The following is a 55,188-nucleotide window of genomic DNA, read 5'->3' as shown; positions in this document are numbered from 1 at the left end:
GGGAACACCTCGGCCGTTTGGGAGGGGCGAGAAAGCGCGGCAGATTCAGAGAGTTAGTTGGAGCGGGCGATCGGGATCGAACCGACGACATTCAGCTTGGGAAGCTGAGGTAGAGCGTTGAACCTATTGAGACATGTTCCCCGTGTGCCTTTCCCGGCTCCCTGTCCACTTGGCCGCTGACAGCCGTTTTTCCCCGCTGGCGATCGTCATCATTCGGGGCGAGCAGAGGGGCGCGGTTGCCGTACTTCGTGTGGTGCAGCCCTGATCACAGTGATCGCCATTCTCCAGCTCGGCGCGTTCAGCCGCAGGGCTGTCAGAAGCCATCGAAGCTTCGATAGGGGAGGGCGCCTGATCGGGGAACTAGGCACTCTGAGCTTGGCCTTTGCCGCGGCATAAGAGCGGTGAGGTAGGTGCCCGTCACTACGGTGAGGAGCCAAATTCCGAAAAGCAGACGCGCCGTTTTGTGCCCAACCCGGCCATTCAGCCGGCGGCGGCGATATCCCGGAAGCAGACGCTGCTGGCTGCGATCGGCCATTCGCACAAAGACGGCTCATGGAGCCTGCCGGGGCGGCTTGACGAGCTTGGTCAGTTTGCGCACCAGCTCCGCTTCCGTGAACGGCTTCTCCAACCGGGGCTGGTGACGGTAGACAGAGGCATCCGCCAGCTTCACATCACCTGTGGCGAGGAGCACCTGGGCCAGTCAGCAGGTCGTGAACGTCCTGGCGCGTTCTCCGGCTCCCGCGGTCGGTCTGGACGACCGGAAGCTCATGCATCGCGTTATACTCTGATTGACGACGCACTGCTTGAGCTTTCCGGAGGGGACCAGTGATGACCACCCTAGTGCCCACTGATCTCGAACTGGCGATCCGGCACGTCACCGAGGGAACGGAGCGCGTCATCAATCAGGCCCGTCTCGTCGCGAGGCTGAAGGCCGAAGGGCACGACACCGCCGAGGCCGAGGGGCTGCTCGCGGAGTTCCGGCACGCTCTCGCGCTCATGGAGGACCGCCGGCAGCGCCTCCAGGCTGAGCACGAGGCTGATGAATAGACGGCGGAGGAGGCGCCGACACGGCGAACGCTGGGGTCTGAACTCAATCAGCTTAGCCGCGGTGACGCCCGAGAAGGGTGGGGAACCGTCATCGTGCCGCCACCTGAAAGCCGACATTCAGCTTGGCGCCCTTCTCGGTCGTTCGACGGCCTTCATCGCCATCTCTGAAGCCGACATTGCCTCAGGTGGGACCTCTGGTGCTTGCAGACCCTTGGCAGGAGGCAGGTCAAGCGCGAGGCCACCCAAGCGCTTGCCCGCGAGTGATAGGCCGCCGCGGCCCTGGCAGCCAACGAAGGGCATGACCGCAAGAACATGCTCGGCATGTTCAAGATGCCTCAGGCCGCGAACGCCGCCCTCGCCACGCAGCATCAAGACCGCCGAGAAAGGCTGTCTACGTCTAGGCCCGTCCCGCCAAGGTCGAGAACCAACTTGATCGCTTCCGCGAAGGAGTTCTGGGAACGCGTCATGCGCGAGATCGCCAAAATCCTGGCCGAGAGCGAAGCCGCTCGCCGCCGTCGTCAAACTGACCGACGAGGATGCCGTACGGTACGCTATCGAGAAAGGCATCCGGTTCGTTCACGGCTGTCGTCCAGGGCCGTCAGCGTGTCTCAACGCACATTTTAGATCGTAAGCTAACGAATTATCTGGTTTGCTACGCCGTTTGGTGTTAGTTGGAGCGACAGGTCATCGACGCGCGGGAGAGAGCCGGCTTGAGCCGGCCGCCGAAGGAGCAACCGCCCCGGAAACTCTCAGGCACCCAGACCGCTCGTCGTTCAACACTCTGGAAAGCGGAGCGGCAGCTCCCGCCGATGGTGTAAGGCGCAACCTCTCCCGAGGTTGGGCCGATACTCTCAGGCCGATGACAGAGGGGGCTCGCAGGCATGGCGCCTGCGGAGCAACCTCGGAGGTCTGCGCGATGACATCCCCATAGCCTGACCTGCCGGAAGCCAACGGGCTCACCGCAAATTCCTTCTTCGCGACCGACCGGCTCATCCCATGGGCCGCAACGACGACGCACGCGCGGCATCGACCGCGCGGCGCTCTCGGTCCTGCGCGGGCCAGGACGTCCGCCCGATCCTCTAAGCTGGAAGTCATCCGATGTTGGCCACACGCCGAAGCCTCCTGCTGGCGGCCGCCGTCCTCGCGCCGGGCCGCGCACAGGCCTTCTTCTGGGACAGCGAGCCCGAGCCGCCAAAAGCCCCCGCACCCGTCGATCCTACGTCGAACCGCGATGCCTGGTTCATCGGCGAGATCCCGGACAACCCCTTCAACGTCCTCAAGGTCGACCTCGCGCTCGTCCCGCCGGAGTTCCGGAAGCAACTGGTGGACTACGATGGCCCGGAGCGCGCAGGTACACTCGTCATCGATACGCATGAGCGTTTCCTCTACCTTGTGCGCGAGGTCCGGACGGCGATCCGTTACGGCATCGGGGTGGGCAGAGCCGGGTTCACCTGGTCGGGCACCGCCGTGGTCAAGCGCAAGGCGAAGTGGCCGGGCTGGCGCCCGACGGAAGCCATGCTGAAGCGCCGGCCCAACATCCCGCGCTACGTCGAGCCAGGCGTTGAGAACCCCCTCGGGTGCCGCGCACTGTACCTTTATCAGGGCGACAAGGACACGCTCTACCGCATCCACGGCACCAACGAGCCCTGGACAGTGGGGGGAACGGATTCCTCCGGCTGCATCCGTCTTCTGAACGAGGACATCTACGACCTCTACGGACGGGTCCCGCTCGGAACGACCGTCGTCGTGAAATCCTCGATGCCGGAGGTGATGGTGCAGCAGGAATGGGACGACCAACCCCGATCCGATAACCAGGTCCTTCTTTTCAAATGACCGCCGTACGTGGCCGGGACGAAGGCTGATGTTCGAGACTGCGACCGCGACCCTGGACTGGCTCGGCGTGACCGTATTCGCGGTCGCCGGCGCCCTCGTGGCCGCCCGCAAGGAGATGGATTTCGTGGGGTTCGCCGTCCTCGGCACCGTGACGGGCGTCGGGGGTGGGACGCTCCGGGACCTCCTTCTCGGCCTGCCGGTCTTCTGGACACAAACGCCGGCGTACCTGCTCGCCTGCGTGCTCGTTTCGTGCGCCGTGTTCTTCGTCGCGCACATCCCGCAATCCCGGTACCGGCACCTGGTGCGGCTCGACGCACTGGGACTGGCGCTGTTCGCGGTGGCTGGGGCGGAGAAGGCCCTGCACGCCGGGGCGAGCTCCTCCGTGGCCATCGCCATGGGGGTGGTCACGGCCACCTTCGGGGGACTGCTCCGGGACCTCCTCGGCGGTGACCCCCCGGTCATCCTCGGTCGCGAGATCTACGCCTCGGCCGCGGGGGCCGGCGCAGCGGCCTTCGTGACCCTGAACGTCCTCGGCGCTCCACGCGAGCTCGCAACAGGCATCGGCTTCGCCGTCGCCCTGCTCGCGCGAGCCGCATCGCTCCACTTCGGCTGGACGCTTCCGCAATATCGCCGCCGCACCGGCATCTCCTATCATTGATGACGGTAGATCCACCGCGGCTAACCGACTTCGAAGCGCCCCATAACAACCGACTTCAACGAAGGACTGCTCTCGCGGTCCGATCCGAAGGGAATGCCAAGATGATAATCGGCAAACGTCGCACTTGGCTCGCGCTGGTGGCCTTCGTCTCTCTTTCAGCCTTCTCAGCCCCCGCTTTCGCGCAAGCCGACGCGAAGGGATTGCCCGGCCCGACCGAGGAGCAGCTCGCGAAGCTGAAGGACGTCTACGAGGACTTGCACGCCAACCCCGAGCTCTCGATGCAGGAGAAGCGCACGGCTGGCATCGCCGCGAAGTGGCTAAAGGAGCAGGGCTTCGAGGTGACCGAGGGCGTGGGTGGCACGGGCGTGGTCGGCATCTTGCGCAATGGCGACGGCCCGACCGTGCTCCTACGCGCTGACATGGACGCGCTGCCGATGAAGGAGAACACCGGTCTCCCTTACGCCAGCACGAAGAAGGGGATCGATCCCGCATCCGGCCGGGAAACGGCCATCGCGCATTCCTGCGGACACGACCTGCACGTGACCTGGCTGATGGGCGCGACCCAAATTCTGGCCGCCAACCGGGATAGGTGGCACGGGACCGTATTGGCCGTGTTCCAGCCGGGCGAGGAGATCGGCGAAGGTGCCAAAGCCATGGTCGACGACGACATGGTGAAGCGCTTCCCGAAGCCGGTCGTCACGCTGGGCCAGCATGTGCTGCCGTTCCCGGCCGGGCAGGTACGCCTCGCCAGCGGCCCCGTGCTCTCCCGGAGCGACAGCCTCAAGGTGACGTTGTACGGGCGGGGCGGGCACGGCTCCGCACCGGAATCCACTATCGATCCGGTGGTGATGGCCGCCGCCACGGTGATGCGGCTCCAGACCATCGTCTCGCGCGAGGTCTCCATGACCGACAGCGCCGTGGTCACAGTGGGATCGATGCAGGCCGGGTCCAGCGCCAACATCATCCCGGATGAGGCTCAGCTTCAGCTCAACGTCCGGACCTATGACGAAGCGGTGCGGGACAAAGTGCTCTCGTCGATCAAGCGGATCGTCGACGGGGAAGCGTCCATCTCCCGCGCTCCGAAGCCACCCCTCCTCACGATGCTGGGGCAATTTCCCCTGACGGTGAACGACGCGGCCGCGACAGCCAAGGTGACCGAAGCGTTGAAGCAGCGTCTGGGGGCGGACCGGGTGCAGCCTGCCAGTAACGTGGCCGCCAGCGAGGACTTCACAGTCTTCGCACGTGCCTGGGACGTGCCCTCGGTGTTCTGGTTCGTCGGTGGGACCGACCCGCAGCGCTACGCCGAGGCGGAGAAGGCCGGGGCCCTGGACGCGCTTCCCTCGAACCACTCGCCGGAGTTTGCCCCGGTCCTGACACCGACCCTTCGAACCGGGGTGGAGACCATGCTTGCGGCCGCCGGTCGTTGGTTGGCTCCCGAAGTTTCGGATACGAAGACACGCTGACAAGACCGGCACCGGGTTCTGCGCCGGCGCCGTCCCGGACCATCAGCGCACCGGCTTTGGCGTGAGACGAAGGTGCGTTCCCCATGGGTCGGATACGATGAGCGTGTCCCCCTCCTCGACAAGGGGCACGCCTGCCTCCCTGCATCGAACCCGCGCCGATGCGAGCGTCTCCCCGTCGGCGAGCACCACGACCTCCGCGAGGCCCGTCGTCCCATCTGTGCGCACCGCGCTGCCACGGCTGTTCCAGATGTTGCCGGCAAGCTGATGGTGGTAGCCGCCCGATCCCAGGAACAGGGCGCCGGGATAGCGGCACATAATATCGAAGCCGAGCAGACCCGCGTAGAAGCGCTCCGTTACATCCAGATCGCCCACCTGCAGGTGGACGTGCCCGACGCAGGCGCCGGCCGGCATGCCCGACCAGGGTCGGTCGGCGGCACGGATGAGCCCGGCATGGTCGAGCCGTTCGTTGCGCATCTCGACCGAGCCGTCCGAGGCCCGCTGCCATGCGGATGCGGGGCGGTCGACGTACATCTCGATGCCGTTGCCTTCCGGATCGTCGAGGTAGACCGCCTCGCTCACGAGGTGGTCGGCGGCGCCCGTGAGCGTGATGCCGTGCTTCTCCGCGTGCGGGAGCCAAGCGCCGAGGTCACCCCGGCCCGGTAGCAGGAACGCCGTGTGGAACAGGCCGGCCTCCCGCGGCTTCCGTGGCCGCGCATTCGGGTCATATCGAAGGACGAGAAGCGTCGCGTCGCCCGTCCCGAACCGCACGGCGTCGCCGGCTGCCGAGACGACGCCGAGCCCGATGACGTCCCGGTAGAAGCGCGTGAGCGCATCGAGGTCGCGCACCACAAGGGTTACCGCACCGACTCGGTATGGCGCCTCGGCCAGGACGGCGCTCGGTTCGGCCCGGGGCTCGCCTGATGCTGGTGCGGTCATGGTCTGCCTCTAGGTCTTTCCAGCGCGTCTGAAAGGTAGAGTCGGCTGCGGGGCCTCAACGGGCGGTCGCGTCCCGGGCAGCAGGTTCCGGCGCCCCGCGCCAGGACCCGAACAAGCTGAAGTGCGGGGTCTCGCCCTCGGGTTCGACCGCGACCGTGGCCGTGCGACCCGAGACAAGACGGGTCTCGTCGGGAACGCCGTCCAGCTTGATCCGCACCGGGATGCGCTGGGCGAGCCGGACCCACGCGAAGGTCGGGTTGACGCTGGCGAGAAGGTTCGAGCCTGCCGTGCGCTCGCGGTCCTCGATGCCGCCCGCGAAACTCTCCACGTGACCGGTGAGCGTAGACTTCTCGCCCATCAGGCGGATGCTGGCCTTATCGCCCACGTGGATGCGCGGCAGCTTGGTCTCCTCGAAGTACCCCTCGACGCGCAGCGTGTCGCTGTCGATGAGCGCCATTACCCCGCGCCCGGTGGTGACGTAGGTGCCGGGTCGCAACTCCATGTTGGTGATGCGCCCGTTGACCGAGGCCCTCACGGCGGAGCGGTCGAGGTTCAGCTTGGCGAGGTCGCGGTCGGCCATCGCCTGACTATAGGCAGCTTTGGCCTCCAGGTCGGCCGCCTGCGCAGCCTCGACCCTTTGCTGGGACGCGGCGGCGTCGCTCAGCTTCAGGTAGCGGTCGTAATCCGCCGCTGCCTGCACGGCAGTCGCCTTCTTGCCCTCTACCACCGCCTCGGCCTGGCGCAGGGCTAAGGCGAAGCGGTCGGGATCGATCCGGAAGAGAACGTCGCCCCGCTTCACCACTTGGTTGTCCGCGATGAGCACCTCGGTGACGAGGCCGGAGACGTCGGGGGCCACCTGCACCACGTCGGCTCGCACCCGCCCGTCCCGGGTCCAGGGAGCCTCCATGTAGTAATCCCATAGGGCCAGACCGACGACGATTGCGACGGCGGCCATCCCAAGGGTGACGAGGAGCTGGAACGAGAGGGCGAGCAACCGAGGCATGGGGTGTATCCGGAGGATCTGTGCTGGGGCGTAGCAGGGCGGCCGGACGAGCCCGCCGATCAGGATGCGAGAGGCACCGCGATCGAGACGACGACGCCGAGGAGCACGACGTAGAGGGCGAGATCGAACAGGGGCCGGTGCCAGACCATGCGGTGGAACCCGGCCCAGGCCAGCAAGCGCCGCAGGGGCAGGTTGAGGAAGAAGGCGAGCAGCATCCAGGCCGCCAGGCTCGGCACGAAGACGCCGTAGAGGTCGAGTTCACCCGTCATGCCGCGAACTCCGGATGCGTGGTCGAAGGCACGGTCGGACGGTAGGGTGGCGCGTCCGGGAACAGGCCGCGCCGTATGCCGACGAGGCCCATCAGCGCGGCCTGCCCAGGCACCTGTCGCGCTTCGGCCGAGACAGCGTCGAGCGCCTCATCGACAGTGTCGAGCAGGTCGGAAGTGGGCTTCTCCGACTTGGCCTCGAAGTGCCGCGACAACGCGGCGAGAAGCGTCTCGACGGCGCCGCGAGCAGGCTTCGATAGCTGCCGACGGTCGCGCCGCAGCTCCACGACGTTGATGCCGACGCGGACCTCGGCGAGAAGGTCGGCAGTCCACTCCGCGTCATCGGACGGCAAGGCGGCCAGCCGCGGCGCGATCAGGCCGACCCGGTCGAGCATCAGGGCCGCGAGTTCGAGGCCGTTCTGCGCGCCCTGGCGCTCGGCGGCGCGGGCGAGGCTGCGGCGGTTGACAGCCCGCAGGCGCCGCGCCGACCAGCCGGCGCCGACCGAGCGGACGAGGCGCGTGACGATGGCGGCCACCCACATCCCGACGATGACCGCGACGGAGGAGTTGGCAAAGGCCGCGAAATCGCCCGTGTAGCTGCCCTGGAGGGCGATCATGGCCGAGCCGTTGACCGCCGCGCCCATCGCCAGGGGCGCGGTCCTGGGCTGGGCCATGAAGACCCCGCAGATCAGGAGGGCCGGGGCCAACGCCAGGACTAGCATCTCGAACGTGGTCGCCAGCGGCAGGATCGCGAACAGGTAGGCGCCCGCCCCGAGGGCGCCGACGATGGCCGAGTTGGCGAAGCTGACGATGAACGGCGCGGGGTCGTCCTGGGCGGCGAAGAAGCTGCAGCCGACTGCTGCCATCATCGGGGCGGCCGAGCCATGCGGCCATCCGGTCGCGATCCAGATCGCGCAGGTGACCAGGATGGTGAGGAACACGCCTACCGCCGACAGCAGCGCCATGCCATGGTCGCGGTGGCGGATCGCGCGCGCCGCGGCGGTGTACCGAAAGGTCAGGTCCTCGGTGACCGGGGTGCCGTCTGCTATGTGCCGCTGCAGAATTCGGGCATCCTGGCGCAGGTCGATGAAGTCGCGCAGGCGCGCCAGAAGGCTCGCCAGCACCAGGGCGTCCCATGACGGCCGCTTATCGAGCCCGGGTTCGAGGGCGTCCGCGGCGGCCTTGAGGCGGTCGGCCTCGGCCCGCTCGGTGGTTCCCGAGGCAAGCCAGGCGGCCATGTCGTCGAGGAGGGCGCGCAGGCGCTGCGGCAATGCGTGCGCTCGTTCCAGCGTCTCGATGCGGTCCGAGATGGCGGAGGCGATGGGCAGGAACATCAGCATGTGCTGGCGTAGCGTCGCCATCGCCTCCGCCGAGCGCTCCGCGCCCGTCATGTCGTAGCGCAGCGGCGTCGCCAGCGCGTCGAAGGCGACGGCGTCCGAGGCCAGCTTCAACCGCGTCGCCTGCGTGTCTTTCGCCGTGCGGGCGCGTCCGAGGACGTCGATGACCCAGGCCCGGGCGTCGCGCAGCCAGAGTTCGAGCCGGCCGGTGATCACGGGTGCCACGGATTGCGGCAGCACGACCGTGTTCACGAGGCTGGCGCAGAGGATGCCGAGGGTGATCTCCTCGGCTCGAGCCACCGCGGTGTCGAACATCGTTCCGGGGTCACCGACGGATGGGAAGCCGATCAGCGCCGCCGTGTAACCGCCGAGCATCATCAGGTAGCTGCGCGGGGTGCGGTCGAGCAGGGAGAAGTACAGGCACGTCGCCACCCAGAGCGCGATAGCCAGCGTGAGGAGTTCCGGGGCGTTCACGAGGTTCGGCACGAGGGCGACTGTCACCACGGCCCCAAGCAGGGTGCCGAGCACCCGATAGAGCGCCTTGGAGCGGGTGGCGCCGGCGAGCACTTGGCTGGTGATGTAGACGGTGCCGAGCGCCCAGTAGGGGTTCGGGAGGTCGATCCAGAACGCCAGGAACAAGGCTAGCATGGCGGCGCCAAAGGTCTTGAGCGAGAAGGCCCAGTCGCGCCAGCCCGGCAGGGTCATTCCGCGGCCTCGCCGTGCGCGACCTTCCCCGGAGATGCAGCGGGCTCGGACCGGCCACGCACATGGTCCTGCATGGCCTCGAACACCCGCAGGCTCGCCTCAAGGTCGGCTTCGCTCACCTTCGAGAACACCGCCTTCCGTAATTGGTCGAGGTCGGCCTCGATCTTCGCGACCACCGAACGTCCGGTGGAGGTGAGGCTCAGGACTTTGGCGCGACGGTCGGTCGGGTCTTCCTTGCGCAGGACGAGGCCGGCCGTCTCAAGTTGATCGAGGAGGCGCACCAACGACGGGCCCTCAATGCCGAGGGCTTCGGCGAGGGTGTTCTGGCGCGGTTCGCCGCCCAGGCGCCCGATCAGCACCAGCGGCAGCGCCTTTGCCTCTGAGACTCCGTGCGCCTCCGTCGTGGAATTAGCGAGGCGCCGCCACTGACGCCCCGAGAGCAGAAGCGTGTGGGTGTAGGTCAGCCAAAGCTGGCTCAGGTTCTCGGGTGCCATCAGACCTCCTCTGTGCCGACCAGGATGGCGCACGTCCCCGAGCGGTGCCTCGATACAGGTAGCAAACTATCAATTAGTCAGCAATCTTTCAAGAGCGAACTTCGGCCCTTGCACGGCCGGATACCAATTGTACCACGCGGCCGGACTATATTGGCCGATGAGTTCCGGCTTCGCGTCGAGGTGTAGGCTTTGAGCAAGCCTGCTTCGTCTGTTCGCAATCAGCGCTCTGGAGGATGTCTGCCCGCGAGAGAGTGAGGCTCCACGGCCGCAGCCAAGACGATAGGCATCTGTCCGCTTTTCCGGCGGACCTTCTCCGAAGCGGAACGGCGGCTTTCGGCCAGACTACGTCATGCCAGATCGCCGAATCGCGCAGGACCGGACGTTCGGCTTTGCCCCCATTTCGGTCATTCAACGAGGCACGAACGCTCCTCCATAACGGACGTTCGGCATCAAGACCGTGATGCTGGGCTATTCGCGAGAGGAGAGTCAAAGCACCTGCGACAGGAACCGGCGCGTGCGCTCGTCCTGGGCGGAGGCGAAGAACGTCGCGGGCGGCCCGTGCTCGACGATCACGCCGCGGTCGGTGAAGTAGATGTGGTCGGCGACGTCGCGGGCGAAGTTCATCTCGTGCGTGACGAGCATGCAGGTCATGCCCTCCTCGGCGAGTTCCCGGATCGTCACCAGCACCTCCTTGACCGTCTCCGGATCGAGCGCGGCGGTGACCTCGTCGAACAGCATCACGTCCGGCCGCATCGCCAGCGAGCGGGCGATCGCCACGCGCTGCTGCTGGCCGCCTGACAACTCGCCGGGATAGGCGTTCTCCTTGCCGGCCAGCCGGACCTTGGCGAGCAGCGCCCGCGCCCGGGCCTCGACCTCGCGCCGGTCCTGCCCGAGGACGTGGATGGGGGCCATCATCACGTTCTGGAGCGCGGTCTTGTGCGGGAACAGGTTGTACTGCTGGAACACCATGCCGACCTTGCGGCGCAGCGCCAGCTTGTCGAGCCGGGGATCGGTCACCTCGATCCCCTCGACCTGGATCGAGCCCGCGCTCACCGGCACCAGGGCGTTGACGCAGCGGATCAGCGTCGACTTGCCCGAGCCCGAGGGGCCGATGATGCAGACGACCTCGCCCTTGCGGACGTCGAAGCTGATCCCCTTCAGCACCTCGAATGTCCCGAAGGACTTGTGCACGTCGACGACCCGGACGATCGGCTGATCGGGGGTCCAGCTCGGGGACGGGGTGGCGGCCAGGGTCGCGCGCGTCATGGTCTCAGCGGGTCTCGAAGCGGCGTTCCAGGGCGGCGGTGAACCGGTCGATCGGGTAGCAGTAGAGGAAGAAGCACAGCAGCGCGAAGCCGTAGAGCGGCGCGAACAGCTCGGGGCGGCCGCCCTCGGCGGCGTGCACCTGCGCGGTCAGCGTCAGCATCTCGGTGACGCCGACGATGGAGGCCTGCACGGTCGCCATCGCGATGAGCGAGTAGACGTTCATCCAGGGCGGCAGCATGCGCTTCGCGCACTGGGGCAGGACGATCCGCCACATCGTCTGCCGCCGGGTGAAGGCCAGCGACTCGGCGGCCTCCCACTGGGTGTTCGGCACCGAGCGCACCGCGCCGCGGACGATCTCGGCGACGTTGGCCATGACCGGCAGGCTGAAGCCGAAGGTCGCCTTCACCCAGTCGGGCAGCGGCACGCGGACGCCGAACACCGTGACCTGGAACGGCACGAGGAACATCACGAAGAACAGCAGCACCAGCCAGGGCACGTTGCGGAAGACCTGCGTGGCGCACCACGCGAGGCGGGGCAGGATCCGCCCCTCGGCCAGCATGGCCAGCCCGAGCCCGATGCCCGCCACCGTGCCGATCGCCATCGCCATCAGCGAGATCGCGACGTTGAAGGCGAAGCCCGTGAGCAGGAGGGGCGCCCACTTGATCACGACCTCCAGCGGCGACAGCGCGGCGGCCCCGCCCTGCGCCCAGGCCGGCAGGGCGACGAGGGCGAGCCCGGTGAGCAGCCAGAGATGGGCCGGGCGCAGGCGCGCCGCCGCGCCGTCCTTCGGGAGCGCGAAGGGCAGGAGGACCGGCAGGTTCCTCGGACGCCCGCCCCGCGGATCGTCGGCGCTCATCGGCCGTATCCCGGGATGCGCAGGGCGCGTTCCCAGCGGTGCATGATCCAGACGAGCACGCCGACGAGGACCGCGTAGGTCGCGAGCAGTACCAGCATCATCTCCAGCACGTTCTGCGACTCGGACCAGATCTGCTTGACCGCGTACAGCGTCTCCGGGACCGCGATGGCGTAGGCGAGCGTGGTGGTCTTGAGGAGGTTGATCAGGTTGTTGTTGAGCGCCGGCAGGCAGACGCGCAGGGCCAGCGGCAGGACGACGTACCGGTAGGCCTTGAAGCGGGTGTAGCCCAGGGCCTCGGCGGCCTCGACCGTGGTCCGCGGCACCGCCTCGATGCCGGAGCGGAAGATCTCGACGTTGAACGCGCCCGCGAACAGCGACAGCGAGATGATCGCCCACTGGACATTGTTGAGGATCGGCGCGCGCAGGCCGTCGGCCGAGCGGATGTCCGGGAGCAGCGTCCCGAGGCCGAAGTAGAAGAAGAAGATCTGCACGAGCGGCGGCGTGTTCCGGAAGACCACCACGAAGCCGTTGACCAGCGCGCGGAGGAGGCGCGACGGCCCGCTCTGCAGGAGCGCGCCGACGGCGCCGATGACGAGGCTCGCCAGGATCGTGCTGATCCCGAGGAGCAGCGTCATCCGCAGGCCGGCCACGTAGCGGTCCCAGTCGTAGGGATCGTAGAAGACCGTGAAGTTGAAGCCCGTGCTCTCGTAGAGCTGCTGGAACCACGCCTGGATCGTTGCGATCATCGCGGGCGAACGCTCGGAGCCGTCGTGCAGGACCGCATCAGTTGGTCGCGTTCTTGTACTTCTCGTGCATCGCCTTCGAGTAAGCGGTCGGCTCGATGCCCCACTTCTTCTCCTCGTTGACGATGAAGCCGGTCTTCATCCAGTCCTTGGTGGCGTCCTCGACAGCGGCCTGGAGCGTGGCGTTGCCCTGCGCCACCGCCATCATCCACGGGGCGTCGAGGATGCCCTTGAGCGGCAGCGCGTAGTTGGCCTTCCAGTCGTCGTCGAGAAGCTTACCCTGCAGCATGCTCTGGTCGTATACGTAGCCGATGCAGTTGCCCTGCTTGAGCGCGAAGAGCGGCTTCTCGGATCCGTCGAAGGCGACGATCTCTGCCCCGTAGGTTCGCGCGACGTCCTTGTTGTACCAGGCCCCCGAGGTGGCGCAGAGCGGCTTGCCCTTGAGCTGCGCCCAGTCGGTGATCCCGGAAGACTTGGGCAGCAGGACGTTCACGAAGTCGGAATAGTAGTTCGGGTCGATCGCCTGGACGACGCGGCGGCGCTCCGGCTTGTCCGAGAGAGTGGCGATCAGCAGATCGACCTTCCCCTGCTGCAGGAACTCGATCCGGTTGGCCGAGACGACCGGCACGAGCTCGAGCTTCACGCCCAGCCGCTTGGCGATGTCGGCGGCGAGGTCGGGCTCCAGGCCGATGATCGTCCCGCTCGGGTCGCGGAAGCCGAACGGCTTGTAATCCGCCTTCACGCCGACGATCAGCGTCCCGCGCTTCTTGATCGCGTCGACGCCGTCGGCGGCCGTGGCCCGGCCGGGCAGCGCGACGGCCGAGAACGCCGCGAGGGCGGCCAGCGCACCAGTGGTCAGAAGGGTGCGGATCGTGAGGCGCATCGGATCTTTCCTGCTCGGGCCGGCTGATCTTGGCACGGTTTCAAGCAATCCACGAGCCATTGGCCGGCGTATCAACTGAAACGTGCCAGAGCGAAGGGCCTGAGATCGACCGTGCCGCCGGTCCCGGCCAGTTCCGCCGCGACGGCCTCGCCGATGCCGGCCGAGTGCTTGAAGCCGTGCCCCGAACAGGCGGAGACGACTAGGACCCGCTCCATCGCGGGATGCCGGTCGATGATGAAGCCGCGGTCCGGGGTCACCGTGTAGACGCAGGCCGCGGCCTGGACGACCTTCGGAGTCACGCCGGCCAGCCGGTTCGCGACGCGCAGCCGGTACATCTCGTCGGATTCGGACGGATCGACACGACGCTCCACCCCGTCGGCAGTGGTGGTGGTGCTGTACTGCTCCGTCGCGACCTTGATGGAACCGTCGAGCGGCGGGAAGCCGTAAAGGTATTCCGTGTCGCTAATCCCATACATCCAGATGAAGACTGGCGAATGCGGCCCGTAGGCGGTCTCATCCGCCAGCGCGTACCAGTGCAGGAGCTGACGGCGGACGGTCAGCAGCCGGTCGAACGGGCTCCCGAGCAGCGGGGCCGTCCAGGCGCCAGCGGCCACCACGGCGCGGTCGGCCAGGATGGTCCCCTCCGTCGTCTTGATGCCGAGGCCGCTTCGGTCCTGCTGAAGCCCGACTATCTCGCAGTTCGTGCGGATCTCGGCACCCGCGGCGCCCGCGCGGCCGAGCTGCGCCGCGAGACAGCGCTCCGGAAGCACGTAGCCGCCGCCCGGCTCGTAATAGGCCTTCTCGTCGCCCTCGAGGTTCAGGAATTGCGGGAACCGGCGGGCGACCTCCGCACCGTTGAGCACCTCGTGGACGATGCCGGCGCCTTCCGCGGCGCTGATGGAGCGTCCGACGAAGTCCGGCTTGCCGTGATGCGAGGAGACGCCGTGGCCCGGCGCCATGACGAGGGCCCCGCAGGCGTTCAGCAGAGTCTCGCCCGTCTCGGCTTCCAGCTCGCGCCAGATGCGATGCGAGGCGGTGACGAAGGGGACGTAGTCGGCGCCCTCACCAACCGCCTGACGGGTGATCCGCGTCTCGCCATGGCTGGACCCGAGCGCGTGGGGCGGCGCGAAGCGATCGAGCCCGATCACCGCGGCGCCTCGCTTCGCCAGTTGGTAGAGAGCGGCGCTGCCCATCGCGCCGAGTCCCAGGACGGCGACATCGAACTGGCGGCTCATCGCCGACGCTCCGGCACGGCGCCGGGGTGCGGAGCTGCCGCATCGCGGAACGGGGGCAGATCGGCAGGTCGAAGCATCCGGAAGCGGTCTCGCGCGGCACAGGAGGACGTACACAGAATGATGGACGCCGAGCGTCGCATTTGACCCTTGCAGACGATTCTTTGCACGGTTGAGCCATAGGTCAGCGGAGGGCGTGGGCGGAATGGATGCAGAGACCGGGGACCACCCGCAGGAGATCGGCTTCATCCTCGTGCCCGGCTTCGCGCTGATGTCCTTCGCCTCGGCCTGCGAGCCGTTCCGCGCGGCCAACGATCTCGCCGGGCGGCCACTCTACCGGCTGCGCTATTTCGGCGAGGCGGAAGGCCGGGTGGCCGCCTCATCGGGAACCGAGGTCCCCACCGAGGCGCTGCCGCGCCTGCGCGGCTATCTCCACACCCTCTTCGTCTGCGCGGGCGGCGAGCCGACCGGGTGGGACAGGCCCGAGATCCACGCGACCCTGCGGCGGATGGCCCGGCTCGGCGTCCGCATCGGCGGCATCTCGGGCGGCCCCTATCTCATGGCCGCGGCGGGCTTGCTGGCCGATCGCGCGTTCACGCTCCACTGGGAATATGCGGGCGCCACGGTCGAGACCTTCCCGGACGCGCGTCTAAGCCGGGCGCGCTACGTCGCCGACGGCGATCGCCTGACCTGCGGCGGCGGCGTCGCGCCCTTGGAGATGGCGCACGCCCTGATCGCCGAGCGCATGGGAGCAGCTTTCGCGCGCCGCGTCGCCGACTGGTTCCTTCACACCGCAATCGGCGCCGCCGACGATCCGCAACGGGCCTCCGCGGTCGAGCGGTACGGGATCCACCATCCGGCCCTGCTGGCGGTGCTGGAGACAATGGAGAAGACGGTGGAGGCGCCGCTCGGCCGGCAGGCCATGGCGCGCCTCGCTTCGATCAGCCCGCGTCACCTCGACCGACTGTTCCTCGAGAAGCTCGGGCTGAGCTTCTCGACCCAGTACAGGGCAATCCGCCTCGCCCATGGCCGTCGCCTGCTACGCCAGAGCCCGCTCCGGATCGGGGAGATCGCGACGGCCTGCGGCTTCTCGAGCGCGGCCCATTTCTCGCGTAGCTATCGGTCTCAGTTTGGCTGCAGCCCATCCGCGGAGCGTTGAAACAAACTAAAACAATCCCCCCAGGCTTCATTACAGGGAAGGTCTGACATATGGCGCCGGCAGCATCTCCGCAGTTGGGCGGCTGGTCGGATTTGCCAACAAAGCTGTGATGTCTACATTGCTGGCTACCAAATTGCCTTGCACCACCGCACCACAAAGGCTAGATTGCAGGCTATGAAGTCATTTCTGCTTCGATTGGCCGCTCGCTTGGAAGCAGCCATTCCGCTTATGGCCAGATCCGGCCGGCCGCTTCGTGGTCAAGACAGCCGTCGAGAGCGGCCGCTAGCCTGCTTAGAAACGGACACGCGGGGCCTATAGGCGAATGTCATAGAAGGGTGGTGAGCGGACTTCACCTCAGGATCGAGAAGCGGACCTTGTGAGCGGGCCGGAACGGTCCGGTGCAGGTGCGCTTACACCGGAACTCAAGCCTAGAAGACAGGGTTTCGCCTTCTACGGGAGGCCATTCGCACCGTGTGCTCTGTAGCCAGGGCGAGCGAGAAGGCGCTCGTGATAGGCTGTGATGGCGGGATAGCTCGGGCGTTCCATCGGCGTCATTCGCCAGCGGTTCACAGACAAGCCGAGGACTACGTCAGCAAGAGTGAAAGTAACTCCGGTCGCATAGGCCTCTGTCGAGGTGAGGTGTCGGTCTAGGATGCCCATCATCCTGTTCCAGCCCGCTACTCCCGCCGCGATCATGTCGGGATCGGAGTACGCCGGATCACGGCGGACAAGGCCGAGGAAGGGGATACGCCAGGACGAATTCAACTCGGTCGCCTGCCAGTCCATCCATTGCTCAACGAGGGCGCGTCCACGCGGATCAGCGGGGAGCAGATCGGTCCGGGCTGCCGCTGTAGCAAGGTAGCGGCAGATCGCGTTCGACTCCCACAGCACCCCCGCCTCATCCTCGATCACAGGGACGAGGCCGTTCGGGTTGAGATGCAGAAATTCCGGGGTGTCAGTTCGATTGAAGCCGCTGCCGTAGTCCTGCCGATCGTAGTCCAATCCGATCTCGGCACAGGTCCAGAGGACCTTCCGCACATTGATCGAACTGGCTTTGCCGAGAATGCGGATCATGAGAGGGGCTGAGCCACTGCTAGAACGATGGAGACACGGCTTAGAGCACGCAATCGCATCTTTGACCCGTGGAGTTAACGCAACTTGTTGGAGGTGCTCAAAGCGGACGCTGCGAACTTCTGAAAGGGGTCGCGAGCGGGCTTCACAGCGACGTCCGCTTTTCCCGTTTCCGGTCCGAAAGCGGACAGGCCGCAATCGGCCAGACCCGGTCGTTCATCGAAATATCAGGATGTTCGAAGCGGCCAAAATGAATGACCGCTCTGCGCGTCCCTGGCGGTGATGGCGCCACCGTGAAGGGCGGCTATCGTTGTGACGGTGAGCTACAGTTCGCCGGTCGCAACGCAGCCCGTTTGTGCGCGGAACCGTGGCAGTGAGAGGGCTTGCGTTTCAGATACTTACGCGGGAAACTGTGCAGAACCGCGGGATGACGGAGTGAGAGTGGGTCCGTGCCGCGTGTGTGTCTACGAGACCAGCGCTGAGCATAGCGCCAGCGAGGCAGTGCTATCGGTAGAGTTGCTGGCTGGCAGGGCCGGTCGGCGCTGGATCGTCGGCGGCGATAGACGGTCCGGTGTTTGCGCGCGATCTCGGCAGTGCGAGGGCGGGGTGGGGTGACGCGTTGTGGCCGGCCCCTCTGTATTGCATTTCGATGAGGATGAGCGCTCGGGCGCCGGTGGAAGCGCGTCTCCGCGGGACGACGTCGAAGGCCGTGCAGCCGGAGGTGAAGCGGGCGTCGCCACGGCCTTGGCTGTACTCGAACCACGCGTCAGTGGCTCTATTCAGCGGCCCGGGCAGCAGTTCCGTTACGAAGCGGGTAGCCAGTACGCGATCGCGGGCGATGAGGCCGAATAGGTTGAACGCGAGCAACTGGGACGAGAGCAGTTAGCCTTGAGGCGGTCCCGGTCGTAGGCGGCGCCCCATTTACGGCAAGTGAGGACGCGCCCAGAGTGGGCGGACAGCGCTCGTGAATAAGCTTTGATTGCTGGCAGGCGTACAAGATTATACGAAAGAGAAACTGGCGCGACCTAATCTTACGTTGCACTATCCTGCTCGTGTGGCAAGCTCGGCGGCGGATCTCTCATCCCTTCCGCAATTTGCAAATCCAGCAAAGCGGCGCGTTCGTACAAGGAAAGCGACATCGATGCCGCATCGAATTCAAAATGAAGATTTGTGATATTTAGCTCAACGCTTCCAATGTACGGATTGTATAAGACTCCACATAGTCGAGCAGTCGGTCTGACGTCTGCCTCGCCGCCTGCTCGTCCTTCATTGCTACTGCCATGGCGATCCGCGCGTGGAGTTCGCAGACGCGCCCGAGATCGCCGAACCGCTTGAAATGCAGATACCAGAATCGGCGCGTCTGCGCTTCGATCGGACCGATCGCATGCGCGGCGTAGCTGTTTTGCGCCGTCGCGACGATCAACGCATTGAACTCCCGGTCTGCCGCGATAAAGATCTTCTCGTCGCCGGTCCGAGCAGCCGCGTCGAATTGCGTCGCGAGTCTTCGGAATTCGCTGGATACCTTGTCATCCGCCAAGCGGGCGGCCCTGCCGGCGATAATCTTCTCGATCTCACGGCGGACCTCAATCATCTTGAGCTGATCGACCATGTCGATCTCTGAAACGATCACACCGGCGCGCGGCACGATACGGACGGTTCCCTCCAGGGCCAATCGCTGGAGCGCCTCACGGATCGGCGTCCGTCCGATCCCTAGCTGTCGATTCAGCGACTTCTCAGAGATCAGGCTGCCCGGAGGAACTTGCAGGGTCACGATCATCTCTTCGATGATCCGATAGGCCATCTGAGATTGCGTCTCAGCCTGTGGAGCAGTCCCCGCGAAAGCCTTCTCGTCGGTTTCGCGAATGCGTGATCCAACAGCTGCTTCTTCCTCTCCTTGACTGTTTCGATCCACGTTTAACACCGGCGAGTCCGACATAGACTAAATGCCTCTACTCTGCCGCGCGCACCTGCTCGCGCGTCACCGGCTTCTCTGCGGCCTGCGCCGAGAAACGGCCGAGCACCACCACACGGTTCTGAGGTCGCTCGCCTGACACGTCAAGGACACCTCGCCGATGTGCGCAGGCCACTCTACCCAAATCGTCTTCGGAGACCCGCGGATCCTCATTCGCGATCGGAAACGGCCGCCCGCCATTTCAAGGTCGAGGCAAGTCATTCTACGAAAACGTGGGTGGGGTCCGCTCGCTCGACCCTTAACGAACAGCCCGACGCCACGCTCCGAGCAATGTGAAACGCGAATTGTGCGATGCCTGAAGCGCAGATACTGCCGGCTAAACTTTAATAGAAATGCATTTCCTCGCCTTTATCTGCCGGGGAGGCGACAGGCCTGCGATTCTATGCTCCCGGCTCCAAAGCGATGCAGCCTTGCCCAGCCGGCCGAATCATGTACCATAATGCTGACATGTCAGAGACACGTCAGAGGTCGGCATGTGTTTCGAGTCGGCGCGCTTCGTCGCTGCACTTGGGAGGAAACCATGAACGCCAACTCACCGGGCTTCACGCCCGCATCGTCCCGCTGGGGCCAGCTCGCCCTGGGCATGATCGCCATGATGGCGATATCCAGTCCACAATATGTCTGGGCCCTGCTCACAGGCCCGCTCATGAATAATCTCGGCGCGACGCTTGCCGAAATTCAGGTTACGTTCTCGCTTCTGATCGTGCTTCAAACCTTCCTTTCACCCCTTCAAGGATATCTGATCGATCGCTTCGGCCCACGCTTGCTGCTGTCCGTCGGAGCTTTGTTGACGGGCGCGAGCTGGGTGCTTGCAGCGAATGTCCAGACGGTCTGGGGTCTTTATCTAACCTACGGCGTCCTCGGTGGCATCGGCACGGGCATCATCTACGTCGGCGTGGTCGGCATGATGGTGCAGTGGTTTCCCGACAAGCGCGGGTTGGCGGCAGGATTGGTTGCCGCGGGTTACGGCTTCGGAGCAATCCTTACGACGTTTCCGATCGCCCGCTCGATCCAGAGCGGGGGCGTCTCGAGTACGCTGCTGACCTACGGGTTCATCATCGGAGCAGTCGGCATTCTTGCCGCCCTCGGGATGCGCCGGCCGCCTCGCCCGGCCGAAACGGCGGTGGCTACGAACGTCGAAACAGCGCGCAGTGTCGCTCCCCGCGAGATGCTGCGCAGTCCGATCTTCTGGCTGATGTTCGCCATGATGACCATGATGTCGACGTCGGGCTTGATGGTCATCTCCCAGATGGGCGCATTCGCGCACGACTTCGGTGTCGCCAACGTGATGGTGTTCGGCCTGGCCGCACTGCCGCTCGCATTGTCGATCGACAGATTTACGAACGGCCTCACGCGGCCTTTCTTTGGCTGGGTTTCGGATCGCATCGGCCGCGAGAACACCATGTTCATTGCATTCGGCCTCGAGGGCCTCGCGATGTTGGTGTGGCTGTTCTATGCGCACAACCCGGTGATGTTCGTTTTGCTGTCCGGGATCGTGTTCTTCGGTTGGGGCGAGATATTTTCGCTGTTTCCCTCAACCCTGACCGATACGTTCGGCACGAAGCACGCGACGACCAACTACGGCTTCCTGTATATGGCTCAAGGAGTAGGGTCGGTACTGGGCGGCCCGCTGGCGGCGCTCCTGCATGACACGACGCATTCCTGGAACGTCGTGTTCGGTTTGGTCGTGTTGATGAACATCCTCACGGCCGTCCTCGCCCTGTTTGTGCTGAAGCCGATGCGCGAGGTGCACAAGGCCAGAGCCGGGACAAGCCTCTTGGAGGTCGGTGCCTTGCCCCTCCAGCGGCAATCCGCCTGAGACGGATCTCGCCGGAGCGGCTACCGCTCCGGCGGTATTTTTCCGGATGCGTCCTTCGGCGCCGACAGCGAGCTATCGGAATGTTCCAAACTGTCCAGTCGACCCGCGGCATGGCCGTGGCGCCTCATTCGCTTGCGGCTCAAGCCGCCGTTTCGGTCCTGCGCGATGGCGGGGACGCCATCGAGGCCATGATCGCGGCGGCTGCCACCATCGCGGTCGTGTATCCTCACATGAACGGCATCGGCGGCGACGGCTTCTGGACGATCTCCTGCCCGGGGCGGCCGGTGACGGCCATCGAGGCCTGCGGACCCGCCGCGGCCAGCGTCTCGCACGACTACTATGGCGTGCGGGGGTGTACGAGCATTCCGGTCCGCGGACCCGACTCCGCGAACACGGTAGCCGGAACAATCGGCGGGTGGGACGAGGCGCTGGCTGTCAGCCGATCCTGGGGAGGCAAGCTTCCGTTGAAGCGCCTGCTCGAGGACGCCATCTTCTATGCTGAAGACGGGATAGCCGTCACGGCATCCCAGCGGATCAGCACTGTCAAGAAGCTGAACGAACTGGCGCACCTTCCGGGATTCGCCGCGACCTTCCTGATCGATGGCGAGGCGCCTCCGACCGGGAGCCGGTTCAGGCAGTCTTAGCTTGCCGCCACTCTGCGGATCCTTGCATCGGAAGGGCTCGATAGCTTCTATCGCGGAAGTTTGGCGCGGCGCATCGCGGCCGACCTATCGACGCTCGAATGCCCTGTGGGCGCGGAGGATCTCGCTTCGTATCGTGCTCGTGTCCGGGTGCCCTTGCGTCTGGCACATAGCGCGGGTGAACTCTATAATATGACGCCCCCCACCCAGGGTCTCGTCTCTTTGATGATTCTTGGAATCCTCGACCGATTGAACATCGGTCGACATGAACCAGACAGTGCGGAATACATCCACCTCGTGGTGGAAGCGACGAAACAGGCGTTCGCCGTCCGCGATGAGTTCATCACCGATCCGGATCACATGAAAATCGATCCGCAAAGTTGCCTATCGGACATCTTTCTTGACCGACTCGCCGCAAAAGTCCGGCACGATGTCGCGCTTCCCTGGGGCAAAGGAAAAGGACCGGGCGACACCATCTGGATGGGCGTGATCGACGCGGAGGGACGCGCCGTTTCGTTCATACAGAGCATCTACCACGAGTTCGGAAGCGGTACCGTCCTGCCTGAGACCGGCATCGTCTGGCAGAACCGCGGCTGCTCGTTCTCGCTCGATCCCGAGCACCTCAATACTCTGCGACCCGGCAAGAAGCCGTTCCACACGCTCAATCCGGCTCTGGCCCGCCTGCGCGACGGACGCGTTATGGTCTACGGCACAATGGGCGGAGACGGTCAGCCGCAGACGCAGGCGGCTCTGTTCACGCGCTATGCCGTCTTCGGTTTGGGAATCCAGCAAGCCATCACGGCGCCCCGCTGGCTTCTCGGCCGGACCTGGGGACAGGAGTCTGATACGCTCAAGCTCGAGAACCGGTTTGCCCCCGAGACGGTCGAGACGCTGCGACGTCTCGGACATGATGTCGAACTCCTGGACGGCTTCGACGAGCAGGTCGGCCACGCGGGCGGATTGGCCCGACATCTGTCAGGAGTCCTCGAAGGAGGGTTCGATCCGCGCAGCGACGGCGGCGTGGCAGCCTTCTGAAGCTGCCATCCGGCTGAGGTGCGACTCCTGACGGAAGATGGCAGTTATGGATTCGAAAGACGGATCAGGGATTACTGACCTGACCGGCTGGTTTTGGACCGGGCTGATTGAGAGGATCAGCTGGGACCAGAGGTGTTGGGGATGAAGCGAGGACAGAGGCCGAGCGCGGAACAGATCGTGCTGATGTTGCGCCAGATCGAGGTGCAGACGGCGCAAGGCAAGAGCATCGCTGTCGCCTGCAAGGAAGCGGATGTTTCTTAGCAAAGTTACTACCGCTGGCGCAAGGAGTACGGCGGTCTGAAGGTCGATCAGGCCAAGAAGATGAAGGATCTGGAGCGCGAGAACGCCCGACTTCGTCGCCTTGTGGCCGACCTCTCTTTGGAGAAGCAGGTGCTGGCGGAGGTCGCCTCGGGAAACTTGTAGCCCCCGAGCGACGCCGGCAGGCGGTGGCTGGCATCCGGGAGAAGTACGGCCTCTCGGAACGTCACGCCTGCCGGATCGTCGGCCAGCATCGGGGCACGCAACGCTACGTGCCCACGTTGCCGGCCGACGAGGATGGGCTGACCCGTGCCATCATCGCCCTCGCGTCCGAGTACGGGCGCTACGGCTACCGCCGCGTCACTGCGATGCTGCAGGCAGCCGGCTGGCAGGTCGGCAAGGGTCGGGTCCAGCGCATCTGGCGTCGCGAGGGGCTGAAGGTTCCCAGCCGACATAGACCACGCCGCCGCCTGTGGCTGAACGACGGCTCGTGCGTGCGACTACGGCCGCTCCACCGCAACCACGTGTGGAGCTTCGACTTCGTGCGGGCCCGGACGCATGACGGCCGAAGCCTGCGCATCCGGACGCTGATCGAAGAGCACAGCCGAGCCTGCCTCGCGCTGAAGGTGGCGCGGCGCATCAACGGCGTGGGTGTGATCGAGGCGTTCGCCGACGCCATGTGCCTGCACGGCATCCCCGAGCACATCTGCTTTGACAATGGCCCTGAGATGATCTCCAAAGCGCTGCGCAAGTGGGTCGCCAAAGCTGGCTCGAAGATCCAGTACATCGCGCCAGGATCGCCGTGGGAGAACGGGTATTACGAGAGCTTCAACGGCAAACTTCGTGACGAGTGTCTACGCCAGGAGATCTTTTATTCGCTGAAAGAAGCGCAGATCGTGATCGGTCTTTGGCAATCCACCTACAACCAAATTCGACCGCACTCGTCGCTGGGCTATCGGCCGCCCGCGCCCGTCAGCTACCCGGATCTGGCTTTCCGACTCCCCATGGCCGCTACCATGCAGTAGCCTCGCAATTCGCCCGGTCCAAAATACCGGTCAGGTCAGTTGTGGCGCTGCCGTGGAGAACCTGCCCCATAGCGCGTCCCTCCATGCGGCGTCAGTTGTACCACCACACAGCGGGACCAAACATCTGGGAAGCCGAGCTATGCACTACAGTGGGTCTCCTTGAGGCATACCTTCAGCGAACTGGGTCCGGTTTGGTTCAGGAACCAGCACTTCACCGTTCAAAACAGACCGACAGCACGTGAACCATCCAAACCATACCGCCGGAGGCTAACAGACCGATACGGCACGTCCGACCGACTCACGCCACCTGCGTCGGAGCGCAGAGTCGGACATCCAGGAAACGACGATGCCTTACCGCCAGGTTAGCTGCGTCCGCTGACGCCTTTTATGCGAGAGCCCCGCGAGGCGGCCGGTGGCAGGGAACCGCGTCAGAAAACCAAATGTGGGAAAACCTTCGCAACCGGACATTCCCGAAATCCGCCGCGCGGGGCCTCTTAGGGGGCATTTCGTGCCATCAGTCAATGAAAGCCAGCCGACGGTGAACAGCACACCCTTCTCGGATCATACTTGGGCACGAGCAGCTGAAAGAGAGTAACACAACACTGCATTGCAAGAAGGCGATCGGGTGAACACTGCCACAAAATGATGGAGTGAAAGACAGCTCTAGGACCGCCAGCTATCAGATGGATCCGACAAAGGTTAAGTTCATTGCAAGGTCAAGGCGAGTGATGTTCAATGGGCCTAAATGAGGAATACGCCAGTCTTGACGCGACAGACCTTGCCGAACTCGTGCGGCAGCGGCAGGTTAGCCCTGTCGAACTCATCGACGTCGCCGCCGCGAGGCTGGAGCAGGTCGAGCCGACGCTGGCCGGTATGACCGAGTGGACGCTGGAACAGGCCCGCCAGGCCGCTCACGAGCCGTTGCGCGAAGCTCCATTCGCGGGCGTGCCCTTCCTCCTCAAGGACAACCTGCATTTTGCTGCCGGATTGCCTTATCACAATGGCAGCCGTATCTGGCGCGGCTGGGTGCCGCCGCGCGACAGCGAGATGGTGCGGCGCTTTAGGGCTGCGGGGCTGATCATTCTTGGCAGCACCAAGGTGCCCGAGTTGTCACTGTCGCCGGTCACCGAGCCGCGGCTGTTTGGGCGTGCCAACAATCCATGGGCAGTGGATCGCACCACGGGCGGATCTTCGGGTGGATCCTGCGCCCACGTGGCGGCCCTGACCGTGCCGATGGCTCACGCCACGGACGGAGGCGGCTCCATCCGCATTCCTGCCTCCTGCTGCGGCCTCTTCGGGCTCAAGCCCAGCCGCGGACGAACGCCGAACGGCCCTTATCTCGGTGAGGGCTGGCACGGCCTAGCCATCGGGCACGCGGTCACCCGAAGCGTGCGTGACAGTGCCCGCCTACTCGACGCCATTGCCGGCCCGGATCTCGGGGCGCCATGCAGGATCGCTCCGCCCGGGCAGGCGTTCGCAAGTGCAGCGGCACGATCGCCCGGTCGATTGCGCATCGCTTTCAGTTCGGCCGCTCCCAATGGTGCCTCGGTCGCTCCAGAGTGCCGGGAGGCGGTGGAGAACGCGGCGAGACTTTGTGACGCGTTAGGCCACGTTGTCGAGGAGGCGGCCCCTCCCATCCCGCACGACTATTTCGCGTGGTTCATGATCGTGTTTCTGGCTGCCGTCGCACAGGAGTTCACCTTCGCGGAGGAGTTGACCGGGCAGAGGGCTCGCCGCGCGGAGGTAGAGGAGAGCACATGGCTGTGCCGCGCACTCGGAAATGGCTTCTCGGCCGCCGAGCTCTCCGTCGCCCTGGAACGGCTACACCGGACCACGCGACAGATCGCGGTGTTCTTCGAGACCTACGATCTCCTGCTGACGCCGACGCTGGCCAGCCCTCCTGCGAAGCACGGCGAGTTTCAGGCGAAAGGGCTTGAGGCAATCCTGCAGGCGCTGGCGGCTCGGCTTGGGATCGGCCGCTACCTCCGCTATGGGCCGCTTCTGCAGCAGGCAGCCGACCGCGCCTTTCGCTTCATCCCATTCTCGCCGATTTGGAACGTCACAGGCCAACCAGCCGCAAGTCTGCCCCTGCATTGGACGCTGAACGGCCTACCTGCTGGCATTCAGGTCGTGGCGCGCTTCGGAGAAGAAGCAACGCTCCTGTCATTTGCGGCCGAGATGGAGCGCACCTGTCCGTGGAACCATCGTCTGCCCCCGATCAACTCTCTGCCAATGAATACAGTGCAATGATCGGCAACGAGTATCGCGAAAGGAGAATGGCGTGAGGTCCTGGCCTTCACACCTGATGTTCTTATTGGCGGTTTTCGGCTATAGGCAAGCGGATGCCAAAGCACTCCCGATCACGGGTCTTTATATCCGCAAAGCACCGTCACTGGGTGAGATGCGGATCGAACCGGCAGGATCACACTGGAAGGTGTCCATCTCAGCGGGAGGGCTGCCAAGAGGGCCAGCTACGGCTGCCGATTGCTCGGTCGTTGCAGAAGGCGATCTGAAAGGTGCGAAGCTCACTGCGCGGATTTTTGATGATGCTCCGGGTGCTGAGCGGCTCATCAGGATGCGTATCTCACCCGGGTGGGCTGTCATCACCCTCGGACAGGTTGACAGGGTCTGCGGCATGGGATCGGACGTATCTGGTGTTTACGTGAGGAAGCGCTGACGCCCATCCACACTACAGATCCGGCAAGGAAGTTGGGGTCAGTCAAGTATTTCAAGCGACACGGATACGAGCTCAAACCACAGCGAGCGAGCGCTCAGGCAATAAGCGGGCTGCGCTCGCTCACAGCCGCAAGCAGACCCTGACGCCTCATGCAAACGGATCGCGGTCGGTGTGCTGACCGCGCTCTTGCGACCTGAGGGTGTCAGCTCGCCGGCCGCCTAGTGGCTTTCGCAAATACCCATTCGCAGCCCCGGGGCCGGGAGGCGCCGTGCGGCTTGTGGAGCGCCTCGATGAAGTTGCGAAGCTTCGCCAGACACTTGCCACCGTGGATCACCTGCTCGTCTAAACTGAGCCTCCAGGCCAAGTCGCGCCGTCCAGGTTCGCGACGCATCTCCAGAGCGGTGGTCGGCGCCGGTCACGGTGGTGAGGTGCCAAGTTCCGAAAAGCGGACGCGTCGCTTGGCGCCCATCGCGGCCGCTCAGCCGACTCTCGCGGTTTCTCCGAAGCGGACGCTGCAGCAACTCAGCTTGTGGGTCTCAGTTGCGCCAACAGCTGACCACGGGCCGATAGGCGCTGAACCGCCGCTCCCGACCCTTTGCAGAAGCCCTGAGCGTCCGCTTGCAGGCTGCAAGGTGAGGCAGTGACCTACGGCCGGGATGGGTAGTATTGCGCCGGTTCGCTTCCGAGCGATGACCGCGGAAAGCGGTCATCGCGGGACCAACGCACACTCTCGCAAGACCGCCGCTCTATTAACTCGGCAAGAACGGCGATACGCGGACATCAAATCGCAGCGCGCGTTCAGCGTAAGAAGCCGAGTTGCGCCTTATGCACGTGCGACCGGTGCCGCGGGCCGAACCTCTGGCTCCGACAGCCGGCGGCGACCAATCCAGAAAACCAGGGCGCATCCCACCCCAGTCAAAGCGCACAACGGCAGCAGGGCGACGGGGAAGCTCCCGGTCTGCTCCCGGAGCAGTCCGATCAGCGAGGTGATCGCGCCGGTTCCGAGATGCGCCAGCGTGTTGATGGCGGCAATGCCGGCCGCCGTCTGCGCCGGCGGCAGCGTCTCGGTGGCCAGGGCAAAGAACGGCCCCTTGATGGCGTAGTTGCCCAGCAGCACGAGCGAGAGCAGCACCAGCGTGATCCAGAGCGAGCCCGTGAGCAGCGTCAGGGCGAAGCTGATCGAGGTCAGCGCCAGCGGCAGGGCCGTGCTCCAGATGCGCTCGCCGCTGCGGTCCGCGCGCAGGCCCCAGAAGATCATGAATGCCGAGGCGATGCCGAACGGGATCATGTTCAGCAAACCGGTCTCCAGGTTGCTGAGGCCGAACCCCTTGAGGATCTGCGGCATCCAGAGCGACAGTGTGTTGCTGGTCGCCGAACTGCCCGCGTAGATCACGGCGAGCAGCCAGACCTGGGGACTCGCGAGCACCGCCCACACTGCCGCGAGGCCGTGCGCGTGATGGGGAGCCGCGGCTTCGGCGGCCCGGCGCTCAGCATCCAACCGTTCCGTCAGCCAGTCCCGCTCGTCCTGGCTGAGGAACCTCGCCCCCGCGGGCCGGCTTGGCAGCAGAGCCAGGGCGGCGAGTCCGAGGAGGACCGCCGGCACGGCCTCCATGATCAGCAGCCACTGCCAGCCCCGCAGCGACGCTGCGCCGTCGAGGGTGAGGAGCGCGGCCGAGAGGGGCGAGCCGAAGAAGCTGGAGAGCGGGATCGCCACCATGAACATCGCCACGATGCGCGCCCGGTAGGCCTTGGGGAACCAGTAGGTCAGGTACAGGATCACGCCGGGGAAGAAGCCGGCCTCCGCGGCGCCGAGCAGGAAGCGAGCGACCGCGAAGCTCACCGGCCCGGTGACGAAGGCCGAGCCGATCCCCACGAGCCCCCAAGTGATCATGATCCGGGCGATCCAGATGCGCGCGCCGACGCGTTCCATGGCGAGGTTGCTCGGCACCTCGAACAGCACGTAGGCCACGAAGAACAGGCCCCCGCCCAGGCCGAAGGCCGCGGTGGAGAGGCCGAGGTCGCGGTTCATGGTCAGTGCCGCGAAGCCGACGTTGACCCGGTCGACGTAGGCGATGAAGTAGCAGAGCACGAGGAAGGGGATCAGGCGCAGGCCGACCTTGCGCATCGTCCGAGCCTCGAAGACGTCCGCGGTCGCCGCGGGCGGCGTCGTCTTTGCCATGGTCGTGTCCCCCTCTGAAGTCGGATGTCCTGGGCCCTTGGCGACCCTATCGGTCGAAGCGAAAGAGCTGGATGGGCGTGTCCGCGAGGATGATCCGGCGCTCGGCCGCGTCCGGCACCCAGGCGTCGAGGTCGCGCCGCGCCTCGGCGGGGCTGGCTTTCGTCTCGAACTGGGTGTGCGGCCAGTCGCTGCCCCAGAGCAGCCGCTGCGCACCGAAGGCTTCGCGCAGGCGAGCGGCCGCCTCCCGTGCCGTTTGCTGCCCCGCTGCGCCGCTGCCGTTCCGGTACGCCCCGGAGAGCTTCACCCAGACGCGGCCGCCGGCCCCGAAGCCGAGAAGCTGGCCGAAGCCCGGATCGGCGACGCCCAGGGCGGGATCGATGCGGCCGAAATGATCGACCACCACCGGAATGCCCGCCTTGATGAGCGGCGGTAGCAGGCCGGCGAGCCGCCGGGCCTCGGCTTGAACCTCGATCTGCCAGCCAAGGTCCTTCACCCGCGCAAGATGGCTCTGCCAGACGGGGTTGCTGAAGGTCGGGTCGGGCTGGCCGATCAGGTTCAGGCGCAGGCCCACGACCCCCGCCTCCGCCAAGTCACGCATGGTCCCGATCTCGGTCTCCGGCGCCAGTACAGCGATACCGCGCAGCCGCTTTCGCTCCTGTCGCAGAGCCGAGACCATGTAACTGTTGTCGGTGCCGAGGAAGCTCGGCTGGATCAGCACGCCGTTCGACATGCCGTTGCGGTCCAGCATCGCGAGGTAGTCGATGATGCTGGCGTCGTAGTCGGGAGCGTAGCGTCGCTCGCCCGCCAGCGTGAGTGAGCGCGTGAAGACGTGGGCGTGAGTGTCAACCGAAATCGTGCTCGATGTTCCCGCGACTGCGCGGTCCGGGCGGGGCAGAGTGAGGACGAGGCCGCCCACGAGCATGTCGCGGAAGAACGTGCGCCGGTTCATCGGGTCAACTCACGGTGTGCGGATGGAGCGAGCCATCGGCGCGCGCGTCCGGCAGGAGGGCAACGGCGAGGAGGACGAGCCCGTAGGCCGCGAAGGCGGACACGCCGATCGCCGGACCGAGACCGAGAATTTCGCTGAGCAGGCCGACGGCGAGGGGCAGCACGGCCGAGGCGAGGCGGCCGGCATTGTAGCAGAAGCCCATTCCCGTCCCCCGCAGGCCGGTCGGGAAGAGTTCGCTGAACAGCGCCGCGAGGCTCGCCGGGATCCCGGCCGCACAGAAGCCGAGGGGCGCGCCGAGCAGGAGCAGCAGGGTGCCGTCGACAGCAACCAGCAGGTAAAGCACAACCAGGGTCATGCAGCCGATGGCAAACATTGCCACGGTCTGGCGCCGACCGAGCCTGTCGACCAAGCTACCGGCCACGAGGCAGCCCAGCCCGAAGGCCGCGATGATGATTCCGAGATAGAGGCCGGTGCCGAGCACGGAGGTGCCGCGCTCAACGCTCAGGTACGTGGGCAGCCACGTGAACAGGGCGTGGAAGCCGCCATGTGCGCCCAGACCGAGCAGCGCCCCGATTGTCGTGACCTGGCGCATGCCGGGCGCGAAGATCGCAAGTGGACCGACTGGCCGGCTGGGCTCGGCTGCGGTGTGCCGCCGATCAGGCTCGGGAACGGAGCGGCGGACGAAGAGGATCAGGAGCGCAGGCGCGAGGCCGCAGGCGAACAAGACGCGCCAGGCTGTCACCTGTTCGAAGGCGGAGAACGCGGCGGTTGAGAGAAGCACGGCCGCTCCCCACCCGACCGCCCAGCCACCCTGGACCGCGCCCAGCGCCTTGCCGCGATGCTCGTGCCGGATCGCTTCGGCCATCAGCACGGCACCGGCCGCCCACTCGGCGCCGAAGCCGAGCCCCTGGAGCAGCTTGAGACTCAGAATCTCGGTGAAGCTCTGCGCGAAGGCCGCCAGGAAGGTCGAGACGGCGAACCAGAGCACCGTGATCTGAAGGGCGCGGACGCGGCCGATCCGATCCGACAGAACGCCGCCAATCCAACCACCGAGCGCCCCAGCGACCAAGGTGACGGCACCGATCAGCCCAGCGTCCGAGCGGCTCAACCCGAAGGTGGCAATCAGCGCGGGAATCGCGAGGCTGAACATCTGCACGTCGAAGGCGTCGAGCGACCATCCGCCCAGGCAGGCCCAGAAGGTGCGACGTTCGGCCGGACCGATCTCACGGTACCAGCGGAACAAGGGCTTTCCTCCGTCCCCATAAAGAGGACTAGTCATTTATATGAATATATGAACCGTCGATGAGGGCGCGGTCAAGAGGCCGCGCGGCTCAACGGATTTCGACGTGGTAGCGAAAGCCTGCCGCCGCGCCGCGTGTCAGGCGCCACTCGATGGGGCGGCTGTCGAAACCGAATGCGAGGCGCTCGATGAGCACGACGGGAGCGCCTTCCGCGAGACCGAGGTTCTCGCCGTCGGCCGCATTCGCGGAGCCCACCGTCAACGTCTCCTCCGCGCGGGCGACGATTTCGCCGCAGAGTTGCTCGTAGGCGGGGTAGAGCAGGTCACCGATCTCCGTCAGGGGCGCCTTGAGCAAGGGGGCAAACCGCGCGGCCGGCAGCCAGATCTCCTCGGACAGGATCGGACAACCTTCGATAAGCCGCGTCCGCAACAGGCAGATCGCCTGGGAGCCTGACTCGATACCCAGCGCATTGCAGACGGCTTCGGGCGCGCGGCGGGCTTCCCGAGCGCGGATACGACCCTCCGGTACGGCTTGAGCGCCGTCAGCATCGAGATGTCGGAAGAAGCGGAACAGGGATCGGTCGAAGCGCGGACGCCGGACGAAGGTGCCACGGCCCTGCTTTCGTTCCACGAGGCCATCCGCGACAAGAACGTCGATCGCCTTCCGCACGGTTCCGATGGCGACCTGATGCGTGGCGGCGAGTTCCGACTCGGTTGGGATCGGCTCGCCAGTCCGCCAGACGTTGCGCGCGATTTTGTAAGCGATCTCATCGCGCAAGCGCTGGTAGAGCGGCAGGCGCAGGTCGGACTGAAGCATAGCGTTCCCGGTCATGTGTATGACTGTATGACCTTCCAGCTTGTCCGCCAACGTGAGGCTCGCAGGAATCCGAACCGGAGATGCGCGCCACTCACTTGTTCCGCTGTGAACTTCCATCCGAGCAGCAGCCTGAAACGTGTTCGCACGAGCGCAGCTTCGCTCGTCCCCCATGGAACAGCCTTCAGCGTTCTACGCCGGCGATCCAGCGCTCATGCTGCTTCGAAGACAAACCACACTGCTGCGTGAGAGCAGTAGATGCGCGACTTGGCTAAATCCGGCCCTCCGCGATCTGAAGACCCAGCTCGGGACGATGGCCGCTCATCAGGAACCGCACCGGTCCTCAGATCAGCTGTGATGGGCGGAACGCGGAACGACAGCTTCTGAGCAATTCACGCCCGGTATCGGTCTTCCGGAATGGTTGCCAGACGGGACGGCTGTAGGCGGCCCTCAGCAAGGCCGTAGAAGTTCTGGAAGCTCATGATGAGGGGCCGCCAGTGATCCGCATCGACGCGGTTATCATGACCTGCAAGACACAGACCGTCTTCGACATGCACGCGAACGACACGGGTTTCTAACACCATGCTGCGTCCACCCCAGCGCGGATCGTTCTCTGCCAGTTCATGAAAGGCATAGAGTTCGGCCTCCATATGGACAGGGCATTCGAGAGCACGGGGAGGCATGACGAGCTCAGAAGGGATGGGCGTCAGACCGGCATGTTCGAATTTGTGCCTCACGAAGTGGTAGCCACGCTTGGCTTTGCCTTCTGGCACCGGGTCCGAGCCTGTCGTCAAGGCGACGCGGTCAACCGCCTCGACCTGAGCGTCGGAGGGCAGGTTGAGCACACATTGCTTCGTTCGAAGCAGGTTCTCCGTGGTCTTGGATGCCTTGGCGAGCCCGAGGACGCATCGTTGGCCGATCCACCATGCCGAAGACATAGGAGCAAGGTTCGCAGAGCCGTCCTCGTTCAGGGTGCTGATTAGGACAACAGGCGTGCCGAAATACAGGATCGCCGGATCGATTGTTCTGTGCATGGGGAACTCCGTCTGGTGGCGATCCCGGTTTAGAGAAGCAGCTTCGCAACAAGCATCTCGTTTCTTGCTCTGAAATCCGTCATCGGCTCTCCAAGGGCGAGCGGCTTCAGCCGACCCTTGTGGTGAAGGCATGACGAACGTCTGCTTGTAGGCGCGAAGGGGCGATGCGGAGCGGCCGGATCCAGTCGTAGCCGGAATGTCCGTGTGTGGACGCCCCATCGGATTCAAGGGGGTGTTTGAGAGATCTGTGTGCGCCGGTTCAGGTGCTTCCGTGTGTTCGGCCTGTTGATGCAGCTATCCTCACGGCTGCGGGCCTGTATGGAAATCGCGGGTCAGGGCCAAATCGCTTAGCGCGCTCAAGGCGCTTGCGTTCTACGCCGACCTTCAGAGCGGGTATTCAGCAGTGCGCAAAGCCATCAACGACACGACCTCATTGCTCATGCGGCGTCCAGTCAGGACTGTAGCCCCCAAGAGCGGGATGATACATCTCGTCGCCAGAATGCTGCGTGAACCCCACGTTGAGGCGATCCTCGCGCAGACCGAGGATTTCAACGCAGTGTGCGCACATCGCCTTAGCGACCTTCATCCGCAACTCGGCTGAGTGACCTCTCCGGATGTCCAGCATCATCACGGACACAGGCACCGGCTCGGCGCCGACATCCGGTATCCGCCACACACCTCTCTCGCCGAGCTCACGAATGGCGACGCTGATCCGCCGGATGTTGACCGAGATCATTCCCGCGTGGGTCTGGCTCATCTAAGCAGCAAGGCGCAGCTTGGATGCCACGGAGTGCTTGCCAGTGACGTCGAGCTGAAGATAAGGCGCGGACGTCCGTCGGGCTCAGACCATGTGCGCGGTTCCAAACCCGTAACGCCGCGAGGGCTTGGCGTTGTTGAACTTGGCGGAGATCGCGCGGCGGTCCTCCTCCCTGCGCGTCCAATCGCCAACGTCCTGCAGGCCCGGGATGGTAACGAGCTCGCCCTGGTCGAGACCGACCAGCGCGGCGTCGACCAGATCTGCCGCCGACATGGTGATCGAGGATGTCTTCTGCGCCGCGTAGCTGGCAACATCCCAGAATTCGGTGGCCGTCGCGCCGGGCAACACGGTTTGGACGCGCACGCCCTTGTCCGCGAGGTCTTTCTGCGGTGAACGGCCGAAGCTGAGGGCGTAGGACTTCGAGGCGCTGTAGACGCCGTTGAGCATCTCGACCGCGACGCCGACGACGGACGAGATGTTGATGATGGTTCCGGATCCGCGCGCCACGAAGGCCGGTGCGACCGCGTAGGTCAGGCGTGTCAGTGCCTTGATGTTAAGCTGGATCATGGCGTCCATCTCATCCACGTCGCCCTGCAGGATCGACGCGACGGAGCCGATGGCGGCGTTGTTGACGTGCATGGTGATGCTCGCGTCATCGCGCAGCCGAGCCTCCAGACCGGTGGGGGACAGGTGCAGTCAGAGAGGTTCGTACACCTCGTTCAGGGTCATGCGCCGGATGGTCCGGCAGTCACCGCAGAGCCGGAGTGTCGCCACCGCGTCAGGAGCTGGTGGCGGGCTCACAAGCTTCAAGTTGGTCGCCGGAACGTCCCCGCATACGCTACAGCCGTCCTCGCGCCCGGCAATGGTCAGCGCCCGTCGCGTCATGGCAGCTTGCTGAGGGTTCGTGCGCTCAAGCGCCTTGAACCATTCGCGAGTGTGGGGCTTCGCCAGAATCGACATTGCCTGAAGGGGTAGCAGAGTGTGCCGCACCGCGCGAGATTGCGTGTCGCTGGAAGAGGCGCGACAAGCCGCTCGTGCTGGTCTGCACGCCCTGCTCAGCCAAGCGGTCGCGCAACTCGCGCAGGAAGAGGCGTGGCTCCTGCTCGGAGGTCGCCAGGATCAGCGCGGCATGCGCCACTATTCGCTGCGAGGTGTGATCGCCGCCCATCGGCTTGGAGGCGACTTGGCCCTCGTGGCGGAAGCGCGCCGACCAGCGGCTGGCGCTCGACACACTGACCCCAAAGCGAGCCGCGGCGCGATGCAGGAGGCACCCGCCGCCACGGCAGCCACGACACGCTCGCGCAGGTCCACGGACAACGGGTGAAGGCAGGGGCAAACGCCTTCATCCGTCAACGCGCCACCCTCTGAGCCGTCTCAAGCGGCACGGGACCGGCTCTAACAACGCCTTGGTCTCGGACGGAACGGCGACGACACGAGGCCAGCCCATCGGCCCCGATGCAAGCTCTTCGAAGGTCTGACATGCTCTCGTAAGCGGTCCCTCGTTGCTAACACGCAAGACGACTGTTCAGGGTCGATAGCAGCCCATGATCTATCTCACTTCGAGGCAGGTAGAGGGTGTCCGACGGCGTACGATAGAGTGCAACCTCAGCGGACATTCCGCTGTGGGCACGCAGCATCATGGTGCTCGCCGATTGGGCCTTATGGTGGGTCACAATCTGCCGCGATGACCAGGAACGCGAGGACACACAACCCTGTCAGCCATGCCTCACACGTCTAACTGATGGTGGTGTCCCGTCTTATCAAGCAGTGCGAACAGAAGTGATTAGAATCCGCGCTTCGGTTCACAGCGCAATCCGAATTGTCGTCACATCGATGTGGTGAAGGCGGAGGGAGACGATCATGAAGACACCTCTACTCACCCTGTCAATTTTGGCCGCCCTCGCCGGCGCGGCCGTTCCGATGTCCGCACGCGTCGCGGCCGCCGCCGAGGATGTCCAGACGGCCATGCAGCGCCTGAAGGCGAAGACTGCCGAACTCGGTGCTCCGAGCGTGAAGGGGGAGGATGCCGTCGCCGGAAAGACCGTCCCGGCCCTCTATTTCGGCCAGACCAAGATGAACAACAATTTCGCCGTGGTGGACGCCGTGCAGAAGGACGTGGGCGGGACCGCGACGCTGTTCGTCAAGAGCGGCGGCGAGTTCGTGCGCGTCGCCACCAACGTCAAGAAGGACGACGGCTCGCGCGCGATCGGCACCGTCCTCGACCCGAAGGGAAAAGCCTTCGCGGCGATCACGAAGGGCGAGGCCTATTTCGGTGACGCCGACATTCTGGGCAAGCCCTATACGACGGGCTACGAGCCGATCCGCGATGCCAGCAGCGGCGTCATCGGGGTCTACTATGTCGGATACCCGAAGAAGTAGGGCTTGGTGAGCTAGGCCGCGACGCAGCGAAGCGTTCCAAAAGGGCTTGCTGAATGGAACGGCCGTGCTGGAACATGGCCGCTTTCCGCCCTGAGCTACTGGTGCAACCTGAATATTGAGGGAGCGAGAAATGATGAACGTGTTCACCGGAAGGAGTCATTGTGGCTTTCTCATGGCTCTCACGTTTTTCATCAATCCTTGTCTCGCTCGAGCGCAGAATGTAAATAACTGTGCATGGCCAATTGAACTCTCTCCCGAGGGATACGGAAACGCGACCGGGCCCGAATTGTTGGCTCGGTATTTCCTTATTCCCTTCGACGCACAATCCGACTCCCTGGTTATCAAGGCAGCTTATCCTCATGCCCGGTATTTTTCCTACGTAATTTACCAGGATGAGACCCCGACCGCGATCGTCGGCGATCTGTACGATGCGCAAATTGCACCTGATCCCGGCAGCGTGAACCCGTATGTCCGCCCAGAGAATGAGCCAAGCCCCACTGCCCAGTCGCGGCCGAGACAACGACTAGACAACGGCACGTATACCATCGTCATTTCGCACACCAAGCCGTCTGACGGAAATACCATTGGCGTTGCCGCTGGCCACTTCGCCTGGGTAATGCTGCGGATTTACATACCGAGTTCCGATCCGACCTTGAGCGGCCGCAGTCTGACAGGGTCGGTACCGCTGCCTACCGTATCGGTGACGCAAGTGGGAGCGAGCCAAGCGCTATCACAGTGCTCACCAGTCAACGACCTGCGCGACGTGGGCGCGTTACTGAAAGATCTCTTCGGCGGTCTTGTCCTGAATAATCCCGTAGACATGCCGTCCTCCGACCGCTTGTGGTTCGCACCGCTACTAAGCCCGCCGATGCGGCTATTTCCCAACCCGCACAACAAGTACGTCGCCATGCTGCCAGGCGATCGGTACCAACCGGGCCGTATTATCGTGATCCACGGTAAGGCGCCCAGCGTTCCCCGGACCTATAACGGCTCACCGACTTGGCGACCGGCGCCGGCTTCCAAGACTGTCGATGTGCGGTACTGGGCGCTGTGTAGCGTCAATTTCGAGTTGCCGATAACCAGTGTCGACTGCGCGTCCGATCAGACCGCGAACCTTGAAAACGGCGACTACACGGTCGTTATCTCGGACGATCTGCTGCGCCCCGACTGGTTGCCGCCAAATGTCAATTGGATGCGGTGGGGAGATGAGCAGTATCCCAAGCTCCTATTCTTCCGAAACATGTTGCCGGCGCCGGACTTTCCCCACTCGATACAACGCGCGGTGGAGAAGGGCTGCACCTTTGACCTGACGTTGCCGAATGTGCCGAACAGCGATGCCACGGTACCCGCGGGCCAATGTGCCCAAAAAGTAATGGGAGCTTATTACCCTGTGTCAGCCTGGTGCGATAAATCGGCCTTCGTTGCGGGAGGCTGGCAGGCCTGCATAAGCGGACGATAACAGGCACCAGTGAGCTTCCAGTGCGGCAGAAACGGCGCTTCTCGGCGAGTTCCTGCCCGGCCCGCTTCCCGACAACGCCATGGCGGTCATCAATTCCTCGACTTCCAGCGCCATAAATCTGTGCAACGACTACTGAACAGAGATCGAGACCACCATCGAGCTTATCGGCAAGAACCTCAAGGATCATGGGATTGTCGATCCGGTACAGGGGAGATGCGAGAAACGCACCGCAAACCGGTGCTGTGAGGTGAAGAATGAGAAGCATTGGAATCCTCGTGCTGCAACCGCTCGTATTCCTGGCGATAGCCAATCTCAATTTCGTCCATGCCCAACGCCAGAAAGCCCCGCAACACGTGGTGCACGTTGGCGAAAGAACGGAGAGGAGCGCCGGTGATGTACCTCAGGATTTTGTCACTTGCACCGGATGGCACGCCCTCTGCAGTGCCTCGCCCGACTGCAAAATGAATGGCGACAAGGCTGACTGCGACTGCATGAGGGTAAACGAAACCCATATTGTCGAAACAGACGCGATCCGCGATACCGCGGTCAAACGCCTAACGCTGGCCAAATGCACCAAGGAGCATCCTTGTGCTACAGACCAAGCGCCTGTTTGCAAGGCTATCAAGGACGGGCAATATGAAGTGGATCATGTCACGTATGAATGGGTATCCACTTATTCTTATCGTGGATGGTGCAGTCTTCTGGCGCAAAAGCCAGTCGCTTGCGATCAGCAAACGTCCAGCTATACCGGGAATTTACATTGGGCTCTCTGCGATGCCGCGCCCTGCAGGGAAAACCCGAATCCCTCCAATCCGGACAAGCCCTTGAGCTGCCAGTGTCGGGTAGAGAATACGCCATTTGTGGGCTTGAGCAGCTGCACCGGTGTCAATGGCGGGATCATGTCAAGCTCTCCGCTATCGGCATGGGATTTCCAAAGGAACACTTATCCGTTTCCTATGCCCGGCTATGAATACGTACAGGGCGCATGTGCCCCATTGAAATCCGATCCATTGCCACTGAAGTAGGAATAAAAGTAACTGCCGCTCTGAAAATGCGAGCCGCCCATGAACCTGTGGCCGCTTGGGGGCGGCTGTTGTCCGTTACCAGAAACAATGAAATGGCCACTTACCAGTCCATGGCCTCCACCATGAAGTAGCCTCTCAGCTGGCCCGGTCCAAGATACCGAGCAGGTCACTGCGCCCGGCCGTCGTACAGCGGAAGGTCACTAATGGTTACCGCGCGATGTGGGCCGCCGAGAGCGGGACCGCCATCCGCACCGTCGTCGGCAGCGTACGCCTTCGGGCGCCAGCAACTTCGGCACCATCCTGAAGGCCATCAGCTTCTAATCCCTACCATCAGAGGCGTGGGGAGTTACTCGGCGCGTATCTTCAGGGCATCTCCCAGATCTTGGTCGCAAAGCTTTAGAGCGGAGCTCGTCCGATCGGAAGCTGTGCTGGGTGGCTGGGGGTTGGCGGGGCAAGGAGGAGCTCATGCCGACAACCTTGTCCGTTGATCTGCGCCAGCGCGCGGCGTCGGCCGCACAGTCGCTCGCGGCTCTTCTGAAGCAGGCGTTCGCCGATTTGCGGAACGAGACGGCGGGTTGATTCTCGACCAAAAAATAGACTGCGATCGGCTTGCCTGATGATCACAACCTGAACGCTCTGCCCCTTAAGGGGCTACGCGGCGGTTGGCCGACGCCTCGCTGGAGGCCAGCCATGACGGACGGGCTTGACCCCGCCACGACGCTGGAGCGGATCCGGCGCAACCTCGTCGGGCTCAAGATGGCCCGAGCGCTGGAGGTGCTCGACCAGACCCTGCGCCGGATTGAGCAGGGGCAGATCGGTGCGGTGGACGCCATCGACGTGCTGCTGTCCGAGGAGTTGACGCTGCGCCAGAACCGCCGGGTGAAGATGGCGCTGATGACGGCGCGTATCACGAGCGTGAAGACGCTCGCCGGCTTCGACTTCGCCTTCCAACCCTCGCTCGACCGCAACCGCATCCTGGCGCTGGCGGGGCTCGACTTCATCGACCGGCGCGAGGCCGTCCACCTGCTTGGACCGCCCGGCACCGGCAAGAGCCATCTGGCGGTGGCACTGGGCGTGGAGGCAATCGAGGCGGGGCGCAGCGTCTACTTCGCGCTCTTGGCCGACATCATCGCCTCGCTCGCCAAGGCGGAGCGGGAGGGCACGTTGCGCGAGCGCATCCGCTTCCTCTCAGCCTTCGCCCTGCTGATCGTGGACGAGATCGGCTACCTGCCGGTGGTGCCGGGCGGTGGCAACCTGTTCTTCCAACTCGTCAACGCACGCTACGAGCGGGGTGCGATGATCCTGACCTCGAACCGCGGCTTTGCCGAGTGGGGCGAGGTGTTCGGCGATCCCGTGGTCGGTCAGGTCGAGGAAGCCCTGATTGACTTTGACGTAGCGCAAATCAGCCAGACGGCAGATGATGGCCGGTGCTGGATTGGCCCGGAACATGGCCTCGAAGCGCGCTTCCGCTTCGAAGCGGTCGCTCACGTCCTGCAGGATCAGCGCGAGGGCACTCGGCCGTCCCTCGTGATCAGCGGTGACGATGTTACGGATGCGATGCATCCACACCCGCTCGGGATTGCGTGCCTGGCGCACCTCGACGACGGCATCATGGAAGCGCTCGCCGGCCAAAACCTGATCGAGCGGGTGCTGGACGGGTCCAATCTCGTGATGGTTGCGGTTGTGAACCTTGAAGTTGCGGCGGTCCTCACTCACCGTCTGGCCGAGATCATCAAGGGCTGCGACGCCGTGCATCGCCAGAGCGGCGGCATTGGCATAAGTGATCCTCTGATCCGGGCAGATGAGGATCACGCCCTCGCTCATGCCTGCCACGATCTGGCGCAACTGGACTTGATCCACCGCGATATCGGCCATGCGCACCTCCGTCCGAAGGGCAACGTTCGGCAGAATCCCTGGTGCGCAGGAGGCGGCGGTGGGGAGGCGGTTGGGACGGTCGGGCGGAGTGGATGGGCTACGTCGCTGCGACGCGCTGAGATTCTGCGGTCTCGACGAGCCGCAGCTTAGGGCGCCGGCTGCCGGTGAGGAACATCACCTGCGTCCAGGTGCCATCGTCCGCGACGACGTGGACGCGATAGTTCAGGCTTTTGGCCAGGGCGCGAGTTTGGTCGAGGGTCGTGCCGGCCAGCGTTGCCGTGAACTCACCTACGCGCGACGCCATATTGGCCGCCAGCAATCCAATCTCGACGCCTTCGTTGAATACTTCATCGCGTCCAGCAAAGCGCAGGCGCAGACCGGGTTCGATGTGGACGTGGCGCATGACAGATTCACCGGAAGCTGTGCAAGTGCAGCTCAGGTCTGGTTAATAAGGTTTAAACGCCCTCATATAGTACGGCGCAAAGATCGAGGCACCTGATTACGCGATGTCGGGCGCTGCTTCTGGAAGTGGGTCAGCGATTGGATGGCCGCCAACATCTCAACTTGCGTCCCCAACTCGACGACCCGCGCCGGCGGGATCCGATAGTAGTCCGGCGAGCGCACGGCGTTGCGCGCCATAAAGGCGTAGAGCGGCTCTTGCCACCGGCTCAGCTCCGGCCGCAGCGACGGCGCCGGCTTCTCCCGGCCGATGAAGATCTCGACGCGCTCGATGATGGAGCGGATACGGTCGCCCGCGATCCGAACGGTATCGGCCGTGTCAGTCATGCTGTCCCTTCCTCAATCTGGAGGGGCAACCTCGGCCATGAAGGCAAGCGGAGGATTATGGCAGGGTGGGGCTGCTTTTCACACCGTGATCGCAGGCGCAGAGTCTTCCAGAACGCAATGGACCGATCTGATCCCATGCTCGACCCTGTTGGACGACATCCGCCGGTTACGCCATTTCCTTCCACGGGATTGGCGCCTAGCCCCCTCCGGCTCGAGATCACAACCCAGGTCGTGGCTGCCATCGTCCTAGTCGCCACGCTATGGCTCGGCCTGCTTGCCTCGCTCCTGGCAGGCTTGCTGGTCTACGAGCTCGTCCATCTGCTGGCGCCCCGTCGCAGCAGCGATCTTGTGGCCCGCCGGACCGGGAAGATCCTTGTTGTGGCCCTTCTCGCAACCATCGTCATTGTTGCGATCGGAGCGGCGATCCTGGGTCTGATCGCCCTGCTGTCTGGCGGTTCGGAAAGCCTTGCAGTTCTCCTCCAGAAGATGGCTGAGATCATCGAGACGGCCCGCGCCCATCTTCCTGGCTGGGCACTCAGCTCGGTGCCAGCTGACCCGGAGGAGCTGAGGACGATCGCCTCGACATGGTTGCGCGAGCATGCGGACCAGTTGCGCTCCATCGGCCAGGATATCTGGCGGACGTTGGTTCACATCCTGATCGGCATGATCATCGGTGGTATGGTTGCTGTCAGCCGTGAGGCCGGTGGCAACGAGCATGGGCCTTTGGTGCGCGCACTGACCAACAGGGTGCGCCTCCTTGGGGCTGCCTTTCGCAGCGTGGTGTTTGCCCAGATCAGGATCTCGGCCCTGAACACGGCTCTGACGGCCCTCTACCTGTTCCTGATCGTGCCCTGGATTGAGGGCAAGCTGCCGCTGACGAAAACCATGGTGGCGGTGACCTTCATCGCTGGACTTCTGCCCGTGATCGGGAACCTGATCTCCAACACTGTCATCGTGGTGGTGAGCTTGAGCGTGTCACCCATGCTGGCGGTGAGTTCGCTGGTGTTCCTGGTGGTGATTCACAAGCTGGAGTATTTCGTGAATGCCCGCGTCATGGGTACACAGATCCATGCGCGAGCCTGGGAGCTTCTGCTCGCGATGTTTGTCATGGAGGCAATCTTCGGGATCGCTGGCGTGGTAGCGGCCCCGATCTACTACGCATACCTGAAAGACGAGCTCTCTGCGCAGAACCTGATCTGAACGGAGCCGTTCTGGCATATCATTGCCAAGCATCGGCTTCCGGGCACGCGCACATTGGCGCTGTACGCTTGCCCGAGCGCCGGTTAGTGCGATCCAGGATCTTCTCACATCAAGGCTGTGAGAGCTGCCCACGGCACCTTCAGGGCTTCGCAATGTCCGGCCGAGGCGTAGTCGCGGCAATGGCTTCACAGCCTCTCACAATGGCACGACGTGCCTCGTCTTCGCTTGCCCCGCATACATTGAGGACCCGCACAACTTGCAGCGTGGGATGCTCCTCAATAAAGAGACGCCCTTCCCATCCGAGTTCGTTCCCGTGGAAATCGATCCGGAACGAAACCCCGTCATGCTGGAAGCGGTACGGTTCCACGCCAGCCCTCCACCGTGAACTCAGCGTCTCTATCAATCCGCGTCGTCGTGCAGGGTTTCACGCCGGGTGGTACAGGCGGGACAGGTGGTACTGCAGAGCGGAAGCCGGCGAGCTCAGGCGGCGCCGGTGCGAAGCAATGCGGTACCGGCGGGGCGTCGGATAGGTGCCGGTCCCACCCTATACTGCAGACAGGAACGCCTTGCTGGTCCGGCTAGTGTAGCAGGCGGCACAATCGAAATGAATTATATTTCACAATAAAAGTTGCTTTTCGGTCGGCCCAATACCTATAGTGCCTCAACAATGGAGGGCGCCGATGCTGGAGATGGCTGGAACCGACGGTGCATGCGCGAGCGTCGGCCAGCGCTCCAGCCGCGGCAGCGCAGCGGCTTCGCGCAACATGGACTACATCCATGCCGGCCTTGCCCGGGTCATCGAGGGCGAGATCCTGCCGCGCCTCGTGCTCGCTCACCAGGAGGACCAGCGAGCATCGGCAACACAATCCCCCACGCCTGAACGCGTTGCCGCTTTCGCCCAGATGCTCATGGAGGGCGATCCACATGACGAATGGGTGCGCGCGCTCCTCGAAGAAGGCCTACCCTTAGATGCTCTCCTGCTTGACCTGTTTGCCCCGGCTGCGCGACACCTCGGCCGGCTCTGGGAAGAGGACGAAGCCAACTTCCTCGATGTCGCTGTCGCGCTCGGCCGCCTGCAAAGTCTCACCCGCGCGCTGTGCACCCACGTAGAGGGCGCGGACGTGCCGGCGAACGGACGCCGCGTCCTCCTGATGCCCTGTCCTGGAGAGACCCACCACTTCAGCCTTACGCTCGTCGCGAGCTTCTTCCGTGAGGCGGGCTGGAGCGTGACCTTGTCGGGCGGAGAGGACGAGGACCCTGCCACCCTGGTCCAGGCTGAACGGTTCGACCTGATCGGTATCTCGCTGTCCTGCGACGTGCTCCTGCCGGTCATGGCCGGCCTAATCGCGAAGCTGCGGGCGGCCTCGTGCAACCCGGGCGTCTGCGTGATGGTCGGAGGCCCGCTGTTCCTGCGAGAGCCCGCCTGCGCCGCCACTGTCGGTGCGGACGCCGCCGCCCAAGACGGACGTTCCGCCGTCAAGATCGCCGAGGCCCTGTTCGCGGGATGATGGGGCCGGGTCTTTCATTGATCCTAGCGAGATAGCAAAGCGCGGATCTCCGCTCGCGCAGCAGGTGACAGAGGTGTTCGCTACCAAGCTGCGGAGGTCAGACGTTGCCGGACTTCGACGAGCATCTAGCGCGTGAGTTCGTCCAGGGCCTCGTGGGGTCAGCTCTCGCCCGAGGGCTCGATCCGGCTGCCCGCCTTCAGCAGTTTCGCATTCTGCAACAAGCGGTCGCCGCGATGACGCGAGACCCTGTCCTGGCCGAAACTGCCGCGCGGCTCGTCCGGGTGATTGACCGCACCCTGTAGGAGCTGACCGCGGTGAAGTCGTAAGCTGACCGGGTTAGCTGCGCGGCTGCGCGCCGATGACGTCTAGGCTGGGCGCGGCAGACGGTCGTCAGCGCCGAGGACGGCCGCGGCAAGATCTATAAGACGCTTGAGCGCCACCTGACCAGCCACGGGCTTGACCCGCGCAGCTACCGCGACCGTTACGGCCTGCCGGCCGATTACCCGATGGTGGCACCGGGCTATGCCGAGCGCCGCTCTGCGCTCGCCAAGGCAATCGGCCTCGGGTCAGCAGGCGGACGCGCCGATCAGGGCAAGACCAGGAAGGCCGCTAGGCACGGCTGATCCCTGGTCAGGCGCAGCGGGGGCTGCCGTCAGCGCTACGCCAACCCTGAAACGGCAGCAGCTGTGCCCCGCCGACGGCCACCTCAGGGCGTACCGGGCGGCTGAAGGTGTCGGCACAGCTCAGCCGGATGATGTGAGCGGTTCGTGTCTCCACCGCAGCGATCTCGGCTGATTTCTTGGACCGGCGCTTGGCGGCCCCTATCCAGCGCACGACCCGGTGTTCGCGTCCGCGACGTGAGGCCGGCGGTTGCTCAGACTTGGACCCGCGCCGAGTCGAGCGGCTCTCGTCCCGCTTGGCTGAAAGCATGGGGCGAAGCTCACCCATCAAGTTCCGGGACAGCTTTGATGACACCGCGAAAGCTGAGGCGCATCCCCCGTTCAGGGGACGCCGAAAGACGTAGGCGCCTAGCGGATTACTGGCGCTCTCCCGGCGCGGTCGCGGCTCGCGATCAGCGGCCCCGGAAGTCGCTTCCTGGCTTCATGGCCCGCTCGACGGCCTCCATGGCGCTCTCAAAGGCTTTGGCCTCGCTCCGATGCGGACGGTCAGAGCGCTCGATCAACTTGCCGCTCCGGCGGATTGCCCACTGGAAGTGGCCCTCCGGCTTGGTGAGGGGCGAGACCTCGATGGAGTAGGGGTGCGGGACGTCGTCGGCCATCGAAACGCTATGCCAGCCCACACCGGATGACGCCACAGCTGAGGCGGCGTCATCGATCTTGAGAAGCCCGCTACGGTTTAGGCAGCTTTCAGGTTGGCGGCGCTCTCCTTGCCGCTGCGCCGGTCAGCCTCGACGTCGTAGGAGATCTTCTGCCCCTCGATCAGGTTGCGCATCCCGGCGCGCTCCACGGCCGAGATGTGCACGAACACGTCCTTGCCGCCGTCGTCGGGCTGGATGAAGCCGTAGCCCTTAGTCTCATTGAACCATTTCACGGTGCCGGTAGCCATAGCGGTAACCCTGGTCGTCGGCCCGCCAACGCGGCGTGCCGTGAGGCACGAACCGGCGGCCCGATCGGTTTCCCAGCCGTATGGGGAACGGCGGGGAACACCATGGGGAACATGGGGAACACCTCGGCCGTTCAGGGCACGAGAAACCGCAGCAGATTCAGAGAGTTAGTTGGAGCGGGCGATCGGGATCGAACCGACGACATTCAGCTTGGGAAGCTGAGGTAGGCCGTTGATTTGATTGGCAGGTGTTCCCGCAGGCTAAATTGGGCTCCGTGTCCGCTTGGCCGCCGGCAGCGGTTGCCCCCGCTGGCTATTATCAGCAGGTGACTGGCGCGGGGGGATCAGCTCATGGGTCGATCCCCCGCGCCGTCAGCACGGTACGGAGAGCCTCGGCCAGCGCCTCGGGAGCGAATGGCTTGCGCAGGAAGCGCGCGCCGGCGGGCATCTGCGCCTCGGCAGGCCACTCGAGCCCCGACACGATCAGGATCGCGATCTCGGGCCAGCGTGCCGCGACAGCCTTCGCCAGAGTGAAGCCGGTCAGTGGCCCGCCGGCCAGGTCCACGTCCGCGACCATGGCCACGAGTTCCGGCCGGGCCGCCAGATGGGCTTGAGCCGCCTCCACGGTCGAGGCCTCGGCGACTTCGAAGCCGGCTTCTCTCAAGGCCGCCGAGGCGTCCATGAGCTGCAAGGGATCGTCCTCGACAAGCAGCACGCCGCGCCGCGGCGTAAAGGCGTTCGCCATTCATCCTCTCCGCGTGACCGACGCTGTACTAACGCAAGTGAAGGCGTTCGCGCCCCGCTCTGGTTGTACTGGTGGCGCGTCACGCTCGCCGAGCGGCTCTATCGGACTCCGGCCGCGCGGCAGTGCCTTAACTCCCGGAGTGAGAGCGCTAGATCGCGCTCAGCGATGGGGCCGCGCAGCCGTGGAGATCCTGATGGATGACAGCATCGAGGCCGAGCTGAGGCTCCTCGTTCGGCACATCTCTGAGCGGGCTGCGCAGGGCGGCGGCTTGGACGGGCAAACCTACGACGCGCTCAGAGAAGCCTCCGCCGCGCTCTCGAGCAAGGCGCCCACCGGCGAGAGCGAAGGTCGCGAGGAAGCGCTCCACGCCATGCGGGCGCGTCTCCGCGCCTGCGAGGCCGGGCTCCACGTCAAAGCGGCCTGAGGGCTGTTCTTATGAGGGGTGCGGCAACCAAAACGTCGAGAACCATGCTGAAGCAGTTGCTAACCCGGATGACGATGCTCGGCTGCGCGGCCTCGAGCGGCGCAGGCGGCTCTGCAGAGGTGGCTTCAACGGGCGCGCCCGACACAGGCTGGGCTGGCTTGCGGCCGATCCGGGCCCTGTCCATGCGGGTCCCGTTGCCGTCCCGGTCCCGAGCGGCTCAGCCATCCAAGCCAAGACCATGGATCAGGATGCGGATCGGGTCGGATTGATCAGCAGTCTTTGGCGCCGGCGCAGGCGGCGGCGCTTGCTCGCTTGGATCGGAAGCGATCGGTGTCCTTCGCGGCAGGGATGCTTGGAACAGGCGCATCTGGCGCTGGGCCAGCCTGTGCCGTCGCGGTATCTCGGCCTTCCGCAGTCGCACTGCCGAAGCTTGGTCCCTGTGCGCTTTCGCGCGGGATTGCGCGGCCTTCTTCACCATGGCCCTCGGCTGCAGGGCCTGAGCTGCTCGAGGCTCGTCGAGGTCCGCGTTCTCGGGCCGCGCCACTTCGGCCGCCTGAGCTGTTGTGACGACGGCGTTGGACAGCGCGTTGAGCGCGCTCGCACGGGCCGGCGGATCGACCCACACCATCGCGCTGATTGGCGTTGTCGCATGCAGGGCGGACGCTTCTACATGCTGCGGCACCGCTTCGGGGTTGCCGGAATGCACAATGCGCGCGGCTGTCACGAGCCCGAACGCGGCAAGCATAGCCGCCGCCATGATGGACTTACCGTGTCTCATCACTGCTGAACAGGCGGCCAAGTTTGTGGTTCCGCTGAGCGGCGGCTGGCAAGCCGGACCACGTTGGCCACGGCTTCGCGCGCAGCCCTCTTGGTGGGCTCCTCGCCCCGCTGCAGCCGGGCATCGAGCGCTCGCCGGATCACGCGCGGGTCCGCCGTCTCCGTCCCGTGCAACTGCCAGCAAAGGCGTCCACCGGGCACTTCCATTGCGAAGCCGCAGTTAAGCGGGCCCGATGTGCAGCGGACGACGTGCCTTGGGAAGGAATGCGCCGTCCAGAGACATAAAATTTTGCATTGCGCCCCAAAATCTGAAGCCGCCACTTGACTTTGAGGGAAGGTTGAATTGTTCGTGCGCGCACCTCTTGAAGGAGCCTGACATGGACGAGAACACGACAACACCGCCGAATAATCACATCGGACTAGCTGCCGATGTCGTGGCAGCCTACGTGGCGAACAACAACGTTCCAGCCGCGGAACTTCCGACCCTGCTCAACAGCGTCTATTCCGCGCTGTCCGGCCTTGGTCAGGGTGGCGCATCCGAAGCCCCGGCGGTCGAGAAGCTCACCCCGGCTCAGATCCGGAAGTCGATCACGCCGGACGCGCTGATCAGTTTCATCGACGGCAAGCCATACAAGACGCTCAAGCGTCACCTGAACCGGCACGGCTTGACGATCGAAGAATACCGGGCGCGCTTCGGCCTGCCGCGGGACTACCCCTCGACGGCCGCCAGCTACTCCGAGCAGCGCTCTGCGCTCGCCAAGAGCCTCGGCCTCGGAAATCAACGTCGGAAGGCGGCTGCCAAGACCGCGAACACGGCCGAGGCTGTCGCTGAGGCCCCGAAGAAGCGCGGGCGCAAGAAGGCGGCCTGAAGCCGCTGCAGGCACAGGGTGCTGATCCAGGGGAGGCGGATGGCCGGCGCGGCCACCAAGACCGCGACTGGCCCGGCGCCTTATGGCAGCGGCGGCAACCGCACCTGCTACAGCAGCGGCTCCCCTTGCTGATGTGCCCGGGGTGTTCGCGACCCACACGTTGCTGTTGCGGGCGGACACGAGGCGACAGGCAGGTGCGGGCCAGTTCCTCGTACCCTGCCCGTGAAGCCTGGGCCGGGCGGTCGCGTGAGGGTCGGCGTGGCGGGGGAACTGGACACCGCAAGCGCCGGCCCACGGCCTGTTACTGCAGCTGTCGCGTGACGGCGTTGGCGCGGATCAGCGCCGTCGATCTACCGTTAGCCCATGAAAAAACCCGCCGGCCTGAGGCGACGGGTTTGATGCAGGGGCCACACTCTTCAATTCGGCCGGCAATTGACCGTTGGAAGAGCCACTATCCCTGCCGGTCGCGATCTGGTGGACCGTCCTGGTCCGCATCGGCGATGCGCGATGTTCCGGGGTTGGTGCCGTGATGTCTCATGGCTGACCTCCTTTCCGGTGCCGGCGCCGCATGCACGCGCGCCGAGGCCTTCAGGCTAGGAGTGTCCGCCAGGGATGGCAAGCGCCCGCGCGGTCAGTCTATTCGCAGACGCGCACGCGGCGGATGTGCTCGACGCCGTATGGATCGACGAAGCCACGCCGCTCGACGTGGCAGACCTCCTCAACATACGCCGGCGGCGCGACGTAGACCGGGCGGCCCGGGTAGTAGCCGTTGTTGGCCGAGGCGATAGCCGCGCCGGCGGCCACACCGCCGAGTGCGCCGAGCGCCACGGCGCCGCCGACGCCGATCCCGTCGCGGGCCTGGGCTGCTGGCTGAGCGCCGCAGAGGACGAGGGCGACCAGGGCAGCCATGCTGCCGGTCCGCAGGAGAGAGCCACGCATCGCTGACCTCGTGAGCGTGAACGGCCCCGCGCGTCGGCGCGCAGGGCCGTAATCCACCGGATCCCCCCGGTGCGGCCACCCATCAGCGGCCAGGGTCAGGGTGGGACTGGGTGGTTAAGGAAGCCCTGCTGGGTGGCTCAGGCACTTGCCACGAATTCCGTAGGCGCGGGCCGAGCGCTGAGGGGCAGTGCCTCGGCCCGCCTGTCGTTCGGCTTTGTACCCCCAAAGCCGCAGCGACACCGCTGGATACCTCCGTACCCCAGCAGCCGCTATCCGCATTGACCGCCACCCGCCCGTTAACGTTTCCTCAACGATCCCGCGCCAGCCAAGCCTGTGACATCACCACGAACGCTGCAGTCACGAAGCGTGCGCGAGCGGGGCCGTGAGGGTCAGTCCATTGGCTGAGTGTTCAGCCGTACCGGACTGCATAAGCTTTACCGTGCCGGCGTTCCGTCGGCCTTCCACGCCCTGTCTGGCGCTTTTGCTCACCCGCCTCCGTGGGGCGTGGATGCTACAGGCTTCCGGGCTGCGGATCGCGGCGTGCTTCAGTGATGCGCCGAGGCGCGGGCCGGGCACCTCGTAGAGCGCCCACCGCCCGCCGTTCGGCATCTCTGCAGCGGAGCCACAACGACGCGGTATCGGATCACGCGCGGCGGGCCCGCGACAGGCGCGGAAATTACCTCGGATGGCCTTCAGGTCCGCTTCCCATTCATAGCGGACGGAGCCAAGCGTCGGATTTTACCCCCAAGGCGCTGTGCTCCAGGGCGGGCGACATAACCACCTGGAGCATTATCTGGAACAGGATCAGCCCCGTGTGGTCGGTCACCTCGATCCGCCAGTCCTCGCCCGGGGTGATGCACTTGGCCTCATCCTGCAGGATGTAACCCGCGAGGCGGACGGCCTCGATCCGAGCAGCCTGCCAGTCCGGCAGCTCGGTGCCCTGTTCGTCGAACTGGCTCTTGCCGTCATGGACGTTGAAGTAGAAGCGCGGCATGGGCTCCTCCGTCGAGGATCCCGTCGGGACCATTCACCCTCGGTCCTGGTCTGGCCGAGCGCGGGGCGGCGCGATCGTCGGCGACTATGACAGATCCGCATCCCCTGGGTTTGGGCTATATCAATGCGGCCGTCGGGCTCGACCTTCGACTGTTCCGGCCTGACCCGATCGCGCAGGCGCGTGGCACCGCTGGAGCGGCCTCGCTCGCCGATTAGGACCGCGTGCCTATTTCTAATAATCTCCGTGCGCTCGCGAGGCGGAATTACCGGGCCCGCAGGAGCCTGGACTCGGCCATTAATTCGGGCTCCGGAATTCTATTCGCGAGCATTTCGAATTGGTCCGAAGTCGCGTTCCATACCGGGGTCTATGCGAATTTCCGCCCTCGCGCGCGCGAGGACCGAGGACCATGAGGCACGGAGCACCGACATGGCGAACGGACACAGGCCGTTCGCGGCGATCTTGGCTGACATCACGAGCCTGGACAGGGCCATTGCGCGCCACAATGAGGACCGCAGGATCAATCAGGCAGGGGCCGGAGCCCCCCCTTCGTCGCAAGGAAGATGCACGAGCGGCGCGCAGAGCTGCTCGAGGAGCTGGTCCAGCACGGCCGGTAAAGCCAGGACGATGGCGCAGCCCGCGAAGATCGTGAGCCTCGATCGCGTACGCGCGGGCCGCGAGGCATTGCGAGGCGCCTTTCTGATGGGCCCGACCCGCAGCCGTCTGTTGGCCGCCCTGGAATGCGGGCACGACTGCGTCCTGTTCAGCGCGGACCAGCTCGCCGAGGAGTTCGGGACTGATCAGCCGATCCAACACCTGTTGCGGGCGCTCGGCGGCGGCTGGAGTGCGCGACCCGACGATCATCACCCCGGCATCTGGATCTTCGAACGGCACATCCCGGCCGAGAAGGCTTGGGCGCGGATCACGGGGCAGGCGGCCGAATGGGGGGAGAGTTGTATCGCGACCAGTCCGCCACGGGACTGCGCGGGCGCGGCGGCTTGCGTGGATCGGCCCAAGGCGCATCGCGAGGGGATGAGAGGCGCCTTCCCCGTTCCAACTGGCATTCCAGCCTGACACCGCTGTGCGGCACGATGTTGATCTAGCTCAAACGGGTCGTTGAGCTCACGTAAGCGTATTGAGGAGCGTCCCAAACCCGAGCTTGTCGCCACAGACCAGAATAGGCCAAACCACAACCGTGGCAGATCACGTATTAGCACGGCAGTGAGCTCGGCTTCCCGTGCGCGAACCTGAGGCATTAGCAGAATTTGGCCGACAACAGCGGCCGCAGCTGCGCTCGCTGCGAAGGTGATGATCTCAGCGACGCGGCTAATCTGGGGCATGCCGATGGCTCTCTGGGATTATGACTGATTTATCTGCAAGAAATACGCTTATATTGTCATAGGCAAATCGAGTGTGCTCGACGCCACATGATTATATCATTCGGTCGGCAGGGCAGGATCTGGACCAGGAGAACGGTTCTGCGTCGGTCAGGTATGTGCCTCGACGGCATCGCTCTGGCTTCTCGACGCCCACAACAGCGCGGACCACCAGTGCCGCTTGGTCAAAACGGGCGGATCTACCGCCTTGGGGAGAGCATCAGATGCCAAGCCCCTGTGGTGTCTTTCAAGGATCTGGCTGAGGCGCTTGAGTGCCACAACATTCTGAGCGGCTATTAAATTGAGGCCTTCGCATGCTCCGTCGCGCCTCAGGGCCTGAACGATTTCCTCCGCTCGAAAAACAATATTCCTAGCCTCGCGGCAGTGACTATCGATCTGTGTTAGATCTGACATCTGCCCCTCCATGCCGATCACGGGGCGGACGCTAAGAATTCATTGTTCGAGGCGCATCATTCATTTGGGGGTGCAAAAGAAATCCCGCCCGGATCGGCCGGGCGGGCTGAGTTGGTGACTCGTGGGAGGAAGTCGATTGGGAGACCCGCAGTCGGATGGCGTGTTCCCGGCGCGTAGAGAGTGGGTCTGCTGCGAGACGCTACGGTGAGCTGGGCCTAAGCGCGCCTCGGTGACGACAAGGCTGGCCACCGAAGCTGGCTACGTTAGCTTGTCCGCATGCCGACCGAGCCCCGTGCCCCTGTCCGCAGACGCCACCTCGAAGCGCTGCGGGCCTGTGCGCTATACCCTCAAGGCATGCGGCACGAGGCGCACCCCTCGGCCATGCCGGTACTGCGGGAGCTGGGCTACGTCGAGGAGCGCCCGGCGAAGGACCGGCGCGGCCGGGTTCTCTGGCGCGTGACGCAGGCCGGGCGCGATCTCCTGGTGGCGTTGGGGGAGAAGCCAGGGCGCGAGGACTAGGCGCCCTTCGCCGCGAATTCCCAGATCGGGATGCCCCACTCCTGGCCGGGCAGGTTCCGGTAGGCCGGGACCTGAGCCCCGGCCCCGAGCTCACTTCAGGGATGAGGTTGCGTTCTGGAACGAATAGCGGCCCGTCTTGGTGCCGGAGACTTGCGTCACACCGTCCATCATGGCGCTTAGCCGCGTGTTCGTCAGTTGGATATCGCCCGAGATGCCCGAGAACTTTCCGGTGCCGCCGGTCCACTCGGCGGTGCCCTTCAGGTTCGCGCCCTGCGCTTGTACCGGGTAATCGTACTTCTCAAAGATCTGGTCGCCAGCGGCATCCGCGTAGACGCAGTAACCGTGGCTTTCGACCGTCTTGGCATCGTTGTCCAAGGTCGCCAGCCCGACACAGCGGCCGGCTAGGTTATGCAGAAAGCCGCTGCCCGCTGTGTTGACGGCTGTCATCGTAGCATGGCTCGGCACCAGCGCTCTGTTGGGACCAATCGGCATTGGCTTAATTGGCGACGTATTGATGCCTATATAGATAAGTGTATACTCTCCAGTTCGAGGAAGCTCATCTGCGAATGCTGTTTGTGCGCAGAAAAAGCCGAAAGAAATGCCGAACAGTAGGCGAATATATTTGACGGGCATGATGTTCCTCCCTGTCGAGTTTTAGTCGACGAGAAGGAATATCTAACGTTCCCGCAATCGCAGCAAGTAACGGAATTTTGATCGATTAAATACAGTTTTTGTCGCGAATATAACTTCGGTTGCTACTGATAGTCGGACTTGCGACCCATGCGGTGCGTTTAAATAGAAAAGGCCGCTCCGAGCGGCCGGTCACACTTCTGTGCGGACAGTGCGGACGCTGCGGACACCTTTTGATGTCGTTCACCTGCGGAGGTGTTGCGATCGCGCGGCCCCGCATCCCCGCCGGGGTCGTCGAAGGACCCGACCGCCAGGGGCCTATAGGATCGCCAGAGCGCCCCGCTGGTGCCCACGGACGGACCAGACGGGCTTTGTGATGCCCGCCGGCCACCCTCGCCCGCTGCGGCACGGATTAGCCTGCGTCTCCCCAGAACTGAAAGAGCGTCACAAACATCCCGGGGATCGTTCCGCCTGCAATCGGCGCGAACAGGGCGAGCGCGGACACCAATAAGATCAGCACGATCGCGGCGTTCCCCTGCCGTTTGCCGCGATCGGGTTCAGGCTTGGGCGGCTCCCAATCCCGATAGATCCGGCGCTCATCGGGGGGCAGGAACATGGACCGCGGTGAGGCCGGGCGGGCACGGTTAGGATACCAATACGGGTCGACGCGCCAGTTCGCCGCCCGGTTCCCGGGAGGTAGTCTCGGCGACGGACAGAGGAGCCGGCACGAAGGAGCCCGCCGCGGCGAACCGGGCGCCAGAGCCTTTTCCGTCCTGTTAAGCTGAGGCGCGCTAGCTCGCGTGTCCAAGGGCGATGGCGATGGACAACAAGCGAGAGACAATCCGGCGCCGCGTGCTACTCGCCGGCAAGGTTTTGCTTCCCGGTGGGGGCGTGATCGACTGCACCCTGCGGGATCGCTCCGAGAGCGGGGCACGGATCAAGGTGCAGAGCGTGATCGGCATCCCGGACGAGTTCCGGTTGCTCGTCGAGCCGACTGGCGAAACGGTCCAGGCTAAAGTCGCGTGGCGTAGGCCCAACGAGATAGGCGTGCGCATCCTCTGAGGCCCGAGACACGCGCCGCGGCTGGCTTGGATCGATCGCGACACCGCTGACGTTCCCCATGCGCGTATTGTGCACCGCCGAAGGGATCGCCGTGGGGTTGCTCGCCTTCATCCTCTTCGTTTGCCCCTGGATGGGCGTGGCGGCTCTGGCTCTGCGGGGACGCCAAACGCTCGACCTCATCCTGCCGGTCTTATTCGTCGGCGGGTCGCTCTATGCCTGTTTCGCCTATCTGCACGCCGGTCGATCGTACTGGCCGCCGCAGGCCACTACCCGCCAAATCCAGCAACGGTGACCACGTGGAGTAGGCGCAAAGGAAAGCCCGTCGCGGCGAGCCGGGCGGGCTAAGACAAAGGGATCATAAAGCGGTCGGTAGACGCGAATGCGGGGCGATTAGTTCCCAGCAAATTGCTTACACCGCCAGTAGCGAGAGCACCGCTACAGTCACATCCGTCACGATGAGGGACGATAATGCATAGATCACGACCCTAGGCATGGTCGGTCCTCCTGCTGAGGTGATCTATCTTGCGTGCCTATTAGCTCTTGTACGCTCTCGGAGATAGTCAGGAAAGGAGACCCGCTGCGCGAACGCAGCGGGCTAGTCTAGGTCAGGAGAACCCCCGAGGAGGTCACGCATGATGATCTACAGATAGCGCTCCCCAGGCCGAGTCGCATCGCCCGTTTGGGGGGCGCGAGGCACGAAATAGCCCGCGCCGGCGAGCCGGGCGGGCTGAACCAAGTCCAGACATTGAAGGGCAGGGCGGGACCAACCGATCAGTCGAGCTGATCAGCCCGCGCATTCGCCTCGGCGAGCGCCTGCTCCACGGACGTGTAGGCGGTCGGCGACTGCTCCCAGAACATGTTCCGGATGCCGTGGATGGTCCACAGATAGCGTGACCGATCGTTCGGGTCTGGGCGAACTCCGACGCGGTAACCGTTGCGGATCCCGTTGGCCATGGGAAAGCTCCCTCTCCCAATCAAACCACCTCAACGAGCGAGGCCGCAGAAGGCTCCTGCGCGCATGAAAGAGCCCGCCGCGGCGAACCGGGCGGGCTCAGATAGGGTGTTCTCACCGAGAGCTAATGCCGCCGGTCTTGCTCGCCAGCGACCTGCCGCAACGCCTCGGCCTGCTCGAACGAGTCGCAAGGGATGGCTGCCACGCGCGGTTCCTGAGACTTGCCGCCCGCGAAGATCTCCTGGAGCTCCTGATTGCCTTTGATCACCCGGCATCCCACCCCATGAGGTTCGGAGTGGTCCTGCCAGATCGCAAAGACCAGATCGGCCTCATCCACGACGGC

At 64.7% G+C, this 55,188-nt stretch carries 52 protein-coding genes, 7 pseudogenes and 1 riboswitch (1 of these 60 cut by a window edge); of the genes and pseudogenes, 25 read left to right on the top strand and 34 right to left on the bottom strand.

The genetic code is table 11. From position 1 onward, the window contains the following. Window positions 1-382 precede the first annotated feature (382 nt). From ACYCO6_RS25390 to ACYCO6_RS25370, 5 genes are all read left to right on the top strand, one after another. Entirely contained in the window at window positions 383-829 is a 447-nt protein-coding gene (locus ACYCO6_RS25390; protein WP_459764475.1) for a hypothetical protein, read from the top strand. Continuing rightward, window positions 829-1,047: a hypothetical protein gene (locus ACYCO6_RS25385; protein ID WP_459764473.1), complete on the top strand. Its 219-nt coding sequence runs from the start codon at window positions 829-831 to the stop codon at window positions 1,045-1,047. The genes ACYCO6_RS25390 and ACYCO6_RS25385 overlap by 1 nt, the downstream gene beginning before the upstream one ends. Before the next feature lie 685 nt (window positions 1,048-1,732). Continuing rightward, window positions 1,733-1,822: riboswitch (glycine riboswitch) on the top strand. A gap of 323 nt (window positions 1,823-2,145) precedes the next feature. Then, complete coding sequence (locus ACYCO6_RS25380) at window positions 2,146-2,880, top strand: L,D-transpeptidase (protein ID WP_459764471.1); 735 nt, start codon at window positions 2,146-2,148, stop codon at window positions 2,878-2,880. 28 nt (window positions 2,881-2,908) lie between these two features. Then, a complete protein-coding gene (locus ACYCO6_RS25375; protein WP_459764469.1) occupies window positions 2,909-3,538 on the top strand; it encodes a trimeric intracellular cation channel family protein in 630 nt (209 codons plus the stop codon). A 101-nt stretch (window positions 3,539-3,639) separates the two neighbouring features. Then, complete coding sequence (locus tag ACYCO6_RS25370) at window positions 3,640-5,001, top strand: amidohydrolase (protein WP_459773721.1); 1,362 nt, start codon at window positions 3,640-3,642, stop codon at window positions 4,999-5,001. Window positions 5,002-5,043: 42 nt separating this feature from the next. Here ACYCO6_RS25370 and ACYCO6_RS25365 read toward each other — a convergent pair whose 3' ends face one another. The 10 genes from ACYCO6_RS25365 to solA form a co-directional block, all read right to left on the bottom strand. Next, window positions 5,044-5,937 (bottom strand): VOC family protein, encoded by an 894-nt coding sequence (locus tag ACYCO6_RS25365; RefSeq protein ID WP_459764467.1) that lies wholly within the window; start codon window positions 5,935-5,937, stop codon window positions 5,044-5,046. Window positions 5,938-5,992: 55 nt separating this feature from the next. After that, window positions 5,993-6,940 carry an efflux RND transporter periplasmic adaptor subunit gene (locus ACYCO6_RS25360; RefSeq protein WP_459764465.1) on the bottom strand — a complete coding sequence of 316 codons (948 nt, stop codon included), beginning with the start codon at window positions 6,938-6,940 and terminating at the stop codon, window positions 5,993-5,995. Window positions 6,941-6,999: 59 nt separating this feature from the next. Next, window positions 7,000-7,209, bottom strand: coding sequence for a DUF1656 domain-containing protein (locus ACYCO6_RS25355; RefSeq protein WP_459764463.1), 210 nt, complete (start codon window positions 7,207-7,209; stop codon window positions 7,000-7,002). Then, a complete protein-coding gene (locus tag ACYCO6_RS25350; protein ID WP_459764461.1) occupies window positions 7,206-9,248 on the bottom strand; it encodes an FUSC family protein in 2,043 nt (680 codons plus the stop codon). Before ACYCO6_RS25350 ends, ACYCO6_RS25355 begins: the two co-directional genes overlap by 4 nt. Next, window positions 9,245-9,742, bottom strand: coding sequence for a MarR family winged helix-turn-helix transcriptional regulator (locus ACYCO6_RS25345; RefSeq protein WP_459764459.1), 498 nt, complete (start codon window positions 9,740-9,742; stop codon window positions 9,245-9,247). The genes ACYCO6_RS25350 and ACYCO6_RS25345 overlap by 4 nt, the downstream gene beginning before the upstream one ends. 486 nt (window positions 9,743-10,228) lie before the next feature. Beyond that, window positions 10,229-11,008, bottom strand: a complete 780-nt coding sequence (locus ACYCO6_RS25340) for an amino acid ABC transporter ATP-binding protein (protein ID WP_459764457.1) — start codon at window positions 11,006-11,008, stop codon at window positions 10,229-10,231. Between the two features lie 4 nt (window positions 11,009-11,012). Beyond that, window positions 11,013-11,864 carry an amino acid ABC transporter permease gene (locus tag ACYCO6_RS25335; protein ID WP_459764455.1) on the bottom strand — a complete coding sequence of 284 codons (852 nt, stop codon included), beginning with the start codon at window positions 11,862-11,864 and terminating at the stop codon, window positions 11,013-11,015. Then, the gene (locus ACYCO6_RS25330) at window positions 11,861-12,610 is read right to left on the bottom strand and encodes an amino acid ABC transporter permease (protein WP_459764453.1); all 750 of its coding nucleotides are present in this window, start codon (window positions 12,608-12,610) and stop codon (window positions 11,861-11,863) included. The genes ACYCO6_RS25335 and ACYCO6_RS25330 overlap by 4 nt, the downstream gene beginning before the upstream one ends. A gap of 37 nt (window positions 12,611-12,647) precedes the next feature. Next, window positions 12,648-13,490 carry a transporter substrate-binding domain-containing protein gene (locus ACYCO6_RS25325; RefSeq protein ID WP_459764451.1) on the bottom strand — a complete coding sequence of 281 codons (843 nt, stop codon included), beginning with the start codon at window positions 13,488-13,490 and terminating at the stop codon, window positions 12,648-12,650. Between the two features lie 71 nt (window positions 13,491-13,561). Continuing rightward, a complete protein-coding gene (gene solA / locus ACYCO6_RS25320; RefSeq protein WP_459764449.1) occupies window positions 13,562-14,725 on the bottom strand; it encodes an N-methyl-L-tryptophan oxidase in 1,164 nt (387 codons plus the stop codon). A 202-nt stretch (window positions 14,726-14,927) separates the two neighbouring features. Between solA and ACYCO6_RS25315 the strand changes: the two genes are divergently transcribed. Beyond that, on the top strand, window positions 14,928-15,881 hold the full coding sequence (locus tag ACYCO6_RS25315) for a GlxA family transcriptional regulator (RefSeq protein ID WP_459764446.1): 954 nt from the start codon (window positions 14,928-14,930) through the stop codon (window positions 15,879-15,881). 450 nt (window positions 15,882-16,331) lie between these two features. Here the strand turns inward: ACYCO6_RS25315 and ACYCO6_RS25310 are convergent, their stop codons facing one another. From ACYCO6_RS25310 to ACYCO6_RS25300, 3 genes are all read right to left on the bottom strand, one after another. Continuing rightward, window positions 16,332-16,955, bottom strand: coding sequence for a glutathione S-transferase family protein (locus tag ACYCO6_RS25310; RefSeq protein WP_459764444.1), 624 nt, complete (start codon window positions 16,953-16,955; stop codon window positions 16,332-16,334). Window positions 16,956-17,456: 501 nt separating this feature from the next. Next, window positions 17,457-17,819: a hypothetical protein gene (locus ACYCO6_RS25305; RefSeq protein WP_459764442.1), complete on the bottom strand. Its 363-nt coding sequence runs from the start codon at window positions 17,817-17,819 to the stop codon at window positions 17,457-17,459. Window positions 17,820-18,129: 310 nt separating this feature from the next. Continuing rightward, entirely contained in the window at window positions 18,130-18,873 is a 744-nt protein-coding gene (locus tag ACYCO6_RS25300; protein ID WP_459764440.1) for a GntR family transcriptional regulator, read from the bottom strand. A 571-nt stretch (window positions 18,874-19,444) separates the two neighbouring features. On the opposite strand from ACYCO6_RS25300, the gene oxlT reads away from it, so the two are divergent. The 4 genes and pseudogenes from oxlT to ACYCO6_RS25280 all read left to right on the top strand — a co-directional run bounded on the left by oxlT (window position 19,445) and on the right by ACYCO6_RS25280 (window position 25,952). Continuing rightward, window positions 19,445-20,743 carry an oxalate/formate MFS antiporter gene (oxlT, locus tag ACYCO6_RS25295; RefSeq protein ID WP_459764437.1) on the top strand — a complete coding sequence of 433 codons (1,299 nt, stop codon included), beginning with the start codon at window positions 19,445-19,447 and terminating at the stop codon, window positions 20,741-20,743. 80 nt (window positions 20,744-20,823) lie between these two features. After that, a pseudogene (locus ACYCO6_RS25290) lies at window positions 20,824-22,419 on the top strand (gamma-glutamyltransferase family protein). A gap of 141 nt (window positions 22,420-22,560) precedes the next feature. Beyond that, window positions 22,561-23,702: pseudogene (locus ACYCO6_RS25285) on the top strand (IS3 family transposase). A gap of 735 nt (window positions 23,703-24,437) precedes the next feature. Beyond that, window positions 24,438-25,952, top strand: a complete 1,515-nt coding sequence (locus tag ACYCO6_RS25280; protein WP_459764435.1) for an amidase — start codon at window positions 24,438-24,440, stop codon at window positions 25,950-25,952. A 1,250-nt stretch (window positions 25,953-27,202) separates the two neighbouring features. On the opposite strand, the gene ACYCO6_RS25275 is transcribed toward ACYCO6_RS25280, so the two are convergent. The 8 genes and pseudogenes from ACYCO6_RS25275 to ACYCO6_RS25240 form a co-directional block, all read right to left on the bottom strand. Next, a complete protein-coding gene (locus ACYCO6_RS25275) occupies window positions 27,203-28,558 on the bottom strand; it encodes an MFS transporter (protein WP_459764433.1) in 1,356 nt (451 codons plus the stop codon). Between the two features lie 46 nt (window positions 28,559-28,604). After that, a complete protein-coding gene (locus ACYCO6_RS25270) occupies window positions 28,605-29,507 on the bottom strand; it encodes an amidohydrolase family protein (RefSeq protein WP_459764431.1) in 903 nt (300 codons plus the stop codon). 4 nt (window positions 29,508-29,511) lie between these two features. Further along, window positions 29,512-30,750, bottom strand: coding sequence for an MFS transporter (locus ACYCO6_RS25265; protein ID WP_459764429.1), 1,239 nt, complete (start codon window positions 30,748-30,750; stop codon window positions 29,512-29,514). Window positions 30,751-30,838: 88 nt separating this feature from the next. Continuing rightward, on the bottom strand, window positions 30,839-31,564 hold the full coding sequence (locus tag ACYCO6_RS25260; RefSeq protein WP_459773720.1) for a GntR family transcriptional regulator: 726 nt from the start codon (window positions 31,562-31,564) through the stop codon (window positions 30,839-30,841). 389 nt (window positions 31,565-31,953) lie between these two features. Then, a complete protein-coding gene (locus ACYCO6_RS25255; RefSeq protein ID WP_459764427.1) occupies window positions 31,954-32,595 on the bottom strand; it encodes a flavin reductase family protein in 642 nt (213 codons plus the stop codon). 430 nt (window positions 32,596-33,025) lie between these two features. Beyond that, window positions 33,026-33,352: a tautomerase gene (locus tag ACYCO6_RS25250; RefSeq protein ID WP_459764425.1), complete on the bottom strand. Its 327-nt coding sequence runs from the start codon at window positions 33,350-33,352 to the stop codon at window positions 33,026-33,028. Window positions 33,353-33,436: 84 nt separating this feature from the next. Then, the gene (locus tag ACYCO6_RS25245; RefSeq protein WP_459764423.1) at window positions 33,437-33,991 is read right to left on the bottom strand and encodes an SDR family NAD(P)-dependent oxidoreductase; all 555 of its coding nucleotides are present in this window, start codon (window positions 33,989-33,991) and stop codon (window positions 33,437-33,439) included. 334 nt (window positions 33,992-34,325) lie between these two features. Further along, window positions 34,326-34,705, bottom strand: a pseudogene (locus ACYCO6_RS25240) (helix-turn-helix domain-containing protein); the annotation flags it as partial. Between the two features lie 507 nt (window positions 34,706-35,212). Between ACYCO6_RS25240 and ACYCO6_RS25235 the strand changes: the two are divergent. The 5 genes and pseudogenes from ACYCO6_RS25235 to istB form a co-directional block, all read left to right on the top strand. Next, entirely contained in the window at window positions 35,213-35,731 is a 519-nt protein-coding gene (locus ACYCO6_RS25235) for a Cache 3/Cache 2 fusion domain-containing protein (protein WP_459764421.1), read from the top strand. Window positions 35,732-35,861: 130 nt separating this feature from the next. After that, entirely contained in the window at window positions 35,862-37,190 is a 1,329-nt protein-coding gene (locus tag ACYCO6_RS25230; RefSeq protein WP_459764419.1) for a hypothetical protein, read from the top strand. 275 nt (window positions 37,191-37,465) lie between these two features. Then, window positions 37,466-38,215: a hypothetical protein gene (locus ACYCO6_RS25225; RefSeq protein WP_459764417.1), complete on the top strand. Its 750-nt coding sequence runs from the start codon at window positions 37,466-37,468 to the stop codon at window positions 38,213-38,215. A 163-nt stretch (window positions 38,216-38,378) separates the two neighbouring features. After that, a pseudogene (locus ACYCO6_RS25220) lies at window positions 38,379-38,536 on the top strand (IS66 family transposase); the annotation flags it as partial. A 369-nt stretch (window positions 38,537-38,905) separates the two neighbouring features. Next, a pseudogene (istB, locus tag ACYCO6_RS25215) lies at window positions 38,906-39,601 on the top strand (IS21-like element helper ATPase IstB); the annotation flags it as partial. On the opposite strand, the pseudogene ACYCO6_RS25210 reads toward istB, so the two are convergent. The 3 genes and pseudogenes from ACYCO6_RS25210 to ACYCO6_RS25200 form a co-directional block, all read right to left on the bottom strand. After that, window positions 39,569-40,090 (bottom strand): annotated as a pseudogene (locus ACYCO6_RS25210) (PAS domain-containing protein); the annotation flags it as partial. The pseudogenes istB and ACYCO6_RS25210 sit on opposite strands and share 33 nt — an antisense overlap. A gap of 97 nt (window positions 40,091-40,187) precedes the next feature. Further along, complete coding sequence (locus ACYCO6_RS25205) at window positions 40,188-40,493, bottom strand: hypothetical protein (protein ID WP_459764415.1); 306 nt, start codon at window positions 40,491-40,493, stop codon at window positions 40,188-40,190. A gap of 62 nt (window positions 40,494-40,555) precedes the next feature. Continuing rightward, complete coding sequence (locus ACYCO6_RS25200; RefSeq protein ID WP_459764413.1) at window positions 40,556-40,876, bottom strand: KUP/HAK/KT family potassium transporter; 321 nt, start codon at window positions 40,874-40,876, stop codon at window positions 40,556-40,558. Between the two features lie 231 nt (window positions 40,877-41,107). Here ACYCO6_RS25200 and ACYCO6_RS25195 point away from each other — a divergent pair, with 231 nt between their 5' ends. From ACYCO6_RS25195 to ACYCO6_RS25180, 4 genes and pseudogenes are all read left to right on the top strand, one after another. Then, the gene (locus tag ACYCO6_RS25195; RefSeq protein WP_459764411.1) at window positions 41,108-42,076 is read left to right on the top strand and encodes an AI-2E family transporter; all 969 of its coding nucleotides are present in this window, start codon (window positions 41,108-41,110) and stop codon (window positions 42,074-42,076) included. Between the two features lie 680 nt (window positions 42,077-42,756). Next, a complete protein-coding gene (locus ACYCO6_RS25190; RefSeq protein ID WP_459764409.1) occupies window positions 42,757-43,584 on the top strand; it encodes a cobalamin B12-binding domain-containing protein in 828 nt (275 codons plus the stop codon). Between the two features lie 104 nt (window positions 43,585-43,688). After that, entirely contained in the window at window positions 43,689-43,886 is a 198-nt protein-coding gene (locus ACYCO6_RS25185) for a hypothetical protein (RefSeq protein WP_459764407.1), read from the top strand. Window positions 43,887-43,970: 84 nt separating this feature from the next. Continuing rightward, window positions 43,971-44,207 (top strand): annotated as a pseudogene (locus tag ACYCO6_RS25180) (MucR family transcriptional regulator); the annotation flags it as partial. Between the two features lie 449 nt (window positions 44,208-44,656). On the opposite strand, the gene ACYCO6_RS25175 reads toward ACYCO6_RS25180, so the two are convergent. The 3 genes from ACYCO6_RS25175 to ACYCO6_RS25165 all read right to left on the bottom strand — a co-directional run bounded on the left by ACYCO6_RS25175 (window position 44,657) and on the right by ACYCO6_RS25165 (window position 45,892). Beyond that, on the bottom strand, window positions 44,657-44,863 hold the full coding sequence (locus tag ACYCO6_RS25175) for a hypothetical protein (RefSeq protein ID WP_459764405.1): 207 nt from the start codon (window positions 44,861-44,863) through the stop codon (window positions 44,657-44,659). Between the two features lie 77 nt (window positions 44,864-44,940). Next, window positions 44,941-45,150, bottom strand: a complete 210-nt coding sequence (locus tag ACYCO6_RS25170; protein WP_459764403.1) for a cold-shock protein — start codon at window positions 45,148-45,150, stop codon at window positions 44,941-44,943. Between the two features lie 346 nt (window positions 45,151-45,496). Further along, on the bottom strand, window positions 45,497-45,892 hold the full coding sequence (locus ACYCO6_RS25165; RefSeq protein ID WP_459764401.1) for a response regulator: 396 nt from the start codon (window positions 45,890-45,892) through the stop codon (window positions 45,497-45,499). A gap of 193 nt (window positions 45,893-46,085) precedes the next feature. Between ACYCO6_RS25165 and ACYCO6_RS25160 the strand changes: the two genes are divergently transcribed. After that, window positions 46,086-46,316, top strand: a complete 231-nt coding sequence (locus tag ACYCO6_RS25160) for a hypothetical protein (RefSeq protein ID WP_459764399.1) — start codon at window positions 46,086-46,088, stop codon at window positions 46,314-46,316. 217 nt (window positions 46,317-46,533) lie between these two features. Here the strand turns inward: ACYCO6_RS25160 and ACYCO6_RS25155 are convergent, their stop codons facing one another. Next, window positions 46,534-47,061, bottom strand: a complete 528-nt coding sequence (locus ACYCO6_RS25155) for a hypothetical protein (protein ID WP_459764397.1) — start codon at window positions 47,059-47,061, stop codon at window positions 46,534-46,536. Between the two features lie 409 nt (window positions 47,062-47,470). Between ACYCO6_RS25155 and ACYCO6_RS25150 the strand changes: the two genes are divergently transcribed. Beyond that, window positions 47,471-47,962 carry a Ros/MucR family transcriptional regulator gene (locus ACYCO6_RS25150; RefSeq protein WP_459764395.1) on the top strand — a complete coding sequence of 164 codons (492 nt, stop codon included), beginning with the start codon at window positions 47,471-47,473 and terminating at the stop codon, window positions 47,960-47,962. Between the two features lie 636 nt (window positions 47,963-48,598). Here the strand turns inward: ACYCO6_RS25150 and ACYCO6_RS25145 are convergent. Together ACYCO6_RS25145 and ACYCO6_RS25140 are read right to left on the bottom strand one after the other, a co-directional pair. After that, on the bottom strand, window positions 48,599-48,901 hold the full coding sequence (locus ACYCO6_RS25145; RefSeq protein WP_459764393.1) for a hypothetical protein: 303 nt from the start codon (window positions 48,899-48,901) through the stop codon (window positions 48,599-48,601). 709 nt (window positions 48,902-49,610) lie between these two features. Further along, window positions 49,611-49,895 (bottom strand): DUF6894 family protein, encoded by a 285-nt coding sequence (locus ACYCO6_RS25140; protein ID WP_459764391.1) that lies wholly within the window; start codon window positions 49,893-49,895, stop codon window positions 49,611-49,613. Between the two features lie 426 nt (window positions 49,896-50,321). Between ACYCO6_RS25140 and ACYCO6_RS25135 the strand changes: the two genes are divergently transcribed. Beyond that, complete coding sequence (locus tag ACYCO6_RS25135) at window positions 50,322-50,966, top strand: hypothetical protein (RefSeq protein ID WP_459764388.1); 645 nt, start codon at window positions 50,322-50,324, stop codon at window positions 50,964-50,966. Window positions 50,967-52,063: 1,097 nt separating this feature from the next. Then, the gene (locus ACYCO6_RS25130; RefSeq protein WP_459764386.1) at window positions 52,064-52,201 is read left to right on the top strand and encodes a hypothetical protein; all 138 of its coding nucleotides are present in this window, start codon (window positions 52,064-52,066) and stop codon (window positions 52,199-52,201) included. Between the two features lie 90 nt (window positions 52,202-52,291). Here the strand turns inward: ACYCO6_RS25130 and ACYCO6_RS25125 are convergent, their stop codons facing one another. Continuing rightward, window positions 52,292-52,834, bottom strand: a complete 543-nt coding sequence (locus ACYCO6_RS25125) for a hypothetical protein (protein ID WP_459764384.1) — start codon at window positions 52,832-52,834, stop codon at window positions 52,292-52,294. Between the two features lie 409 nt (window positions 52,835-53,243). Beyond that, window positions 53,244-53,447, bottom strand: coding sequence for a hypothetical protein (locus ACYCO6_RS25120; RefSeq protein ID WP_459764382.1), 204 nt, complete (start codon window positions 53,445-53,447; stop codon window positions 53,244-53,246). A gap of 203 nt (window positions 53,448-53,650) precedes the next feature. Between ACYCO6_RS25120 and ACYCO6_RS25115 the strand changes: the two genes are divergently transcribed. Then, complete coding sequence (locus ACYCO6_RS25115) at window positions 53,651-53,893, top strand: PilZ domain-containing protein (RefSeq protein WP_459764380.1); 243 nt, start codon at window positions 53,651-53,653, stop codon at window positions 53,891-53,893. A gap of 58 nt (window positions 53,894-53,951) precedes the next feature. Continuing rightward, window positions 53,952-54,185, top strand: coding sequence for a hypothetical protein (locus tag ACYCO6_RS25110; RefSeq protein WP_459764378.1), 234 nt, complete (start codon window positions 53,952-53,954; stop codon window positions 54,183-54,185). A 479-nt stretch (window positions 54,186-54,664) separates the two neighbouring features. Here ACYCO6_RS25110 and ACYCO6_RS25105 read toward each other — a convergent pair whose 3' ends face one another. Further along, complete coding sequence (locus ACYCO6_RS25105) at window positions 54,665-54,847, bottom strand: hypothetical protein (protein ID WP_459764376.1); 183 nt, start codon at window positions 54,845-54,847, stop codon at window positions 54,665-54,667. 122 nt (window positions 54,848-54,969) lie between these two features. Beyond that, window positions 54,970-55,188: the 3' portion of a hypothetical protein gene (locus ACYCO6_RS25100; protein WP_459764374.1), read on the bottom strand. The gene runs 93 nt beyond the window's last position; 219 of the gene's 312 nt are visible here — the last part of the coding sequence; the start codon falls outside the window, past its right edge — the gene reads right to left on this strand; the stop codon is at window positions 54,970-54,972.

This window comes from Methylobacterium sp. CM6257 (assembly GCF_054611515.1).
Note: the sequence above shows the minus strand (reverse complement) of the source record. Positions and strands in the feature narration are given on the sequence as shown.

Excerpts from the sequence above, each read along its gene's own strand:
- solA (WP_459764449.1), bottom strand. The coding sequence starts at position 14,725 with ATGAGCCGCCAGTTCGATGTCGCCGTCCTGGGACTCGGCGCGATGGGC.
- ACYCO6_RS25330 (WP_459764453.1), bottom strand. The coding sequence starts at position 12,610 with ATGATCGCAACGATCCAGGCGTGGTTCCAGCAGCTCTACGAGAGCACG.
- ACYCO6_RS25130 (WP_459764386.1), top strand. The coding sequence starts at position 52,064 with ATGCCGGTACTGCGGGAGCTGGGCTACGTCGAGGAGCGCCCGGCGAAG.
- oxlT (WP_459764437.1), top strand. The coding sequence starts at position 19,445 with ATGAACGCCAACTCACCGGGCTTCACGCCCGCATCGTCCCGCTGGGGC.
- ACYCO6_RS25165 (WP_459764401.1), bottom strand. The coding sequence starts at position 45,892 with ATGGCGAACGCCTTTACGCCGCGGCGCGGCGTGCTGCTTGTCGAGGAC.
- ACYCO6_RS25205 (WP_459764415.1), bottom strand. The coding sequence starts at position 40,493 with ATGCGCCACGTCCACATCGAACCCGGTCTGCGCCTGCGCTTTGCTGGA.
- ACYCO6_RS25200 (WP_459764413.1), bottom strand. The coding sequence starts at position 40,876 with ATGACTGACACGGCCGATACCGTTCGGATCGCGGGCGACCGTATCCGC.
- ACYCO6_RS25385 (WP_459764473.1), top strand. The coding sequence starts at position 829 with ATGACCACCCTAGTGCCCACTGATCTCGAACTGGCGATCCGGCACGTC.
- ACYCO6_RS25325 (WP_459764451.1), bottom strand. The coding sequence starts at position 13,490 with ATGCGCCTCACGATCCGCACCCTTCTGACCACTGGTGCGCTGGCCGCC.
- ACYCO6_RS25175 (WP_459764405.1), bottom strand. The coding sequence starts at position 44,863 with ATGGCCGACGACGTCCCGCACCCCTACTCCATCGAGGTCTCGCCCCTC.
- ACYCO6_RS25145 (WP_459764393.1), bottom strand. The coding sequence starts at position 48,901 with ATGCGTGGCTCTCTCCTGCGGACCGGCAGCATGGCTGCCCTGGTCGCC.
- ACYCO6_RS25160 (WP_459764399.1), top strand. The coding sequence starts at position 46,086 with ATGGATGACAGCATCGAGGCCGAGCTGAGGCTCCTCGTTCGGCACATC.
- ACYCO6_RS25310 (WP_459764444.1), bottom strand. The coding sequence starts at position 16,955 with ATGATCCGCATTCTCGGCAAAGCCAGTTCGATCAATGTGCGGAAGGTC.
- ACYCO6_RS25350 (WP_459764461.1), bottom strand. The coding sequence starts at position 9,248 with ATGACCCTGCCGGGCTGGCGCGACTGGGCCTTCTCGCTCAAGACCTTT.
- ACYCO6_RS25135 (WP_459764388.1), top strand. The coding sequence starts at position 50,322 with ATGGCGAACGGACACAGGCCGTTCGCGGCGATCTTGGCTGACATCACG.
- ACYCO6_RS25110 (WP_459764378.1), top strand. The coding sequence starts at position 53,952 with ATGCGCGTATTGTGCACCGCCGAAGGGATCGCCGTGGGGTTGCTCGCC.
- ACYCO6_RS25230 (WP_459764419.1), top strand. The coding sequence starts at position 35,862 with ATGATGAACGTGTTCACCGGAAGGAGTCATTGTGGCTTTCTCATGGCT.
- ACYCO6_RS25380 (WP_459764471.1), top strand. The coding sequence starts at position 2,146 with ATGTTGGCCACACGCCGAAGCCTCCTGCTGGCGGCCGCCGTCCTCGCG.
- ACYCO6_RS25170 (WP_459764403.1), bottom strand. The coding sequence starts at position 45,150 with ATGGCTACCGGCACCGTGAAATGGTTCAATGAGACTAAGGGCTACGGC.
- ACYCO6_RS25360 (WP_459764465.1), bottom strand. The coding sequence starts at position 6,940 with ATGCCTCGGTTGCTCGCCCTCTCGTTCCAGCTCCTCGTCACCCTTGGG.
- ACYCO6_RS25375 (WP_459764469.1), top strand. The coding sequence starts at position 2,909 with ATGTTCGAGACTGCGACCGCGACCCTGGACTGGCTCGGCGTGACCGTA.
- ACYCO6_RS25245 (WP_459764423.1), bottom strand. The coding sequence starts at position 33,991 with ATGCACGTCAACAACGCCGCCATCGGCTCCGTCGCGTCGATCCTGCAG.
- ACYCO6_RS25235 (WP_459764421.1), top strand. The coding sequence starts at position 35,213 with ATGAAGACACCTCTACTCACCCTGTCAATTTTGGCCGCCCTCGCCGGC.
- ACYCO6_RS25335 (WP_459764455.1), bottom strand. The coding sequence starts at position 11,864 with ATGAGCGCCGACGATCCGCGGGGCGGGCGTCCGAGGAACCTGCCGGTC.
- ACYCO6_RS25155 (WP_459764397.1), bottom strand. The coding sequence starts at position 47,061 with ATGCTTGCCGCGTTCGGGCTCGTGACAGCCGCGCGCATTGTGCATTCC.
- ACYCO6_RS25345 (WP_459764459.1), bottom strand. The coding sequence starts at position 9,742 with ATGGCACCCGAGAACCTGAGCCAGCTTTGGCTGACCTACACCCACACG.
- ACYCO6_RS25190 (WP_459764409.1), top strand. The coding sequence starts at position 42,757 with ATGCTGGAGATGGCTGGAACCGACGGTGCATGCGCGAGCGTCGGCCAG.
- ACYCO6_RS25275 (WP_459764433.1), bottom strand. The coding sequence starts at position 28,558 with ATGGCAAAGACGACGCCGCCCGCGGCGACCGCGGACGTCTTCGAGGCT.
- ACYCO6_RS25255 (WP_459764427.1), bottom strand. The coding sequence starts at position 32,595 with ATGCACAGAACAATCGATCCGGCGATCCTGTATTTCGGCACGCCTGTT.
- ACYCO6_RS25365 (WP_459764467.1), bottom strand. The coding sequence starts at position 5,937 with ATGACCGCACCAGCATCAGGCGAGCCCCGGGCCGAACCGAGCGCCGTC.
- ACYCO6_RS25250 (WP_459764425.1), bottom strand. The coding sequence starts at position 33,352 with ATGAGCCAGACCCACGCGGGAATGATCTCGGTCAACATCCGGCGGATC.
- ACYCO6_RS25270 (WP_459764431.1), bottom strand. The coding sequence starts at position 29,507 with ATGAACCGGCGCACGTTCTTCCGCGACATGCTCGTGGGCGGCCTCGTC.
- ACYCO6_RS25370 (WP_459773721.1), top strand. The coding sequence starts at position 3,640 with ATGATAATCGGCAAACGTCGCACTTGGCTCGCGCTGGTGGCCTTCGTC.
- ACYCO6_RS25120 (WP_459764382.1), bottom strand. The coding sequence starts at position 53,447 with ATGTTCCTGCCCCCCGATGAGCGCCGGATCTATCGGGATTGGGAGCCG.
- ACYCO6_RS25315 (WP_459764446.1), top strand. The coding sequence starts at position 14,928 with ATGGATGCAGAGACCGGGGACCACCCGCAGGAGATCGGCTTCATCCTC.
- ACYCO6_RS25340 (WP_459764457.1), bottom strand. The coding sequence starts at position 11,008 with ATGACGCGCGCGACCCTGGCCGCCACCCCGTCCCCGAGCTGGACCCCC.
- ACYCO6_RS25115 (WP_459764380.1), top strand. The coding sequence starts at position 53,651 with ATGGACAACAAGCGAGAGACAATCCGGCGCCGCGTGCTACTCGCCGGC.
- ACYCO6_RS25280 (WP_459764435.1), top strand. The coding sequence starts at position 24,438 with ATGGGCCTAAATGAGGAATACGCCAGTCTTGACGCGACAGACCTTGCC.
- ACYCO6_RS25150 (WP_459764395.1), top strand. The coding sequence starts at position 47,471 with ATGGACGAGAACACGACAACACCGCCGAATAATCACATCGGACTAGCT.
- ACYCO6_RS25125 (WP_459764384.1), bottom strand. The coding sequence starts at position 52,834 with ATGCCCGTCAAATATATTCGCCTACTGTTCGGCATTTCTTTCGGCTTT.
- ACYCO6_RS25260 (WP_459773720.1), bottom strand. The coding sequence starts at position 31,564 with ATGCTTCAGTCCGACCTGCGCCTGCCGCTCTACCAGCGCTTGCGCGAT.
- ACYCO6_RS25140 (WP_459764391.1), bottom strand. The coding sequence starts at position 49,895 with ATGCCGCGCTTCTACTTCAACGTCCATGACGGCAAGAGCCAGTTCGAC.
- ACYCO6_RS25355 (WP_459764463.1), bottom strand. The coding sequence starts at position 7,209 with ATGACGGGTGAACTCGACCTCTACGGCGTCTTCGTGCCGAGCCTGGCG.
- ACYCO6_RS25105 (WP_459764376.1), bottom strand. The coding sequence starts at position 54,847 with ATGGCCAACGGGATCCGCAACGGTTACCGCGTCGGAGTTCGCCCAGAC.